Origin of the sequence: Salinicola peritrichatus, from assembly GCF_003206715.1 — a bacterium.
Lineage (GTDB): Bacteria > Pseudomonadota > Gammaproteobacteria > Pseudomonadales > Halomonadaceae > Salinicola > Salinicola peritrichatus.
The window spans coordinates 1-57,263 of the sequence record NZ_PZJU01000075.1 but is presented as its reverse complement, the minus strand read 5'-3'; the positions used below and the strand labels follow the sequence as shown (position 1 = coordinate 57,263).

Annotated in this window: 47 protein-coding genes, 1 tRNA gene and 1 pseudogene (1 of these 49 running past the window's edge); 19 read left to right on the top strand and 30 right to left on the bottom strand. The window is 63.4% G+C overall.

Annotation, left to right across the window (positions count from 1 at the left end; all coding sequences use genetic code 11):
- Both DOM57_RS20500 and DOM57_RS20495 read right to left on the bottom strand, forming a co-directional pair.
- Positions 1-1,300, bottom strand: partial view of an FAD/NAD(P)-binding protein gene (locus tag DOM57_RS20500; protein WP_110651234.1) — the 5' portion only. 119 nt of this gene lie to the left of the window's left edge; only the first 1,300 of its 1,419 coding nucleotides appear in the window; its start codon is at positions 1,298-1,300; its stop codon lies beyond the left edge, outside the window.
- 709 nt (positions 1,301-2,009) lie between these two features.
- Entirely contained in the window at positions 2,010-3,068 is a 1,059-nt protein-coding gene (locus DOM57_RS20495; protein ID WP_110651232.1) for an NAD(P)H-dependent flavin oxidoreductase, read from the bottom strand.
- 182 nt (positions 3,069-3,250) lie between these two features.
- On the opposite strand from DOM57_RS20495, the gene DOM57_RS20490 reads away from it, so the two are divergent.
- Complete coding sequence (locus DOM57_RS20490) at positions 3,251-4,189, top strand: ABC transporter substrate-binding protein (RefSeq protein WP_110651231.1); 939 nt, start codon at positions 3,251-3,253, stop codon at positions 4,187-4,189.
- A gap of 6 nt (positions 4,190-4,195) precedes the next feature.
- On the opposite strand, the gene DOM57_RS20485 is transcribed toward DOM57_RS20490, so the two are convergent.
- Entirely contained in the window at positions 4,196-5,017 is an 822-nt protein-coding gene (locus DOM57_RS20485) for an alpha/beta hydrolase fold domain-containing protein (protein ID WP_110651229.1), read from the bottom strand.
- 113 nt (positions 5,018-5,130) lie between these two features.
- On the opposite strand from DOM57_RS20485, the gene mtgA reads away from it, so the two are divergent.
- Positions 5,131-5,838 carry a monofunctional biosynthetic peptidoglycan transglycosylase gene (gene mtgA, locus DOM57_RS20480; RefSeq protein WP_110651227.1) on the top strand — a complete coding sequence of 236 codons (708 nt, stop codon included), beginning with the start codon at positions 5,131-5,133 and terminating at the stop codon, positions 5,836-5,838.
- Positions 5,839-5,871: 33 nt separating this feature from the next.
- Here the strand turns inward: mtgA and DOM57_RS20475 are convergent, their stop codons facing one another.
- Positions 5,872-6,570 carry a GntR family transcriptional regulator gene (locus DOM57_RS20475; RefSeq protein WP_110651225.1) on the bottom strand — a complete coding sequence of 233 codons (699 nt, stop codon included), beginning with the start codon at positions 6,568-6,570 and terminating at the stop codon, positions 5,872-5,874.
- A 187-nt stretch (positions 6,571-6,757) separates the two neighbouring features.
- On the opposite strand from DOM57_RS20475, the gene DOM57_RS20470 reads away from it, so the two are divergent.
- The 4 genes from DOM57_RS20470 (at position 6,758) to DOM57_RS20455 (ending at position 13,812) form a co-directional block, all read left to right on the top strand.
- Positions 6,758-7,993 carry a pyridoxal-phosphate-dependent aminotransferase family protein gene (locus tag DOM57_RS20470; protein WP_110651223.1) on the top strand — a complete coding sequence of 412 codons (1,236 nt, stop codon included), beginning with the start codon at positions 6,758-6,760 and terminating at the stop codon, positions 7,991-7,993.
- 11 nt (positions 7,994-8,004) lie between these two features.
- On the top strand, positions 8,005-11,031 hold the full coding sequence (locus tag DOM57_RS20465) for an FAD-binding and (Fe-S)-binding domain-containing protein (RefSeq protein WP_110651221.1): 3,027 nt from the start codon (positions 8,005-8,007) through the stop codon (positions 11,029-11,031).
- A 255-nt stretch (positions 11,032-11,286) separates the two neighbouring features.
- Positions 11,287-12,846: a sodium:solute symporter family transporter gene (locus tag DOM57_RS20460; protein ID WP_110651219.1), complete on the top strand. Its 1,560-nt coding sequence runs from the start codon at positions 11,287-11,289 to the stop codon at positions 12,844-12,846.
- A 36-nt stretch (positions 12,847-12,882) separates the two neighbouring features.
- Positions 12,883-13,812, top strand: coding sequence for a Gfo/Idh/MocA family protein (locus tag DOM57_RS20455; RefSeq protein ID WP_110651217.1), 930 nt, complete (start codon positions 12,883-12,885; stop codon positions 13,810-13,812).
- A 106-nt stretch (positions 13,813-13,918) separates the two neighbouring features.
- Here DOM57_RS20455 and DOM57_RS20450 read toward each other — a convergent pair whose 3' ends face one another.
- The 6 genes from DOM57_RS20450 to DOM57_RS20425 form a co-directional block, all read right to left on the bottom strand.
- Entirely contained in the window at positions 13,919-14,224 is a 306-nt protein-coding gene (locus tag DOM57_RS20450; RefSeq protein WP_110651215.1) for a type II toxin-antitoxin system RelE/ParE family toxin, read from the bottom strand.
- Positions 14,221-14,478, bottom strand: a complete 258-nt coding sequence (locus DOM57_RS20445; protein ID WP_110651213.1) for a type II toxin-antitoxin system ParD family antitoxin — start codon at positions 14,476-14,478, stop codon at positions 14,221-14,223. The genes DOM57_RS20450 and DOM57_RS20445 overlap by 4 nt, the downstream gene beginning before the upstream one ends.
- Positions 14,479-14,587: 109 nt before the next feature.
- Entirely contained in the window at positions 14,588-15,889 is a 1,302-nt protein-coding gene (locus DOM57_RS20440) for a TRAP transporter large permease (protein WP_110651211.1), read from the bottom strand.
- A gap of 33 nt (positions 15,890-15,922) precedes the next feature.
- Positions 15,923-16,486, bottom strand: coding sequence for a TRAP transporter small permease (locus tag DOM57_RS20435; protein ID WP_110651209.1), 564 nt, complete (start codon positions 16,484-16,486; stop codon positions 15,923-15,925).
- A 69-nt stretch (positions 16,487-16,555) separates the two neighbouring features.
- Complete coding sequence (locus DOM57_RS20430; RefSeq protein WP_110651207.1) at positions 16,556-17,551, bottom strand: TRAP transporter substrate-binding protein; 996 nt, start codon at positions 17,549-17,551, stop codon at positions 16,556-16,558.
- A 122-nt stretch (positions 17,552-17,673) separates the two neighbouring features.
- On the bottom strand, positions 17,674-18,606 hold the full coding sequence (locus tag DOM57_RS20425; RefSeq protein ID WP_110651205.1) for a LysR family transcriptional regulator: 933 nt from the start codon (positions 18,604-18,606) through the stop codon (positions 17,674-17,676).
- 220 nt (positions 18,607-18,826) lie between these two features.
- Here DOM57_RS20425 and DOM57_RS20420 point away from each other — a divergent pair, with 220 nt between their 5' ends.
- Genes DOM57_RS20420 through DOM57_RS20410 form a run of 3 tightly spaced genes read left to right on the top strand, consistent with a single transcriptional unit; the run spans position 18,827 to position 21,221 of the window.
- Positions 18,827-19,579, top strand: a complete 753-nt coding sequence (locus tag DOM57_RS20420; protein WP_110651203.1) for a 5-oxoprolinase subunit PxpA — start codon at positions 18,827-18,829, stop codon at positions 19,577-19,579.
- The gene (gene pxpB / locus DOM57_RS20415) at positions 19,576-20,292 is read left to right on the top strand and encodes a 5-oxoprolinase subunit PxpB (protein WP_110651201.1); all 717 of its coding nucleotides are present in this window, start codon (positions 19,576-19,578) and stop codon (positions 20,290-20,292) included. Before DOM57_RS20420 ends, pxpB begins: the two co-directional genes overlap by 4 nt.
- On the top strand, positions 20,289-21,221 hold the full coding sequence (locus DOM57_RS20410) for a 5-oxoprolinase subunit C family protein (RefSeq protein ID WP_110651199.1): 933 nt from the start codon (positions 20,289-20,291) through the stop codon (positions 21,219-21,221). The genes pxpB and DOM57_RS20410 overlap by 4 nt, the downstream gene beginning before the upstream one ends.
- Positions 21,222-21,285: 64 nt before the next feature.
- On the opposite strand, the gene DOM57_RS20405 is transcribed toward DOM57_RS20410, so the two are convergent.
- Positions 21,286-21,741 carry a DUF4174 domain-containing protein gene (locus DOM57_RS20405; RefSeq protein WP_239496352.1) on the bottom strand — a complete coding sequence of 152 codons (456 nt, stop codon included), beginning with the start codon at positions 21,739-21,741 and terminating at the stop codon, positions 21,286-21,288.
- A gap of 175 nt (positions 21,742-21,916) precedes the next feature.
- Here DOM57_RS20405 and DOM57_RS20400 point away from each other — a divergent pair, with 175 nt between their 5' ends.
- The 3 genes from DOM57_RS20400 (at position 21,917) to DOM57_RS20390 (ending at position 24,725) form a co-directional block, all read left to right on the top strand.
- Positions 21,917-22,834 (top strand): MurR/RpiR family transcriptional regulator, encoded by a 918-nt coding sequence (locus tag DOM57_RS20400; RefSeq protein ID WP_110651197.1) that lies wholly within the window; start codon positions 21,917-21,919, stop codon positions 22,832-22,834.
- Positions 22,835-22,889: 55 nt separating this feature from the next.
- A complete protein-coding gene (locus DOM57_RS20395) occupies positions 22,890-24,185 on the top strand; it encodes a pyridoxal phosphate-dependent aminotransferase (protein ID WP_110651195.1) in 1,296 nt (431 codons plus the stop codon).
- Between the two features lie 156 nt (positions 24,186-24,341).
- On the top strand, positions 24,342-24,725 hold the full coding sequence (locus DOM57_RS20390) for a DUF4168 domain-containing protein (RefSeq protein WP_110651193.1): 384 nt from the start codon (positions 24,342-24,344) through the stop codon (positions 24,723-24,725).
- Positions 24,726-24,858: 133 nt separating this feature from the next.
- Here the strand turns inward: DOM57_RS20390 and DOM57_RS20385 are convergent, their stop codons facing one another.
- From DOM57_RS20385 to DOM57_RS20375, 3 genes are all read right to left on the bottom strand, one after another.
- Positions 24,859-25,392 (bottom strand): PRC-barrel domain-containing protein, encoded by a 534-nt coding sequence (locus tag DOM57_RS20385; RefSeq protein ID WP_110651191.1) that lies wholly within the window; start codon positions 25,390-25,392, stop codon positions 24,859-24,861.
- Positions 25,393-25,538: 146 nt separating this feature from the next.
- Positions 25,539-26,414: an AEC family transporter gene (locus DOM57_RS20380; protein ID WP_110651189.1), complete on the bottom strand. Its 876-nt coding sequence runs from the start codon at positions 26,412-26,414 to the stop codon at positions 25,539-25,541.
- 92 nt (positions 26,415-26,506) lie between these two features.
- The gene (locus DOM57_RS20375; RefSeq protein ID WP_110651187.1) at positions 26,507-27,526 is read right to left on the bottom strand and encodes a zinc-dependent alcohol dehydrogenase family protein; all 1,020 of its coding nucleotides are present in this window, start codon (positions 27,524-27,526) and stop codon (positions 26,507-26,509) included.
- Between the two features lie 200 nt (positions 27,527-27,726).
- Between DOM57_RS20375 and DOM57_RS20370 the strand changes: the two genes are divergently transcribed.
- On the top strand, positions 27,727-28,638 hold the full coding sequence (locus tag DOM57_RS20370) for a LysR family transcriptional regulator (protein ID WP_110651185.1): 912 nt from the start codon (positions 27,727-27,729) through the stop codon (positions 28,636-28,638).
- Positions 28,639-28,743: 105 nt separating this feature from the next.
- Positions 28,744-30,429 carry a multidrug ABC transporter permease/ATP-binding protein gene (locus tag DOM57_RS20365; protein ID WP_110651183.1) on the top strand — a complete coding sequence of 562 codons (1,686 nt, stop codon included), beginning with the start codon at positions 28,744-28,746 and terminating at the stop codon, positions 30,427-30,429.
- 21 nt (positions 30,430-30,450) lie between these two features.
- Here the strand turns inward: DOM57_RS20365 and fhuB are convergent, their stop codons facing one another.
- From fhuB to DOM57_RS22480, 4 genes and pseudogenes are all read right to left on the bottom strand, one after another.
- Positions 30,451-32,436, bottom strand: coding sequence for a Fe(3+)-hydroxamate ABC transporter permease FhuB (gene fhuB, locus DOM57_RS20360; RefSeq protein WP_110651181.1), 1,986 nt, complete (start codon positions 32,434-32,436; stop codon positions 30,451-30,453).
- Positions 32,429-33,328, bottom strand: coding sequence for an ABC transporter substrate-binding protein (locus tag DOM57_RS20355; RefSeq protein ID WP_162619616.1), 900 nt, complete (start codon positions 33,326-33,328; stop codon positions 32,429-32,431). The genes fhuB and DOM57_RS20355 overlap by 8 nt, the downstream gene beginning before the upstream one ends.
- Before the next feature lie 115 nt (positions 33,329-33,443).
- Positions 33,444-35,042, bottom strand: a pseudogene (locus tag DOM57_RS20350) (TonB-dependent siderophore receptor).
- A complete protein-coding gene (locus tag DOM57_RS22480) occupies positions 34,979-35,470 on the bottom strand; it encodes a TonB-dependent receptor plug domain-containing protein (RefSeq protein ID WP_239496351.1) in 492 nt (163 codons plus the stop codon). Before DOM57_RS22480 ends, DOM57_RS20350 begins: the two are co-directional and overlap by 64 nt.
- Positions 35,471-35,905: 435 nt before the next feature.
- Between DOM57_RS22480 and DOM57_RS20345 the strand changes: the two genes are divergently transcribed.
- The gene (locus tag DOM57_RS20345; RefSeq protein ID WP_239496350.1) at positions 35,906-37,066 is read left to right on the top strand and encodes a zinc-dependent alcohol dehydrogenase family protein; all 1,161 of its coding nucleotides are present in this window, start codon (positions 35,906-35,908) and stop codon (positions 37,064-37,066) included.
- A 46-nt stretch (positions 37,067-37,112) separates the two neighbouring features.
- Here DOM57_RS20345 and DOM57_RS20340 read toward each other — a convergent pair whose 3' ends face one another.
- The 3 genes from DOM57_RS20340 to DOM57_RS20330 form a co-directional block, all read right to left on the bottom strand.
- Complete coding sequence (locus DOM57_RS20340; RefSeq protein ID WP_110651174.1) at positions 37,113-39,128, bottom strand: RecQ family ATP-dependent DNA helicase; 2,016 nt, start codon at positions 39,126-39,128, stop codon at positions 37,113-37,115.
- The gene (locus DOM57_RS20335; protein WP_110651172.1) at positions 39,125-40,897 is read right to left on the bottom strand and encodes an MFS transporter; all 1,773 of its coding nucleotides are present in this window, start codon (positions 40,895-40,897) and stop codon (positions 39,125-39,127) included. Before DOM57_RS20335 ends, DOM57_RS20340 begins: the two co-directional genes overlap by 4 nt.
- A gap of 163 nt (positions 40,898-41,060) precedes the next feature.
- The gene (locus DOM57_RS20330; protein ID WP_110651171.1) at positions 41,061-41,828 is read right to left on the bottom strand and encodes an ATP-binding cassette domain-containing protein; all 768 of its coding nucleotides are present in this window, start codon (positions 41,826-41,828) and stop codon (positions 41,061-41,063) included.
- Positions 41,829-41,997: 169 nt separating this feature from the next.
- Here DOM57_RS20330 and DOM57_RS20325 point away from each other — a divergent pair, with 169 nt between their 5' ends.
- Positions 41,998-43,239, top strand: a complete 1,242-nt coding sequence (locus tag DOM57_RS20325) for a hypothetical protein (protein WP_204353051.1) — start codon at positions 41,998-42,000, stop codon at positions 43,237-43,239.
- Entirely contained in the window at positions 43,232-43,660 is a 429-nt protein-coding gene (locus DOM57_RS20320; RefSeq protein ID WP_110651169.1) for a GNAT family N-acetyltransferase, read from the top strand. The genes DOM57_RS20325 and DOM57_RS20320 overlap by 8 nt, the downstream gene beginning before the upstream one ends.
- 6 nt (positions 43,661-43,666) lie before the next feature.
- On the opposite strand, the gene DOM57_RS20315 is transcribed toward DOM57_RS20320, so the two are convergent.
- The 9 genes from DOM57_RS20315 to DOM57_RS20275 form a co-directional block, all read right to left on the bottom strand.
- Positions 43,667-44,170 (bottom strand): RNA polymerase sigma factor, encoded by a 504-nt coding sequence (locus DOM57_RS20315; RefSeq protein WP_110651167.1) that lies wholly within the window; start codon positions 44,168-44,170, stop codon positions 43,667-43,669.
- Between the two features lie 114 nt (positions 44,171-44,284).
- A complete protein-coding gene (locus tag DOM57_RS20310) occupies positions 44,285-46,774 on the bottom strand; it encodes a GNAT family N-acetyltransferase (RefSeq protein ID WP_110651165.1) in 2,490 nt (829 codons plus the stop codon).
- Positions 46,775-46,820: 46 nt separating this feature from the next.
- Positions 46,821-48,143, bottom strand: coding sequence for a lysine N(6)-hydroxylase/L-ornithine N(5)-oxygenase family protein (locus tag DOM57_RS20305; RefSeq protein ID WP_110651163.1), 1,323 nt, complete (start codon positions 48,141-48,143; stop codon positions 46,821-46,823).
- A gap of 59 nt (positions 48,144-48,202) precedes the next feature.
- The gene (locus DOM57_RS20300) at positions 48,203-49,774 is read right to left on the bottom strand and encodes a pyridoxal phosphate-dependent decarboxylase family protein (RefSeq protein WP_110651161.1); all 1,572 of its coding nucleotides are present in this window, start codon (positions 49,772-49,774) and stop codon (positions 48,203-48,205) included.
- A 404-nt stretch (positions 49,775-50,178) separates the two neighbouring features.
- Positions 50,179-52,293: a TonB-dependent siderophore receptor gene (locus DOM57_RS20295; protein WP_110651159.1), complete on the bottom strand. Its 2,115-nt coding sequence runs from the start codon at positions 52,291-52,293 to the stop codon at positions 50,179-50,181.
- Between the two features lie 144 nt (positions 52,294-52,437).
- Complete coding sequence (locus tag DOM57_RS20290; protein ID WP_110651157.1) at positions 52,438-53,412, bottom strand: AraC family transcriptional regulator; 975 nt, start codon at positions 53,410-53,412, stop codon at positions 52,438-52,440.
- Positions 53,413-53,615: 203 nt separating this feature from the next.
- Positions 53,616-54,512 carry a lipid A hydroxylase LpxO gene (gene lpxO / locus DOM57_RS20285; protein ID WP_110651155.1) on the bottom strand — a complete coding sequence of 299 codons (897 nt, stop codon included), beginning with the start codon at positions 54,510-54,512 and terminating at the stop codon, positions 53,616-53,618.
- Positions 54,513-54,585: 73 nt separating this feature from the next.
- Positions 54,586-55,173 (bottom strand): 4'-phosphopantetheinyl transferase family protein, encoded by a 588-nt coding sequence (locus DOM57_RS20280; RefSeq protein ID WP_162619615.1) that lies wholly within the window; start codon positions 55,171-55,173, stop codon positions 54,586-54,588.
- A gap of 161 nt (positions 55,174-55,334) precedes the next feature.
- Positions 55,335-55,943, bottom strand: a complete 609-nt coding sequence (locus DOM57_RS20275) for a hypothetical protein (RefSeq protein WP_239496349.1) — start codon at positions 55,941-55,943, stop codon at positions 55,335-55,337.
- 83 nt (positions 55,944-56,026) lie between these two features.
- Between DOM57_RS20275 and DOM57_RS20270 the strand changes: the two genes are divergently transcribed.
- Positions 56,027-56,103, top strand: a tRNA-Ile gene (locus DOM57_RS20270).
- Between the two features lie 97 nt (positions 56,104-56,200).
- The coding region (locus DOM57_RS20265; RefSeq protein ID WP_110651151.1) for a tyrosine-type recombinase/integrase at positions 56,201-57,263 on the top strand (1,063 nt) is incomplete at its 3' end.

Sequence of the window (57,263 nt, the reverse complement as noted above, 5' to 3'; positions counted from 1 at the left end):
GCAGCGAGCCATGGCCCAGCGGCCCCAGTGCGTAAAGTCTGCGGCTGGGTAGGTCGTTGCCCTGGAACAAAGCCCCGGACTCGGAGACCGAGAGCCCTTGGCCAAGAGCGTCGTGCCGGGCCAGGCCGGCGGCGACCAGCGAGCGTAGCAGGGGCGTATCCAGTGCGGGGCGATGGCCGCTGCAATCGATGACGAGATCGGACGGCCAATGGCTGGTGCGATTCGTATCGTGCCAATGGACCGTGAGTTGGCCGGAGTCGCTCGCCAGGATACGACCGCGCGCGAGACGGGTTCGGCCGCTGTCCAGTTCGGCTTGCAGGCGCCGGGCGTGAGCGGGCGGCAGGCGATAGCGGTAACAACCATAGCGCGTGGCGAGATGACGCTGGAAGCGCCGTCGTTCGCCGATATCCAGTTCCCGCCATAGTCGACTGGTCAGCGGCCGCAAGGCTTGGAATACGCTTTGCCAATCCGCGCCTTCGGCTTCGGCCCGTTGGCTGAGGGTTCGCACCAGGCGCAGCATGTCTCCCGCCGATTCGGGCCATGCCTGGGGCCACTGCGGGCAATGCCGGGAAGGCGTTTCGGTATGGGGTCGGGGCAGTTGGCCGTGGCGCGAGATTAGGGTTACCTGACCTTCAAAGCCTTGGTTGCGCAGCCGGAAGAGGGTATCGACCATCGTCAGCCCAGTGCCCACCAGAGTCACCCGATGCATGCGGGAAAACCGCTCGGGTGGAATCTCCCTGAAGGCAGGAAGACCATAGCGGGATGCCTGGCGGCAGCCATAGCCGGTCGCCAGGACGACCGCGTCCGCCGTGATCGAGCGGCCATTCTCGACACCGACCGTGAAGCGTCCCGAGGCGTCACGGTGAATCTTTTCGGCCTCGTCACGATGATGCCGCAGTTGCAGCTCGGGTCGCTTTGCCAGGCATTCGCTCAGACGCTCGGTGACGTAGCGGCCATAGTCTGCCCGGCGGGCGAAGTCGAACCCTGTCGGCGCTGTGTCGTCGCTGTGATGGTCGGTCAGCCAGTCGACGAAATCCCGAGGATTCTCCGGCACCAGCGACAGATCTTTGGCGCGGGAATTCAGCCGTTCGCCTGACGTCGCCTCGCCATAGGCAAGACCCTGGCCCAGCATCTGCCTGGGCTCGATGACCTCCATGCTCAGCGGCCCGGGACAGCGTCGGCCAAGGGCGATGATTGCCGCCGCGCCGCTGAAACCGCCACCGATGATCGTCACGCTGAAAGGGGCGTTGGATGTACAAGCGGAAGGGGACTGCCGTAGCAGTAGGGGTGCCTTCGTCATCTCGGATACCTCGATCGATACGCTGTGGGAAATCGATGATCGTGCTGGCGTGGGTCAGGTGGACCTGCCGTAACGCGCGCTATTCTTGCAGTGCCTCCTCTCGATGACGCTGCGAGATGATGGGCATGACGTTGTTCGGCGGTCACAACTGAGTTTTTTGGTTCTATTGCAAAAACCATTAGTTATAGGCAATAGAAACTAGACTGCGCCGAAGCCGTCGACAAACACGGATATCCGATATAGGTATACGTCGCCTTGATAAAGGCAGGGAGGACGAGAAGCCCCTCATGGCGAGGCTGAGGCAGCGCGCCCGGAGATGATCCGGACGTAGTTCCAATGCGCCACCGGCCAGCGATGCATGGCCTGACGCAGTGGGCGTCGCCTTGATCAGTCAGACGCTCGCGGAATAGCAGTAATGAGTCGTCGAAAGCTGGGACGTTCGCAATTCCAGGGGATCCTCCTGATAGTCGCGGGCAGTGCAGCATATCTCTATCAAGGGTGTGCCGAGGCAGACACCAAGATGAGTGATATCGTCCTTGTCAGCCGCAATGGCGGAAAGCTGCTCAGCGCCGCTATGGCTTGAGGAAACGTGCCGAGATCGACGGCCTCACGCTGCCGCGAGCGTTGGTCGAGTCGCTGCGCGACTATGCCACCGGAGTATCCGCCTGATACGCATCGCGAAGCCTCGACGCTCGGCCCTGAATGCCGCTCATTGAGCGGATATCCACTGTCGCGTCAGCGTTTCGGCGTCGATTTCCTGGCACAAGGTGACGGCCTGGCCGGCCCACAGCGAAGAGAAGTCGCTGCTGCCGAGCGCCTCGAAGTGTTGCTTGAGCGGTGCCAGCGCCTGGCCCGCGTTGGGGAAAGGGGCCGGATGATCGGAGAGCGGTCCGAGCTCGCGCATCAGGCGGTTGACGATGCCGCGTGCCGGACGACCCGAAAACAGGTTGGTGACGGTGGTGCTGTCGTCGCGTGCTTGTCGCAGCGCTTGTCGATGAAGCTCGCCGATGGTGCTTTGGGGTGTCAGCAGATAGGCGGTGCCGAGCTGGACTCCACTGGCGCCGAGGGCGCGGGCGGCCTCGGTGCCGCGGCGATCGGCGATGCCGCCGGCGGCGATCACCGGCAGCGCGACGGCATCCACCAGCTGCGGGACCAGGGCAAAGGTGGCGGGATGTGTCGAGACGCTTCCGATCACGTCGTCGGCGAGAAAGTGGCCGCGATGACCACCGGCTTCCCAGCCCTGGGCGATGACGATATCGACGCCACGGGCCTCGAGCCAGCGTCCTTCCGCCACGGTAGTGGCACTGGCCAGGATCTTGGCACCGCTCGCCTTGACGCGATCGAGCAGGGCGGAGTCCGGCAGGCCGAAGTGAAAACTGACCACCGCCGGACGTAGTGCCTCGACCAGGCGGCATTGGTCCGCGTCGAAGGGGCGGCGCTGCAGACCGGGAGCCGCTTCGGCGTCGGCCAGGCCGGCCTCGCGATAGTAAGCCATCAAGGCGTCGCGCCAGCCTCGCTCCCGCGACGCGTCCGGGGCTGGTGGTCGGTGGCAGAAGAAATTGAGATTCAGCGCTCTTCCGCCATCGCGGCGGAATGCGGCCACTTCCTGCGCCACCCGCTCGGGAGAGAGCGTGGCGCAGGGGATCGACCCCAGCGCCCCGGCACGGCTCACGGCACTGGCGAGCGCGGCATCGTTGGCGCCGGCCATGGGTGCCTGAATCAGCGGAAAGTCCAACCCCAGTTCCGCGCTCCAAGGGCTATGCCACATCGATCTCTCTCCCCGGTGTTGAAAATAGCGTGTCGAATCCAACCGCAGCGTAGCACGAGCGGCCGGTCGTCCCGCGATGTCGGCTGATGGGTAGCAGGTGTCGCTTGGGGTCAAAACTCGTCGCGGCGATACGTCACAGTAGAAGAGGACACCCATTCGATAACAACCAAGGGAGCCGATGCATGGGCCTCATCTCCTCCAAGCGTCATCTTCTCGCCGCGCTACCGTTCACGCTGCTCGCCGCCGGGCCGGTGCATGCCGACCTGGACACGGTGCGCTTCGGCGTGCCGCCCTGGCCAGGAGTCACGGTGAAATCCGAGATCGCCGCTCAGCTGCTGCAGGCGATGGGCTACCAGACCCAGCAGAACGAACTGGCGGTGGGCGTGATCCTCAACGGTCTCGCCAGCGACGACCTCGAAGTCTACCTGGGCGGCTGGTATCCGATCGAGCAGGAGATGATCGATCCGCTGGTGGCCGATCATAAAGTGGCCAAGGTGGCCAAGAACATCAGCGACGCCAATTCCGGGCTGGTCGTTCCCGAATACGTGCACGAGGCCGGTGTCGACAGCGTGGCCGATCTCGACCGCTACCGCGATCGTTTCGACGGCGAGATTCAGGGCATCGAGGCCGGTACCGGCATCAACGATGCGATTCTGGCCGCGATCGATGCCGACAAGGCCGGGCTCGGCAATTGGCAACTGCGGGAGAGCTCGACGTCCGCGATGCTCGCCTACGCCGACCAGAAGATCGCCGACAAGGAGTGGGTGACGTTCGTCGGCTGGGAGCCGCACTGGATGAACGTCAGCTACGACCTCTACTACCTGAAGGATGCCGACGACAGCGGCACGGCGGATATCCTCAGCACGGTGTGGACCGTGGTGCCCGCCGATCTGGAATCGGAGGATGCCAACCTCTATCGCTTCCTGTCCCAGTATCGGGTCGACATCGATGACCAGAACGATTGGGTCTACCAGTACAGCCACGAGGAGCGGCCGGCCGACGAAGTCGCCAGCGAATGGATTCGCGGCCATTACGACAAGGTCGCCCAATGGCTGGACGGCGTGACCGCCAAGGACGGCGAACCGGCCATCGATGCGGTCAAGGCCGAGCTGGGCAGCTGATCACGCTCACTCCTCGTCCAGTCGCCGTTTTACGGCCTGGCAGAAGTCCCGCCAGGCGGTTTGCATTTCCGGCAGCTCGGCGTGGGCGTGCAGGGCGGCATGCACCATGTTCGGCGCGCAGCGATAGCCGACCGAGGCGCCATTCCGCCGCCACGCTTCGACTGCCCGTTCCAGCGGACGGGTCAACGGGTCGCGCTCCACCGCCAGTGCCTCGATGCGTGCTGCCGGCGGTCGCGCGGCCGGAATATCGGGCACCGTGGCCGCGGCGGTTCGCCAAAGCGAGAGAATGTCCGCGCGGGACAGCAGCGGCGCATCCTCGCCGAGGCTCTCCAGGGTCGGCGTGCCGACGACCGGATAGATCAACCCCAGCACTCCCTGCCACAGGCTGGTGTAAGCGACGTCGATCGCCAGCCGCCCGCCGGCGCTGTCGCCGATCATCGCCAGCGGGTCGAACGCCTCGACCACCTCGCGACAGTCCGCCAGGGCCTCGGCATAGGTCGCTTCCGGCAGCAGCCGGTAATCGACGCTGACCACCTCATGGCCCAGGCGCTCGGCGAGGTCGGCGGTAATGCCATGATGGCTGCGCACCGAACCCAGATTCCAGCCGCCGCCGTGCAGGTAGACGACGGTGCCCGCCGTGCAGGCTGCCGGTAGAAAGCGACGGATGGCGATGCCGTCGATCCGCGCGTCGGTCACGCGCATGCCCGCGGGGTCGGGATAGCGGTGCTTGGCATGTAGATTCTCGTAGATTGCCCGGACTCGCGGAAGCGGCGCTCCGGCGTTGTTCTCGATGATCGTTTGCCGTTCGATGAACGTTTCGATCCGCATGCGAATGACCTTGAAAAAGTTGGGGAATGTTGCGTCACGGTAAGGTGGCGATGCCACCCTGAACAGCCGGCAGTTGTTATACTGGCTCGCATTTCCCGTGACGGACCTTATCCATGCAGTCAGGCTGGCCGCGCACCGTGCTGCGCTATCTGCTGATCGCCATTGCCGCTTTCGTCGGGCTGTCGGTGTTCTTCGTGCTGGTGTTCCGCTTCGTGCCGGTATTCGGCTCGATGGTGATGGCCGAGCGCAAGGTGAGTTCCTGGCTGCATGGCGACAACCTGACCATCCAGCAACAGTGGGAGCCCTGGTCGCGGATGTCGGACAACGCCAAGGTGGCGGTGATGGCCGGCGAGGATCAACGCTTCCCCGACCACTGGGGCTTCGACGTCGATCAGATCCGCAATGCGCTCGCTTCCTGGTCGAACGGCGGCGACCTGCGCGGCGCCAGCACCCTGAGCCAGCAGACCGCGCGCAACCTGTTTCTATGGACCGGCCGCAGTTGGATCCGCAAGGGGCTGGAGGCCTGGTTCACGCTGCTGATCGAAGCGCTGTGGCCCAAGCAGCGTATTCTCGAGGTCTACCTCAACATCGCCGAATGGGATACCGGCGTGTTCGGCCTGGAAGCGGCGGCGCAACACTATTTCGGTACTTCCGCCGCCAACCTCAGCGTGGCACAGGCCAGCCGGCTGGCGGCGATTCTGCCCAACCCGCGAGGCTGGAGCGCCTCGCGGCCATCTCCCTACGTGCAGCAACGCGCCGCCTGGATTCAGCGCCAGATGCGCCAGCTGGGTGGGGCCTCCTTTCTACGCAAGCTGGATTAGGAAATACGCCCTCGGGCGAGTCGCGAAAGCACCTCACGCTTCATCCCGCCAGTCGGCCAGCACGGCATCGCGCTTCTCCAGCAGGTGACGCTCCATCAACTGCCCCAGGGTGTCGCCGTCGCGACTTTCCAGTGCCGTCAGCATCTGCTCGTGTTCTGCCACGGCCCGGCGCCATTTGGTATCGGAACGGTTGGAGGAGAGCCGCAGCGGATGCAGGCGCCGGTTGAGCGACAGGTAGGTCTGTCGCAGAGCATCGTTGCGCGCGGCCTGGTTGATCAGATCGTGAATTTGCTGGTTGGCGTGGTAGTAGCCGGGCAGGTTCTGCTGCTGCCAGTGCGCCATCATGGCTTCGTGAACGCCGCGGATGGTTTCCAGCTCTTCGCTGGTGATGCGTTCGCAGGCCAGCTCGCCGGAAAAGCGTTCCAGCTTGCTCATCAGCTCGAACGCGTCCTGAATCTCCCGGCGCGTCATGCGAGTGACGAAAGCGCCGTAATTGGGCGAGATCGTCACCAGCTTCTCGGCCGCCAGGACGCGTAGCGCCTCTCGCAACGGCGTGCGCGAGACATCCAGCCGGCCCGCCAGTTCACGCTCGTTGATGCGCTCGCCCGGCTTCAATTCGCCCTCGGTGATCAGATCGTGCAGACGTTGAACGATCTGGTCGTGCAGCGCCGCGCGTTCGATCCGCAGCGAGCGGCCGGATGTCTCGAGCGTTGCCTCATTCGGTATTTGCATGCATTGAACCCTGTCTTGCCTCGTTCTCTTTTTCTACCCCATGCGAGGTTCGCTTGCACGCCCCGTCGGTTTGCAACCGGACCTGCGACTTATGTCTTGGTATGTCCTTGGGCAATTATTCGGCATATTGCGTAATGAATGCAAAAAACAATACTAGCCGATTCCGAATTCCCGAGGAGACGCCATCATGCTGACGCTGGACCAACATCCCTCCGGTCGCCACTACTTGCAGATTCCCGGACCGTCGCCGGTCCCGGATCGCATCCTGCGCGCCATGAGCCTGCCGACCATCGACCACCGTGGGCCGGAGTTCGGCGAGCTGGGACGCAAGCTGCTCACCGAGATTCGCAAGGTATTCAAGACCGAGCATCCGGTCATCATCTATCCCGCCTCTGGCACCGGCGCGTGGGAGGCGGCACTCGCCAATACCCTGAACGCCGGCGATGCGGTGTTGATGTTCGAGACCGGCCATTTCGCCACCTTGTGGAAGCAGATGGCGCTGCGCCTGGGACTGGAGCCGGAGTTCCTGACCCCGCCGGAGACGCAGCGCTGGCGTTGCGGGGTGCAGCCGCAGTTGATCGAGCAGCGCCTGCTCGAGGACCGCGAGCATCGGATCAAGGCGGTCTGCGTGGTGCACAACGAGACCTCCACCGGGGTCACCAGCGATATCGCCGCGGTGCGCCGTGCCATCGATGCCGCCGGCCATCCCGCGCTGCTGCTGGTCGACACCATCTCCGGGCTCGCCAGCGCCGACTATCGCCACGACGAGTGGGGCGTCGACGTCACGGTTTCCGGTTCGCAGAAGGGGCTGATGCTGCCGCCGGGCATCAGCTTCAACGCACTCTCGCCCAAGGCGATCGAGGCCAGTAAGCGCTCGCAACTGCCCAAGAGCTTCTGGGCCTGGGACGAGATACTCGCCGCCAATGCCAACGGCTACTGGCCCTACACGCCCAACACCAATCTGCTCTACGGCTTGAACGAGTCGCTCGAGATGCTGCTGGGCGAGGGGCTGGACAACGTCTTCGCGCGCCACGAACGCTGGGGCGAGGGCGTGCGTCGCGCGGTCAATGCCTGGGGATTGGAGATCCAGTGCCAGGATCCGGCGCTCTATTCGCCGGTGCTGACCGGCGTGGTGATGCCCGAGGGCATCGATGCCGATGAGGTCCGGCGCACCATCTTCGAGCGTTTCGACCTGTCGCTGGGCACCGGTCTCGGCCGGGCCAAGGGACGGATGTTCCGCATCGGCCACCTGGGCGACTGCAACGATTTGACGCTGATCGCCACCCTCGGCGGTTGCGAGGCCGGGCTCAAGCTGTGCGGCGTCGAGCTGTTCGGCAGCGGCGTGCAGGCGGCGCTGGAGTTCTTCGCCGAAAACCCGGCGCCGGGAACACCGGCCAATCCCGGCAACACCGGGCGCGGATAGGGGGACTCGTCATGAGCGTGATGCCGAAGAGCCCCATTGCGCGGCAGAAAGTGACGCGCCAGCCGCGAAGTGCCGCGATGAGCGAATTCGAGGCGCGGCTGAAACGCGAGCTGCGCGGCGAGGTCGCCTTCGATGCCGGATCGCGTGGGCGCTACGCCACCGATGCGTCGATCTATCAGATCATGCCATTGGGCGTGGTGGTGCCACGGGATCAGGAGGATCTGGCGCTGGCGCTGGAGATCGCCCGCGACGCCGGCGCGCCAGTGCTGCCGCGCGGCGGCGGCACCAGCCAGTGTGGCCAGACCGTCAACGAGGCGCTGGTGATCGACACCAGCCGCTGGTTGACCGGCATCGGCGAGCTCGATCTGGAGGCGCGTACCGTCACGGTCGAGCCCGGCGTGGTGCTCGATCACCTCAACGCCTGGCTCAAGCCCCATGGACTATGGTTCCCGGTCGACGTCTCGACCTCGGCGCAGTGCACCCTGGGTGGGATGGCCGGCAACAACTCCTGCGGCACGCGTTCGATTCGCTACGGCAACATGGTGCACAACGTGCTGGGGCTGGACGCGACGCTGGCCGATGGCAGCGAGACGCACATCGGCTGGGTCGACGAGATCGCGCCGGGCACGCGCCTGGCGAGCCTCGCGACATCGGTCGCCGCGATCGCGGAGCGCGAGGCTGCAGCGATCCGCGAGCACTATCCGCAGGTGCTGCGTCGGGTCGGTGGCTACAATCTGGACCTGTTCGATTGCCGCAATCCCATTGCGTACGACCCCGCCGGGCGCCCCAATCTGGCCCATCTGCTGATCGGCTCCGAAGGCACGCTGGCCTTCACCCGCCGGCTCAAGCTCAATCTCTCGCCGCTGCCGGTGCACAAGGTGCTCGGCGTGGTCAACTTCCCGTCCTTCCATCGAGCGATGGACATGACCCAGCACATCGTCAAGCTGGGACCGGCCGCGGTGGAGCTGGTCGACCGCACCATGATCGAGCTCGCGCTGGAGAATCCGGCATTCCGGCCGACGGTGGAGAAGTCGTTGATCGGACGTCCGGATGCGCTGCTGCTGGTGGAGTTCGCCGGCGAGGATCGCGATGCGCAGTTGGCCCAGCTCGAACGCCTCGAGGCGCTGATGGGGGATCTCGGCCTGCCCGACAGCGTGGTCGGTCTAACCACCGGCGCGGAGCAGTCGGCACTGTGGAACGTACGCAAGGCCGGGCTCAACATCATGATGAGCATGAAGGGCGACGGCAAGCCGGTCTCGTTCATCGAAGATTGCGCCGTGCCGCTGGAGCATCTCGCCGAGTACACCGATCGATTGACCGAAGTGTTCCACCGCCACGGCACCGAGGGCACCTGGTATGCCCACGCCAGTGTCGGCACTCTGCACGTGCGGCCGATCCTCGACATGCGCCGCGACGGCGCCGCCAAGATGCGCGCCATCGCCGAGGAGGCGGCCGAGCTGGTACGCCGCTACAAGGGCGCTTATTCCGGCGAGCACGGCGACGGCATCTGCCGTGGCGAGTGGGTGGCGTGGCAGTTCGGCGCCGAACTCAACGCCGCCTTCGGCGAGATCAAGCAATTGTTCGACCCCGACAACCGCTTCAACCCCAACAAGATCGTCGATACGCCGAAGATGGACGACGCGCGTCTGTTCCGCTTCCCCAGCGACTACCAGATCATTCCGGTGGCCACCGAACTCGACTGGTCGGCCTGGAACGTCACCCGCGATCCGCTCAGCGGCGAGCAGGGCGAACCCGGCAGCGGCGGCGACCCCGCCCACGGCCTGGCCAAGGCGGTGGAGATGTGCAACAACAACGGCCACTGCCGCAAGTTCGATGCCGGCACCATGTGCCCGAGCTACCGCATCAGCCGCGACGAGCGCCACCTGACAAGGGGGCGCGCCAACACGCTGCGGCTGGTGCTGTCCGGGCAGGTCGGCGAGCGGGGGCTGGCCAGCGACGAGGTCGCCGAGACCCTGGACCTGTGCGTCTCCTGCAAGGGCTGCAAGCGCGACTGCCCGACCGGGGTCGACGTGGCCAAGTTCAAGATCGAGGCGCGGGCCGCCCGGGTGCGGGAGCGCGGCCTGGCCTGGCGCGACAAGCTCGTCTCCGAACTGCCGCGCTATGCGCCCTGGATGCGTCACGTCGGCGGAATGGCTGCCCGACTGGAGCGTGTGGCGTGGCTCGGCGGGCGGGCCAAGCGCGCGCTGGGATTCGCCGAGGCGCGTTCGCTGCCGGTATTCAGCGGCGACTATCTGCGTGCGGCACGGCACGAATCGCCTGCCTCGGCCACGGCAGGGGAGGTGGTGCTGTTCGTCGATACCTTCAACAACTATTTCGAGGCCGACAACGCGCGCGCCGCCCGGCGGGTGCTGGAAGCCGCCGGCTACCGGGTCCATTTCAATGGACGCGCCGGTGAACGGCCGCTTTGCTGCGGGCGAACCTATCTGGCCGCCGGACGCGTCGACCGCGCCAAGCAGGAAGCGCGCCGCACCCTCGATACGCTGATGCCCTATGTCGAGCGCGGCGTGAAGATCGTCGGGCTGGAACCCTCATGCCTGCTGACCCTGCGCGACGAATTCCTGCACTACGGCTTCGGCGAGGAGGCCGAACGCTTGGCCGATGCCGCGATGCTGTTCGAGGAGTTCCTGGTGGCGGAACAGCGTGCTGGCCGGCTGGCGCTCGAGTTGCAGCCGCTCGCCGTGTCCCAGGCCAAGGTGCATGGACATTGCCACCAGAAAGCCTTCGATGCGTTCACGCCGGTGATGACGGTGCTGAACTGGATACCCGAACTGGAAGTCGAACCAATCGTCTCCTCGTGCTGTGGCATGGCCGGTAGCTTCGGCTACGAGGCGGAACACATCGAAGCCTCGCAACGCATGGCCGAACTGGCATTGTTGCCGGCGGTGCGAGAAGCCGGAGAGCGTGCCTGGATCGTCGCCGACGGCACCAGCTGCCGACACCAGATTCTCGACGGCGCCGGGCGCGAGGCGCTGCATGTGGCGCGCGTGCTGGAAGCCGCGTTGGCGGATCGAGGCTAGAACTTTAGTCGTACGCGGGCTGCGGGCACGCTCGCCGCCTTTTCGTTGTCACCAGAGCCATTTAACGTCGGTCACCTCGAACGGGGTGGCCGTATTTTTTGGGCGCTGTCGGCGCAACTCACTGTCTCGAAATGGAAATATATTTTCACGCTAGCTAGTCTGATAATCGTTTGGGCCAATTCCGGTTCATTGCCGGGCACATGAACGCGCGGTATCGCTTGCCACAACAACCCAATATCGACAGCGAACGGACTCATGGAAGACCTTCAATTCTGGGATTTTGCCGTCATCGTCGCCTACTTCGTGATCGTCACGTTCATCGGCTTCAAGACGGCGCGTGGGAAAACGACACCCGACGAACTCTTTCTGGCCGGCCGCACCCTCGGGCCGATGGCGATCGGTTTTTCGCTGTTCGCCTCGAACATCTCCTCGGATACGCTGATCGGCCTGCCCGGTGCTGCCTATCAGCACGGTATCTCCGCCGCCAACTACGAATGGATGGCCGGTGTGGTGCTGATGTTCACCGCCATCTTCGTGCTGCCGGTGCTGATGCGGGCCAGGATCACCACCATGCCGGAATTGATGGAGCGGCGCTTCGATTCCCGCCTGCGCAAGTACCTGTCGGTGATCACGCTGTTTCTCTCGATCATCCTGGATACCGCCGGCACTCTCTACGCCGGTGGCCTGATCGTGACCACCTTCATTCCGGGTACCAATCTGTGGGAGGTCTGCGCGCTGCTGGCGCTGTTCACCAGTCTCTATACCGCCACCGGCGGGCTACGCGCCGTGGTCTATACCGATGTGATGCAGGCGATCGTGTTGATCGGCGGTTCGGCGGCGATGACCTGGATTATCTTCGGCCATTTCGACTATAGCTGGGCGAACGTGAAGGAGGCCGTCAGCCCGGAGAAGCTCTCGCTGATCCGGCCGCTGGACGATCCCAGCGTGCCCTGGCTGGGGCTGTTGACCGGGGTGCCGATCGTCGGCTTCTACTACTGGACCATGAACCAGTACGTGGTCCAGCGGCTGCTCGGGGCACGCGACATCGCCGCTGCCGGCCGGGCCTCGATCTTTGCCGCCGCGTTGAAGCTGTTGCCGATCTTCATCATGACCATTCCCGGCGCCATGGTCGTGCCGCTGCTGCCGGGGCTGGAACATCCCGATCAGGTCTATCCGCGGATGGTTCAGGAATTCACGCCAACGGGACTCACCGGACTGATCCTGGCGGGACTGATCGCCGCGCTGATGTCGACGCTCTCTTCGACGCTCAACTCCTCGGCGACGCTGTTGACGCTCGATTTCATCAAGCCGGCCAAACCCGATCTCAGTGACGCCCAACTGGCCAAGTGGGGGCGCATCTGCACCTTCATCCTGGCTGCGGTCGCGGCGCTCTGGGGGCCGATGATCCAGTACTTCTCGGGGCTCTGGGCCTACCTGCAGCAGGTCTTCGCCTTCGTCGCCTCGCCGCTGGTGGCGACCTTCCTGATGGGGCTGTGGGTGAAGTCGCTCGGTCCTTCGGCGGCGCTGCGTGGCCTGGCCAGTGGCCACGTGCTCAGCGCGATCCTGTTCGTGCTGGTGGAGACCGGCATCCTGCCGATCCATTTCACCATCATTGGCGGTATTCTGTGCCTGGCCACCGCCTTGTTCACCTGGTTGTGGATGGGGCGCCTGGGCGACGCCGATCGGCCGTCGAGTGAGGACGCCCGCATCGCGGTGATTGCCAAGCAAGGATTGGAGCGGGTGCCGCAGGATGTCATGATCGGCATCGCCATCGTCTCGGTGCTCACCGCCGTCATCATCTACGTATTGCGTTGAGTCCGGTTGCTACCGGACACCGCCAAGGACCCTGCCATGGACGTCATTCGTCTTGCGATCGTCGGTTACGGCAAGATCGCCCGTGACCAGCACCATCCCGCCATCGAAGGAAATACCGCGTATCGTCTGGTTGCCGTGGCCAGCCGCAACGCTTCCGTTCCCAGGGTGGCCAATTTCGCCACCCTGGAGGAATTGCTCGAGCACGGGCCGACGGTCGATGCGGTCTCGCTGTGCACGCCCGCCAGCGTACGTACTGCCCAGGCCAGGCTGGCCATGGCCCACGGCAAGCACGTGATGCTGGAAAAACCGCCCGGCGCGACACTGGCCGAGATCGAGACGCTGCGCGAGGACGCCCACCGCAGCGGCGTGACGCTGTTCGCCAGCTGGCACTCGCGCCATGCCCACTGCGTGGCGCCGGCGCGACGCTGGCTGACGACGCGCAAGATCCGGCGGGTCGATATCGAATGGAAGGAGGACGTGCGCGTCTGGCATCCGGGGCAGGACTGGATCTGGCAGCCGGGCGGCATGGGCGTGTTCGACCCCGGCATCAACGCACTGTCGATCGCCACCGCGATCCTGCCGCGCGCCTTCCACCTTACCGCCGCGCAGCTGCAGGTTCCCGGCAACTGCCAGACACCGATCGCCGCTTCGCTCGATTTCGTCGACGGCGTCAATGTGCCGATTCATGCCGAGTTCGATTTTCGTCAGACCGGCACGCCGCCGATCTGGGATATCCACGTCGAGACCGACGACGGCCGCCTGACGCTTGCCGAAGGCGGCAGCCGCATGTCGATCGACGGCGAGCTGCAGGAGGAAGGGCCGGACGCCGAGTACGCGGGACTCTACGCGCGTTTCGCCGGGCTGATCGGCAAGGGCCAGTCCGACGTCGATGTCAGCCCGCTGCGCCATGTGGCCGATGCCCTGATGCTGGGCTATCGCCACACGGTGGAGGATTTCGTCGAATAGCCTGAAGGCTACGAGCTACGAGCTACGAGCTACGAGCTACAAGGTACGAAAAACACCAGCGAAGTTGTCGCAATAGATCTGAATGGCTGCCGACATCGGCCATCAGTCAATCCTCGTCAAACAAGAGCTTGGCGAAGTCTCTTGCGCCGTGCAGGACGTGGACAACCACCACACGGTCGTTTTCTACGTCTACGTGGTAAAAAATCAGGTAGTTGCCATAGACCCAATGACGGATGCCATAGTGCCCATATCGAGGCCCCAAGGGCAATCCATAAGGCGCATCCGCTAAGCTCAAGCACTTGTCGCGCAGCTCCAGCACAAACGACAGCGCCCGTTTCGGGTTATCCTGCGCGATGTAATCACCGATTTGCTCTAGATCGCTTTCCGCTTCAGCCGTGAGGTGGACGATCATGCCGACTTTTCGGCCATCGCCCTGTATTTGTCTTCCAGTCGCTTGAACACATCACCCGCTGGCACTGTACGTCCAGCCTCAACGTCGGCGAGGCCTCGCGCGATTGATGCATCGAGCGCGGCAAGGCGTGTTTCCCGATCCTGCACCAGGCGGATGCCTTCGCGCAGCACCTCGCTTTTGGAGCCATAGCGCCCGGTCTCCACAAGCTGCTGTATATAGGCTTCCAGCTGTTTGCCCAATTCTGCGCTGATCATCGTTCAAGCTCCTATCTGGCTATACGGCCAAGTTAGGCTGTTTATCAACTATTATCAAATCGGGCCTTCTGCCGCTGTCGCACAAGTTCAGCTTTTCGCAGCTGCGGTTTCAGCGATTCATCGCCTGCGGCAGGTACAGCACGATCTCCGGAAAGGCGCGCATCAGCACGATCGCCACCAGCATCAGCAGGAAGAACGGCAGCGTCGCCTTGGCGATGGTGAATATGTTCTTGCCGGTGAGCCCCTGGATCACGAACAAGTTGAAGCCCACCGGCGGCGTGATCTGCGAAATCTCCACCACGATCACCAGATAGATGCCGAACCAGATCGGGTCGATGCCGGCGGCGTTGATCAGCGGCATGATAATCGACGTCACCAGCAGGATCAGCGAGATACCGTCGAGGAAACAGCCCAGTACCAGCAGGAACAGCGTCAGCACGATCAGCAGTACATTGGGCGAAAGCCCCATGGCGGCGATGGCGCTGGCCAGTTGGGTCGGCAGCTGGGTGAAACTCATCGCCGAGGAGAGAAAGGAGGCGCCGGCGATGATGAAGGCGATCATGCACGAGGTGCGTAGCCCGGCGAACATCGACTCCAGAAAGATCGACTTGTCGAAATGACCGTTCCAGCGGGCGATCAACATCGACAGCACCACACCGACGGCGGCGGCTTCCGTCGGCGAGGCGACGCCACCGTAGATGCTGCCGAGAATACCGCCGATCAGCAGCAGCAACGGAATCAGGCGCCAGCTATTCCTGAGCTTGTCGACGAATGGCATCGCCGGCTCGGCCTGGCCGGCGCCACCGCGCTTGCCGGCCGTCAGTGACCAGATCACCAGATAGACCATGAACAGCGCCAGCAGCAGCAGGCCGGGGCCGATGCCAGCCATGAACAATCGCGAGATCGACTGCTCGGTGACCACGCCGTAGACGATCATCATGATCGACGGCGGAATCAGCAGGCCGAGGGTGGACGCACTGGCGAGCGTGCCGATCGCCAGGGTTTCGCTGTAGCCGCGGCGCTCGAGTTCCGGCAGCGTCATCTTGCCTACCGTGGCACAGGTGGCGGCGGAGGAGCCGCAGACGGCGGCGAACAGGCCGCTGCCGATAATGTTCGAGTGCAGCAGCCGGCCGGGCAGACGGTTGAGCCAGGGCGACAGCGCACGAAACATGTTATCGGCGAGTCCGGAGCGGAACAGAACTTCACCCATCCATACGAACATCGGCAGGGCGGTGAGATCCCAGCCGTAGCTGGCGCCCCAGAAATCCGAGGCCAGGATGGGGCCGACCTCGAAGCTGGAAAAGCCGGTCAGCGCGATCCAGCCGGTGCCGAGCAGGGCGAAGGCGATCCACACGCCGCCGCCGAGCAGCAGCGCCAGGGCGAACAGGGTTGCAAGGCTGAGGGTCAGCACGAATCGATACCTCGTTGTTATTGGATGACAGAATCACTCGCCGCCGAAGTCGTCGTTGTCGCCGGGCGCCACATAGCGGGAAGGCGCAGTCACCGCCTGGCGCAGCGTGGCCAGCAGGGCTTCGAGCAGTGCCACGCAGAACAGGACCAGGCCGATCACCAGCACCGTCTGCGGAATCCACAGCGGAATCGCCATCAGCCCCGAGGAGACGTCGCCGTAGTCGAGACTCTCCCGCACCAGGCCGATCAGTTCCCGGCTCAACAGTGCGCACAGCGCCAGGGCGACGGTCAGGCAGGCCACTTCGCACCAAACTCGGGCGGCGGCCGGCAGACGCGAAATGATCAGCGTTACACGAATATGCGCATGATGAGTGAAGGTGTAGGCCAGGCTGAGAAAGGTGGCGCCGACCAGCAGATAAGCGGCGATTTCCGACACGCCGCCGATTTCGTAACCCAGGCGGCTGGCACCCACCAGCACCAGCAGGGCATCGAGGCAACGCAACAGCACCTGGAAGGTGACCATGGCGCAGATCGCCAGCATGCAGGCGGCCGCGCCCCAGGCACCGAGCCGGTAGAGCGGATCGAGTTTGAAGGTCATGGCGAAAGCTCGCTCGGTGATGAGGAGAGCGAAACGGCCCGCCGGCGCGGCAGGCCGTATCGAAAGACGTTACTGCGCCGACTGGGCCTGACGCGCGCGGTAGCGTTCGACCAGCTGCTTGGCCTGGTCACCGGCACGTGCCTGCCAATCCTCGAACAGTTGCTGACCCGCAGCCTGAAGCTGCTGCTTGAGTTCGTCGCTGGGTTGGCTGATGGTGACGCCGTGCGAGGCGAGCGCCTCGGCGCTCTTGGCGCCGTCGTCCTTGCTCATCTGCCAGCCGCGCTGTTCCGCCTTGGCTGCGGCATCGAGCACCGCCTTGCGGGTCGCGTCATCGAGCCGGTCGAAGGCGCGCTTGTTGACGAAGACGATGTTCTTCGGCAGCCACAGGTTGGCGTCGTTGTAGTGCGAGACGTAGTCCCAGGCCGACATCGAATTGCCGGTGGAAACCGAGGTGATCATGGCATCGACTCGGCCGGTGCTGAAGGCGGTGGGGATGTCGGCTTCTTCGGTCTGGGTCGGGATGCCGCCCAGGTTCTCGACGAAGCGCTGGGTATTGATGTTGGGGGCGCGCACGCGCAGGCCCTCGAACTGCGAGGTATCGGTCAGCTCGAAATCGGTATAGATACCCTGCGACGGCCACGGCACGGCATACAGCGGCATCAGCCCTTCCTTGGCGAACAGCTCGGTGATGATCGGCTTGGAGGCCTGCCACAGATCGTAGGCATCCTGATAGCTGCCGGCCAGGCCGGGCAGGGTATCGACCTCGTAGATCGGAGACTCGTTGGAGAGCGTGGAAAGGAAGATTTCGCCGGCCTGAACGGTGCCACGACGTACCGACGGCTTGATCTCGGCATGACTGATCAGCGAACCACCGCTATGCACGTTGATGGTCAACTCGCCATCGGTAGCCTCGGCGACATCCTCGGCGAACTGCTTGGTATTCTTGGTATGGAAGCTGGCATCGCCATAGGGCGTGGCGAGGTTCCATTGGTCTGCCAGCGCCGGTGTGGCGATACTCAGCGCGCCGACAGTGGCGATCAGCAAGGACAGATTGGGTGTGCGCATCGATGGTCCCCGATTTGTTATTGAAGTGAATTGGCGCGGTTCATTCTTCAAGTAGGCCACTGACGCCGTCAAATCGTTAATTCTTATTCGCACTATCGGTTCAGACTTTCACTTTGCCGGGTTTAGACTTTCACCATGGGTTGCGGGTCGCTGTCGGCGTGCTGCCGGGCGTACTTTGCCGCGCACTCCTGGGCAAGCTGAGCGACACGCCGACAGAAGCTCGGATAGTTGCTGGTCCGCCAGGTGGCGTCGTAATACATCGCCGGCAAGGGCGCTGGCAGATCGAGACGTACCAGCTCGCCACCGGCGCAGGCGTCGGCGACGGTCGAGACCGGCAGCGAGCCGATCCCGATGCCATCGATGCTCATTCGGACGATGGTCATCAGCGTGGTGGCGCAGTGAATCTTGGGGTCATCGATGCCGTGTTCGGCGAGGTAGGTGACCAGCTCGCTGTAGGGGCGGGCGAGTCTGCTGAACGAGACGAAGGCGAAGCGCGACAGCGTTCGGACTCCACCACCATGCAGCGCGTCGGCATGCTGCGGGGCGACGAATAGGCCCATTTCGTAGGTGGTCAGTGGCAAGCGTTCCACCGACAGGGTGGGCGCGGCACCGTCCATGGCGAAGATCATGTCGAGGTCGTTGTCGGCCAGGCGCTGGTGCAGGAACGGAGAAATGTCCACTGTCAGCTCGATGGTCAAACGAGGGTGTCGTTCGGCCAGGCGGGTCAGAAAGGCGCTGAACCAGCTATGGGCGATGGTCTCGATCACCCCGAGGCGCAGGGTGCCGGAGAAGTCTTCCTGGTTCTGGAACAGTCGCAGCGCTTCTTCCCGGCTGTTCAGCAGACGCTCGGCATGGATATAGAATTCGCGGCCGCGAAGGGTCGGCTGCACGGGGCGGGCCGAACGGTCGAGCAAGGATTCGCCCACCGTCGCTTCCAGGCGGGTGATGCGGTCGGAGATCGAGGGCTGGGTCAGATGCAGGCGGGTCGCGACCTTGCGAAACGAGCCCAGCCTCACCACCCAGACGAAGGCCTCGAGCTCCTTGAAATCGAACATGCCGGGTCCTCGTGGCGGAATGCGGGACGACGATTCTTCGGTGCCGGGCGCAAGCCGTCAACCTTTGGCGTCTGCGCCCACGTCTCTCCCAGCGCGGGTTGAAAGGTTGCACCGATACTGCGCATCGCGAAAAACGATTGGACCCTTTGGACAACGTTTTCTTAAAGTGCCAGAACCGATAGAGACAACAATGCAGACAACAACGATACGAGGTGCTCCGATGCCTGTGCCCCTACTCAACTGCGACATGGGCGAAAGTTTCGGCAACTGGGCGCTGGGCCTGGACGTTCAGGCCATGCCCTATGTCGATTGCGCCAATATCGCCTGCGGCTTTCATGCCTCCGATCCCGACGTGATGCGCAAGACCGTGGCACTGGCAGTGGCCAACGACGTCAGGGTCGGTGCCCACCCCGGCTACCCCGACCTGGTCGGTTTCGGTCGCCGCTCGATGGCCTGTTCGCCGCAGGAGGTCGAGAACCTGATGCTTTACCAGATCGGCGCGCTGGAGGCTTTCTGCCGCGCCGAGGGCACACAGGTCAGCTACGTCAAGCCGCATGGCGCGCTTTACAACGACATGGCGAAGGACCTGGAGTTGTTGCGTGCCGCCATGCGCGCGGTGGTGCGCTACGACCGCAAGCTGCCTTTGCTGGTGATGTCCACCGCCAATCCCCAGCCCATACGCGAATTGGCCAATGAGATGGGCGTGACGCTGTGGTTCGAGACCTTCGCCGACCGCGCCTACGACGCCGAAGGGCATCTGGTTTCGCGCCGCCTGCCGGGTGCGGTTCATCACGATCGCGACGCCATCGTCGATCAGGCCGTGGCGCTGGCCAAGGGCGAGGCGCTGACGGCCGGCGATGGTAGCGCGCTGCGGCTGCCGGCGGACACGCTCTGCGTGCATGGCGACAACGCCGAGTCGGTGGCCGCGGTCAAGGCCATCCGCGAAGCCTTCCAGGCGCTGGACGACGCATGAGCGATTCTCCCCGTCCCCGATTCGAGACGGTCGCCATGGACGCGCTGATGGTGCGTCTGTTCGATGCCATCAGTGAGGCCCACATGCCGTGGATTCTGGCCGCCGACGCCGCGCTGCGCCAGCATTTCGGTGATGCGTTGATCGATCTGGTGCCGTCCTATACCACGCTGCTGGTGCACTACGATGTCGTGCGGCTCGATCACGCGGCGGCGCGAGAGCTGGCGCGGGAGGCGCTCGATGGCCTCGAGCCGGCGTCGTCCGGCGCCGGGCGCGAGCATGTCATTCCGGTCTGGTATGACGACAGCGTCGGCCCCGAACTGCCCAGGATCGCCGAGCGGCTCGGCGTCGAGCCGGAAGAGATCGTGCGTCGCCACTGCGCGCGGGATTACTGCGCCTTCGCGCTCGGGTTCGCCCCGGGCTACGCCTTCATGGGGCTGGTGGAGGAGGCGCTGGCCACTCCCCGCCTGAAAACGCCCCGGCAGAAGGTGCCGGCGGGCAGCGTCGGCATCGCCGAGCGCCAGACCGCGATCTACCCCATGCGCTCGCCGGGCGGCTGGAACATCCTCGGACGCACCGCGGTCAAGCTGTTCGATCGCCAGCGTGAAGAGATCAGCCTGTTTCGGCCGGGGGACCGGGTGCGTTTCGAGGCGATCGGCCGCGAAGCCTTCATCGAGCAGGGCGGCGATCCAACGCCCATGGAGGAGCGCGGATGAACTCCTCATCGCAACCGGCCGGACTGGTCGTCGAACGCACCGGGCCGCTGGCCCTGGTCGAGGATGGCGGTCGTTTCGGCGTGCGTCACCTGGGCGTGACGCAGGGCGGCGCGCTCGACTGGGTCTCGCTGGGCTGGGCCAACTGGCTGCTCGGCAACGCGCCCGATGCGGCGGGGATCGAGATCGCCATCGGCGGGTTGGCGCTCAAGGCCGAGGCGACGACGCGATTGGCGCTGGCCGGTGCCGACCTCGGCGCCGAGCTGGACGGCCAGCCGCTTGCCCCCGGCGCCAGCTTCATGATCGAGGCGGGGCAGCGCTTGACCTTCGGCCAGCCGGTGGCGGGCCTGCGTGCCTATTTGGCGGTGCCGGGCGGTATCGATGCCGAGCCGTTCATGGGCAGCCTTTCCAGCGTGATGCGCGAACAGCTGGGTGGGCTCGATGGACAAGGGCGGGCGCTCGGAGTCGGCGATCGCATCGGCTGGCGGGGGGCGACGCCCGAAGCGCGGGAATTGCCCGTGAGTCTGTCGCTACCCGATGAGGAAACGACGCTCGAGCTGGTCGCGGGAGCGCAAATCGCCCACTTCGACGGCGCCAGTCTATTCGCGGCCTTCAACCAGCCGTGGCGGGTGGATAGTCGTGCCGATCGCATGGGCGTACGTCTGACCGGGCCAGTGCTGCGCTGCGGGCTCGGCGGCATGATTTCGGAAGGCATTCCACTGGGCGCGGTCCAGGTGCCACCGGATGGCCAGCCGATCCTCCTGCTCAACGACCGCCAGACCGTCGGCGGCTACCCCCGGCTCGGCGCCTTGACGCCGCTGGCCTGCACGCGATTGGCCCAATGCATGCCGGGAAGCGCCATTCGGCTCCAGGCGGTGACGCCCTGGCAAGCCAGCAAAGCGAATCGGCGCCAGCTCGATCGGTGGCGATGAGCCACTGAAGCCGGCCCGGTCGATTCTCGGCCGGCAGGATCACCTTCTATTTTAGCCATCGCCTTCAGCCATCGCCGCCTTGCCGCATCGGCATGCGGTCGATGGTGTCGTAGATCTGCTGGAGTTCGACCCCGCCGCGCTGCTGTACCTTCTTGCCGCCATCCTTGCCGACCAGAATCGTCGTCACGCCCTGGCTGGGGTCGACGTCTAGCGCGTCGAGCAGTGCCGCCGTTTCGTAGCGGGTCATCGGCTGGCCGTGGCGCGTTCCCTCGCTGCCTTCGACGGTATAGAGCAACATCTCCCTTTGCTCGAACTGCGCCTGCGTCTCGTCGAGTTGCTGCCTGAGGTGCCGGTAGGCCGGTTCCTGGGCACTCGGCGTGACCACGATCAGCGGACGGAACCGCCCTTTGTCCGTGATCAGTGGGTTGGCGGGATTGCCGCCTTCCTGCGCTTGCGCTTGAGCGCCGAGCACGAAAAGCGTGCCGGCGAGTAGCGCGCCGGCCATCAGCCAATGTTTCATGGTTTTGTCCCTGACAGTGAAAATCGATCGAAATCGGGGGAATTCGACCGTCGATCGATGCGTTGGGTTCAGGGTAGCGTGTCATGAGGGTGGGTGGAATTTTCATTTCTGCAAAATAATTTGCAGAAATGGGAGGGTAAGCCTAATCTAAGGGTATTCATACGGAGGACAGGTCATGGCCGATCACAACGGATTCGACATGCCGCCGACATCCATCGCTTCACTGCAGGCGCTGGCCATCGCTGCCCGTCGCGGCGAGAGTCAGGCGCCCAAGCTCACGCCCGGCGGGCTGAAGCTGCTCGAACAATTGCTGGCCGCGCCGGATCTGGCAGCGACCCTGAGCATCTCGGCACTGGCCGAACGTCATGGCGTCAATGCCTCGAGTCTGACGCGGCTGGCGCATGCGCTGGGGCTTGCCGGATTCAAGTCCCTGCAGGCGCTGTTCCGTGCCGATGCGACCAGTGGCGAATTCTACTCGACCCGCGCCGAGCGTCTGCTCGATCTGGGACAGATGCCGAGCGGTGGCGTACGGGCCTCGCAGCAGCAGACCCTGTGGCAGGAGGAGATGAACAATCTCTCGCGCACCGCCGAGGGCCTGGACGATGCCATGCTGGCGCGTGCCACCGAGGCGCTGATCGCGGCGCGCCGCGTGCATGTGGTCGGGCAGCGAGCCTGTTTCGCCGGCGCTCACTATCTCGCCTATTACCTGGGTTACCTGCGCAGCGACGTACGACTCATCGATTCTCTCGGTGGCAGCAACCTGGAAACCGGCCGTGAGCTGGGCGAGGGCGATCTGGTGGTGGGCATCAGCTACCGGCCGGAGACCCGGATCAGCGTCGACTACTGCCAGCAAGCGCTGGAGCAGGGCGCACAACTGCTCGCCTTGACCAATCATGCCTCCGCCCGTTTGGCGGAGATGACGGATCTGACTCTGCTGGCCTCGGCCCAGGGCCCGTTCTTTTTCAATCCCATGAGCAGCCTGTTCGTGTTGATCGAAATGCTGTTGTCCCGTATGGCCCACGACATGGGCGGCGACGCCGTGTCGTCGATCCGACGTCGTGAAGCCCTGATCGCCCGCTGGCGGATCGAATGATCCGTCTCGTTGGCGCCTTGTCCCGCGCCCCACGTTACTCAGGAGTCATCTCGTCATGAACGCTTCACATGGGCTCGCAGCCGAGCTGCTGAATCGTGACTATCGCGCCGACGCCAGTGCCACGCCGGCCTCCGACACCTTGCTGATCAACGAACAGTCGCGACTGCGCGAGTCGAAGGGCGAGCGGATCGTCAAGTTCGGCTTCGGCCAGTCGCCGTTCCCGGTTTACGGCCCGGCCGTGGAAGCCTTGGCCGAACACGCCGCCAGCAAGGCCTACCTGCCGGTACAGGGGCTACCGGCGCTACGCGAGCGGGTGGCGGCTTTCCACCGCGAGCTGGATGGCACCGAGTGGGAAGCCGAACGGGTGCTGATCGGTCCGGGCAGCAAGCTGTTGCTGTTTGCCTTGATCAAGGCGCTGCCGGCGGCGGAAATCCTGATTCCCGCGCCGGCCTGGGTCTCCTACGCGCCCCAGGCGCGCCTGGCCGGGCAGAGCGCGGTCAAGTTGGCGGCGAGTTTCGACACCCGCTGGCAGATCACCCCGGCGCAGCTCGACGCGCACTGCCGTCAGGGCGGAAAGCGAACCCGGTTGCTGATTCTCAACGCGCCCGGCAACCCCACCGGCCTCTCTCCGGACCCGGCACTGCAGGCCGAGTTGGCCGAGGTGGCGCGTCGCCATGGCGTGGTCGTGCTGGCCGACGAGATCTACGGGCCGCTGGATCATGACGGCTCGCACCGCGCCTTCGCGCGCGACTATCCGGAAGGCACGGTCACCACCAGCGGATTGTCGAAATGGTGTGGCGCCGGTGGCTGGCGTCTCGGTGTCATGCATGTGCCGCGCGCGCTGGGTGACGAGCTGTTGGCGCGTCTGCTCGGCATCGCCTCCGAAACCTGGTCGAGCGTGGCGAGTCCGGTTCAGGAAGCCGCCTGTGTCGCCTACCGGATGACGCCAGCGCTGAACGCTTACCTGGAACGCCAGCGGGAGTGGCTCGCCGTTGTCGGGCACTGGTGCGCCGCGCGTCTCGACGCGGCAGGGGTGCATACCCATCGACCCGATGGCGGCTTTTATCTGTTCCCCGATTTCGAAGCCTTCCGTGATCGACTCGCCGAGCGTGGCATCACGACCAGCGCCGAATTGACCGCGCGGCTACTGGCCGACACCGGCGTCGCCCTGCTGCCGGGCAGCGCGTTCGGCTGCGATCCTTCACAACTGACGGCACGGTTGGCCTACGTCGACTTCGATGGCGCCGAACTGCTCGTGCACCAGCCGCAGCGTTTCGAGGCACCGATGTCGCTACCGGCACTCGAGCGGGTCCGCGAGGGGATCCAGGCGATGGTCGACTGGTTACCCTGATGGCCGATGTCGAAAATCCTCGTGATAACCGGGTCTTTGTATCGGCCAGGTTGATTAAGGCAACATTAAATTGCCCAGCGAAACATTTTTATGGGAACTCTTCGCTACTGGCGGCATCCCACGAGGGCATACGCAAAAACCGAAATTGGAGGTACCATGCAAAGGATCACCGCTTTTCTCGCGGCCGCAATGATGACAACGGGGCTCGTCAGCGCACCGGTCATGGCTCAGGACGCAGCCGATAGCGGTTCCCAGGCCCAGGCGCCCGCTCGGGATTTTTCCGATGAGCAGCTCCAGCAGTTCGCCGATGCATCCCAGGACATCGCCTCGATTTCCCAGGATTACACCGAGCAGTTGCAGAATGCCTCCGACGAAGGTGAGCAGCAGAAGATTCGTCAGCAAGCCAACGATGAGATGGTCCAGGCCGTCCAGGATAGTGGCATGAGCGTCGAGCAGTTCAATTCGATCGGCCAGGCGATCCAGCAGGATCCGGCTCTGATGCAGCGGGTACAGGGCATGGTTCAGCAACAGCAGCAGTGATGCATTGCGCTGTTTGACTGGTGACAAAAACCGCCGACTCNNGAGTCGGCGGTTTTTTTTCGCTTGCTTTTTTCGCTCCCCATTCCAGGCGCAACGTCGTCAATCGCTCCTGGTGAGAGGTTACGACGTCGATTCAGTTATTGATGGCATTGCTGGCGTCGCGCAGCAGGTCGGACGTGGCATCCTTGGTGCCCTGCCACGCGCTGGCGGCACCCTGCTTGGTATTTTCCCAGGCACCGGCGGCCTGAGTCTTGGCCTGTTGCCACCAGTCGTTGTTGTAGGCCGGCTGCTGTTTCAGCGAGTCGCGATCGAGGTCGAGGACGACGCGATAGCGGATGGTATCGAGATTATCGTCCTGGCTGGTCTCGACGCGGAAATTGCCTTGCTTGACGACGAACTCCTTGTCGCCCATGTCGAGTACGCCGCCGGCCTCGACCACCAGTGCCTGAACGGACATGTCCTCGCCCAGCAGGATATCCTCGACATCGCCGACATCCTCGTCCGGCGAACTCTTCAGATAGACGTCCGCGTCCATCAGTTCATCGGCGGAGTAGAGCCCTTGCACATCCTGGTTCTCATCCTGGGCCAGGGCGGCCTGGGACATCGTTGTCGTCCCCACTATCAGCGCAGCGGCGCCGAATGTCTGCTTCCATGACAGGTTACGCATCTGTGTCTCCTTGCCTCGCGGCTCCATTGCGTGGTGTCCGTTTTATGCAAATAGCTGTAATCCATTAATTTTTTTAAGATTACAATGTGTAATGTAGTTGCTCGGGCGGCTTTTTCAAGCCAGGCCTGGCTCGCCGTTGACCGGAATCACAGCATGAAAGCGAGTTCGAGCGGCAGGTAGATGAAAGCCAGCAGCGTCGAGCAGAACACCAGGCTGGCCACGTATTCCGGTTCCTGGCGGGAACGCTGCGCGAACAGATAGTTGTAGACCGCCACCGGCATGCTCATCTGCAGGGCGACGGCACTGGCGGCGACCGGCGGCAGACTCAGCAAGTGAGCGACGCCGAAGGAGAGCCCCAGCGCGATCGGGACACGGCAGAGCGTGAAGACGAAGCCGGACGACAGATTGCGCACCTGGATGCTGGCCAGCGACACGCCGAGGGTGATCAGCATGAGCGGAATCGTCAGGCCGGAGAGCAGATGGACGGAGTTGTTCAGCCAGGCGGGCAGGGGCGTGCCGGTCAGCAACAAGGCCAGCGAAATGGCGATGCTGTAAAGCGTGGGATTGCGCGCCAGGGACTTCCAGGGATTGCCGCGGGAAGCCATCATCATGCCGACGGTGAACTGGATCAGCGCATTCGCGACCCAGGCGGTCATGGCGAAGGTGAAACCGTAGTGACCGAAGGCATAGAGCGATACCGGCAGGCCCATGTTGCCGGCGTTGGGATACATCATCGGTGAGATGATGACGCGCCACGACTTGCCCAGCAGCCGGGCGACACCGAAGCTGGCCAGTGCCATCCCCGCCAGGACGATGAACGTCGCGGCCAGGGTACGACCGAAGTCGTCGGGGTCCACCTCGGCATTCGACAGCGAGGCGATGACCAGCGCCGGCGTGCCGATATTGAACACCAGCTTGGTCACGAACTCGGTCGGATAGGAGAGCCCACGGCGAATCCAGCCGAAACCGATGCCCGCGCCGACCAGTACCGGAGCCATGACGGCGAACAGTTGAGCGAGCATTCGGTATCCCCAGAGCGCGATTGCGACGAAAGTGCAAACGCCTATTGTCGTCAATCGGTCAGGTCACTGGCAATATCCGTGACTGCGATCCGTCAGGTCATCTCCACCACGATCCGGCCGTGATGATTGGCGCATGTCTCCAGATAGCGGTGTGCCTCGACGATTTCATCGAATCCAAAACGATGATCGATCTGCGGCTTGAGTTCGCCGCGTCGTGTGAGCCGGTCGACACCGGCAATGGCGCGGTCGAGTGCCGGACGATTTTGGGGGATGCCCAGTTCCGGCTTGCCGCTGAAATTGGACAGGCAGTGGACATGAAACTGGATATTCTTGCGGAAGGCCGCCTGGGCCGGGAACGAAGTCTCGTTGCCGCCCAGCATGCCGTAGAGAATCAGGCGGCCACGGGTCGCCAGGACCTCGCCCAACAGGCTCATTTGCGGGCCGCCCAGCGCATCCAGGACCACGTCGACCCCCCGATGGTCGGTCAGCTTGTCGACGCGCTTCACCAGGTCCTGGGTTTCGGTATGGATCACGGCGTCGGCGCCCAGTGACTCGAGATAGTCGACAGCGCTTTCATGGGGCGTGGCGGCGATGACTCGTGCACCGAAGGCGCGGGCGACCTGAACCGCATAGGGACCGCCGATGTGACAGGCGCCGGTGATTAGTACCGTCTCCCCGGGTTGCAGGTCGGCGACTTCGCGAAAGCCGAGCCAGCTGATCAGCGACGGCACATAATGGACGCCCGCTTCGGCTGGCGTCAGACAGTCGGGATAACGAATCAGCGACGTTACCGGCAACAGCGCCCGTTCGGCGTAGGTCGCGTAGCGGTTGGGATCGAAGGCAGGAATCGACGCAACGCGGTCGCCGGGTGCAAAATCGCTGACACCGGAGCCGACCTCGATCACGCTCCCCGCCAGCTCGCTGCCCATACCGGCCGGCAGGGTAGCCCTGGTCGAACTCATGCCGCGCCGCCACAGCACGTCATGCCAGTTGACGCCTATCGCCTCGGTGGCGATCAGCACTTCGTCAGCGGCGGGCGAGGTCGGCTGGCGCTCGATGACTTCGAGCACGTCGGCGTCGCCAAATCGTTGAAATTGTATTGCGCGTGACATGGTGTACGTACCTCGGAGATTCCGATACCGGTCTTTGACTCTATCGGCGATAAGTGACAAACACTATGTTTGCAAATCGATACCGGATATAACCCGTATCGATATGGCGCCCGCAAGGTTTCCCGAGGACGATCGCGCTTGGTGTACGCTGAACGCGGTCGGGCGGGCGCCGCCACTCGACAGGGAAGAGCGAGCCGTTAATGAATCGTAGTGACCTGCGCGGCGTCGATTTCAAGCTGCTGGTCGTGTTCGAAACCTTGATGCAAGAGCGTAGCGTCTCGCGGGCGGCCGAGCGCCTGTTTCTCGGCCAGCCGGCGACCAGCGCGGCGCTTGCCCGTTTGAGAGACGTCTTTGGCGATCCTCTGCTGGTGCGTACCGGGCGCCAGATGGTGCCCACCGCCCGCGCCCAGGAGATCTACGAACAGCTGCAACCCGCGCTGGATGCCATTTCCAACGTGTTGAGCCGAACCAGCAGTTTCGATCCGGCGACCAGCGAGGCCGTGTTCCGGGTCGGGTTCAGCGACGACGTCGAATTCGCGCTGCTGCCGGCTCTGCTCAAGCGGCTGCGCAGTGAGGCGCCGGGCATCGTGCTGGTCGTCCGCCGTGCCGACTTCCATCTCATGCCGCAACTGCTCAATACGCGCGAAATCACGGTTGCCGCGGGTTATGCTCGCGATCTGCCCGCCAACGCCAAGCAGCGTGTGCTGCGTCGGACCCACGCCAAGGTGCTGCGTGCCGATGGACGTCCGGGAGCGCTGACGCTCGATGACTATTGCCAGCGTCCCCACGCGCTGGTCTCGTTCGACGGCGATCTCAACGGTTACGTCGACGACCTGCTGGCGGCACTCGACCGCAAGCGACGGATCGTGCTGGCGGTACCGCAGTTCAACAGCCTGGCGTCGCTACTGCAGAATACCGACATGGTCGCAACCGTGCCGGACTATGCCGCCGACGTGCTGGCGGCCCAGGGGGGGTTGCGGGTCGACGAACTGCCGCTGGAGCGCCCGCCGGCCCCGTTGAGCATGGTGTGGCAGAGCGTCTACGACAATGACCCGGCCGAGCGCTGGTTGCGTTCCCGCATCCAGATGATGTTCTCGGACGAGGAAGCTTGAGTACCGGCGTCGCTTGACTTCGCTGGTGAAGGTTAGAATCATTCGCGTCTCCGCTCTTCTCGCTCGACGTCCCGGGCGAGCCATATCGCAGTCTACGGGATCCGAATGGAACTACTGCGCGTCGTCTTTCGTCACTATCGCTGGCCATTCGTCGGCGTCATGCTGCTCAGCCTGCTGAGTGCGGTGCTGGGTATCGGGGTGATCGCCTTCATCAATCACTATCTGATCGTCACCGGTCCGCAGCCGATAGAAATCGGTGCGATGACGACGCTGCTGCCGTTCATCGGCCTGGTCATGCTGCTGCTGGCGGTGACGCTGGGTTCGCAGTTGGCGCTGACCACGCTGGGCCATCACTTCGTCTACCGCCTGCGTGAGAGGTTGGTCAAGCGCATCCTCGATACCGACGTCGAACGCCTGGAACAGCTGGGCAGCGCGCACCTGCTGGCGAGTCTCTCCAGCGACATTCGCAACATCACCATCGCTTTCGTGCGTCTGCCGGAGCTGGTCCAGGGCGTGATCATCACGCTGGCGTCGGTGGCTTACCTGTTCTGGCTCTCGCCACCGCTGTTGCTGGTGACGGCGGTGTGGATCGCCATCACCATGCTGGTGGGGTGGTGGCTGGTTTCCAAGGTCTACCACCATATTCGCATCACGCGGGAAGCGGACGACCGGCTCTATCGGGCATACGAGACCGTCATCCACGGACGCAAGGAGTTGAGACTCAACCGCGACCGCGCGCGCCATCTGCTGGAAGCGGTCTATGGTGTCGATGCCCGAACCTATCGCGACCACATCATTCGTGCCGACACCTATCATCTGAGCGCGGGCAACTGGACCAACATCATGATGCTCGGTGCCATCGGCGTGGTGTTCTTTCTCGCCAACGGGCTCGGCTGGTCGAATACCGCGGTGGCCGCGACCTTCTCGCTGACCCTGCTGTTCCTGCGCTCGCCGCTGATTCAGGCTGTGGGGGCGACGCCGACGCTGATCACGGCGCAGGTCTCGTTCGACAAGCTGCGCGAACTGTCGCTGGCGCCGTACCGCGAGGATTTCGATCTGGTCGACGATCACGGCGAGTGGCAGACGTTGGAATTGCGCGACATCACCTATCGCTATCCGGCCAAGACCGGCCGCGAGGGTTTTGAACGTATGGGTTTCGAAATAGGCCCGATCAATCTGCGTCTCGAGCGGGGCGAGCAGGTCTATCTGATCGGCGGCAACGGCAGCGGCAAGTCGACCCTGGCCAAGCTGCTGACCGGGCTCTATCGGCCGCATGGCGGCGAGATTCGCATCGACGGCGAGGCCGTCGGCGAGGCGGATTGGCATCGTTACCGTCAGCGCTTTTCGGCGGTTTACACCGACTTCCACCAGTTCGACCGGTTGATGGGGCCACGCGGTGGCAGTGCCGATCCCGCGCTGCTCGACAACTGGCTCGAGACGCTGCAACTGGCGAAGAAGCTCCGGCTCGAGGACGGCCGGGTGCTGGATACCGAACTCTCCCAGGGGCAGCGCAAGCGCCTGGCGCTGCTGATGGCGCTGGTCGAGCAGCGCCAGATCTTGTTGCTCGACGAATGGGCGGCGGATCAGGATCCGCAATTCCGGCGCGCCTTCTATCGCGAACTGATGCCGCGTTTCCGCGAACTCGGCATCACCGTTTTCGCTATCAGCCACGACGACCACTACTTCGCTCACGCGGATCGCCTGCTGGAAATGCGCGACGGCCGACTGCGTGAACTCACTGGCGAAGAGCGCGATCTGGCCAGCCGCGACGCGGTGGAAAGAATCTCGTAACCGTCTGGCGGATACCTCGTCTCAAAGTCGACGCAATCGCAACATGAAATAGGCACCGCCGATCAGCGAAGCGGCGGTACCCGCTGGTATTTCGTTGGGGAACAACAATTGGCGTCCCAGCCAGTCGGCAACGATCATCAGCAGGGCCCCTAACAGCGCGGCGCCCAGCAGGTGGTGAAGGGCCCGCGTAAATCCCAGCATGCGCGCCAGGTGCGGAGCGAGCAGGCCGATGAACGACAGCGGGCCGACAATTAATGTGGCGCTGGCAGTCATGGCCGCGACCAGCAGCAGCAGCGATAAGCGGGCGAGTTTCACATCGATACCGATGGCCTGGGCGATACCGCCACCCAGCGGCAGGATATCCAGCCAGTGATTGAAACGGCAGGCGAGCAGCGTCGCCAAGCAGGCCAGCGCGGACAGTAGGAGAGCTTGGGACGGCGTCGCGTAGTAGGTTGAGCCGGTGATCCAGGCGAGTACCTGCTGAGTGCGGGGATCGCCGCTGACCAGGATGATGCTACTCACTGCGTTGAACAATGCGCCAATGGCGACACCTGCCAACAGCAATTGCCCTGGCGCGTAATCGCGCCGTCGCGTCAGGGCGAGCAATAGTCCCAGAGTAAGACAGGCACCCAGGGTGCCCACGCCAGCCAACATCGGCGAGGATGGCGCGGGCAGCAGATAGATGCCCAGAATCACGGCAATGGCACTGCCGCCGCTAATCCCCAATACTTCGGGGCTGGCCATGGGGTTGGCGGACAAACGCTGCAGTACCGTGCCGGACACCGCCAGCATGACGCCACTGCTGGCAGCGGCGAGCAGACGATTCAGACGGCCTTCGATGAACGGCCATTGCGTGGGATTCAGCCAGTACCAGCCATCGACTCCCTGCCCGAGCAGCAGCGCCACGACGACGATCGATGCCAGGAGGAACGGCAGCCAGGATGTTGCCTTCAGGTCGAGGTGCCGGTATCCGGCAAGGGGCGTTGTGTCCCGTGGCCGGTTCCCCGTCATTCGCAGACGGGGGATCAACCACAATAGCAGCGGTGCGCCCAGTAGGCTGGTGATGGCCCCGGTGGGAACCAGTGTCGCCAAATAGTCGCCGCCGACTCGCTGTAGAAGTTGGTCGGTCAATGCCAACAGCAAGGCGCCGAGCAGAGGTGACCAGAACAGTCGTTGGACGAGTGTGCGACCGCCAGCTAGGGCGATGATGTTGGGGGCGGCCAGGCCGATGAAACCGATCACGCCGATGACGCTGACGATACTGCCTGTCAGAGCTACCGCGAGCCCAAGGCCAGCCAGGCGCAGGTATTTCAGAGGCACGCCAAGGCTACGCATGTTGGCGTCGTCCAACTCCAGCAAGCGCAAGGGTCGAAGCAGCGCCATCGCTGTCAGCATGGCGAACAGCAGGCGAGGCCACAGCATGGCGACATCGTCCCAACCGTTCTGGACCAGTGAGCCGGCGCTCCAGATCAGCAAACGGTTGAGCGACTCGTGGTGGAACAGCAGCAAGACGGTACTCAGGGCGCCCAGATAGAGATTGACCACTAGCCCAGCGAGTACGATCACTGTCGGCGCCAAGCCGCGCCGCCAGCTTAGCAGAAACGTCAATCCCACGGCGGCACCACCACCGGCCAGAGCGATCCACTCGCGTCCGATGGCGAGCAGTCCAGGCGCCAGCAGGGTGCTTGCCATCAGCGCCAGGTTGGCGCCTGAAGCGACACCCAGCGTGGTCGGTGACGCCAGCGGATTGCGGAGCACCTGCTGCATCAGCACTCCTGCCACGGCGAGTCCCGCGCCGGCCAACAGCGCCATGACGAAACGCGGCCACCAGGCGTAGTACAGCAGCAACCGATCGATTGCCGTTGGCGCAGGGGTGGCTAATGTTCGCAACGTGTCGAGGATATCGCCATGGACAGCCAGAGCCGAGCCGACCAGCCATAGCAGAGGTAGTCCCAGCAGTAGACAGATGCCAGCGGGGGGCAGCCATGCCAAGGATCGGCTAGTCATCGTCAAGGGCCTCGACTAGAGCGTCGGCGAAACGACGGGCGGAAGGCAACCCACCGGCGAACCAGAAAGCATGGGTCAGCGTGATGACGTCGCCGCGCTTGACGCTGGGCAGATGACGCCAGAGGCCGTTCTGTGCCAGGCTCTGCTCGATGCCAATGGGGAAAGGATCGCGGATCACCACCAGGCGGGCCTCGATATCGAACAAAGAGTCGATACCGACCAGTGCATAGCCCCACTGATTGGTCGCGCCATGCCAGGCGTTGTGCAAGCCCAGCCGTTGCAGCACGCCCTGCGGCAGACTATGTCCGCCAAACACGCGGACATGTCGCTGGTCCATGAGTTGCACGATCAGTAGCGGCATATCCTCATCCATTGCCTTGTTGCGCAGGGCATCGAGGTGTGTCTCGGTTTGCTGAATCAGATGTGCTGCCGCCTGTGGGCGACCGACTTGCTGGCCGAGCTGCCGGGTGAAAGCGAGCAGATGTATCCAGATATCGCCCTCGCTGGAATAGGGATAGTCATCGACGATTTCGATCGGTGCGACGGCATCGAGTTGCGAGGCGACAGCCGCTTGCCAGGGCGCGAGCAGGATCTGCCGCGGCGACACCTGCCGCAGAAGTTCAATATTTGGCAGCGGTTGGCCGACCTCGATCAACTGGGAGGCGTCGTAGGCGTCGTCCGTCCAGAAATCGAAATAATCGCGTTGGCTGATCATGACCGGGGCGATGCCTAGTTCGAGCAACGTTTCGGCGATCGCTTGATCTAGGGCGACGATGGGGTGTGCCTGACTGGCCCTGGCGGGTGGCGGTGCGATCATTACCATCGTCATAAGTAGCAATCCGGCAAGCAAGTGGATCAACAGTCGCTGAGAGACGGCGGGGCGAATGGTCACGGTGTTTCCTGGCCGGAGATTCGATAAGCGAACAATGTCCACTCGATGTCGGAGGAACCGATGATGTCGAGAAAGTAGGCGATATCGGGATCGAGTGGCATAGCCTGACGATCCCTCAATAGCTGTAATTCATGGTCAGGGTGACGTTTCTAGGCTCGCCATAATAGTTGTGACGGGAACTTCCCCGGACGGTGGCGTAGTATTTCTTGTCGGTCAGGTTGTTGCCGTTGAGACTCACATCGAAATGGCGGTTGAAGCGATAACCGAGCTTGGCCGATAGCAGGGTATACCCACCCTGGATCCACTGGGTATCGCCGTCGTCGGCATAGGTTCGGCTGACTACATCGACGCCACCGCCGACTTGCCAGCCATGGTCGATGTCGTCGGAGAAACGATAGCGTGTCTACAGGTTGAAGGCGTGGCGTGGATCGTAAATGACCGGGATCGTGGCGGTGTCCAGGTCATCCTTGTAATCGACATCGGTGTAGGTATAGCCAGCGGCAAGATCCCAACGTGGTAGCGGACTGCCGGAGATTTCCGCCTCGAAGCCCTTGCTTTGACTCTCGCCAATGGCGACGTAATAACCGATGTTATCCGCATCCGCATAGGCACGATCCTTGTCCTTGATCTTGAAGACTGCAAGATGCCAATTGAATGAACCGTTGGGGGAGCCGCCCTTTATACCAGCCTCGACCTGCTTGCCGGTGCGAGGTTTGAGCAGATCGCCGTCGACGGTCTGTTCGGTCTGCGGTTGGAATATCTCCGTATAACTGGTGTAGAGATTGATGCTTGGCGTCAATCGGTATATCACACCGGCATAAGGTACGAACTCGCGCCCCGTGTCATGGTCGTTGGCTCCGCCGGAACCCTCTTCATACCTGCTGGAATCAATCTCGTACCAGTCGACGCGGCCGCCGGCAACGAAAGTGAAACGCGGCGTAATGTTCAAGTCGGTCTGGCCGTAAATGCTCTTCTGGCGAAGGTCGGAACTCACCCAGCCGGGAAACAGGTCGAAGTCTTCGGGTTCGGGCAGGTCGACGGGGTCGTAGAGGTTTTGCAGCGAGTACTGGCCCAGGTAGTTTCCTGCGCCGTAAGCGTAAGGGGTGCGATCTTCGGTCTTGTAGTAGCTGGCCCCTAGCGTCGCGCTGTGTTCAGCGCCCAACAGCGAGAAAGGTGTGGTCAGTCTTGTATCCAGCGACTTACTCTTCGATTCATCACTCCATTTATTGTTACGAGTTGCAATCGCGCCGGTATTTTCGTCAAGAACCAGGGCGCTCTCACTGCTGGTCTTGTTCATGCGGTACGTCTCGATCTGGTTGGCCTTGATCGTAAAAATACCCCCATTATCGAGATGATGCTCCAACTCGGCGAAGTATCGGGTGGCGTCCGAATGGGAGCTATCCCAGTCCGAGCCGAGATAGGTCGAACGGTCGACATCGAAGAGGTCGCCATCGCTGGATACGGGCAGGCCCGAGTAAGGCCGCGAATGGCCGACCTGCCGAGAGATACCGGCCGACAGTGTGGTGTCCGGCGTAAAATCGTATTCCAGCGTGCCGTAGCCGATGTAGTCTCTGGCGTACACTTTGTCGACGAACGAATCCTGGTCTTCGTAGACGCCCACCACACGCCCACGCAGACTGCCGCTCTTGTTCAGCGGACCGGTGACGTCGAGCGTGCTGCGGTAGTGGTCCCAACTGCCCCCCGACAGCGACATGTCGAGGCCGAAATCGCGTTGCGCGCGTTTGCGTACCAGATTGATGGTGCCACTGGGCTCGCCGCTGCCCTTGAGAATGCCGGTGGGCCACGCATGACCTCGATACGGTCGTAAAGCGCGGTGTCGTAGAGTCCGCTGTTGGAGAGCGCCGCCGAGGGTGCCTCGACACGGCTCCCATCGAGCATCATCGAGTCAATGTCGTAGCCGCGAGAGCGCAACTGGTATTGGTTGGGGCCGTAGGATTGCACCGAGACACCGGTAGTATGTTCCATTGCTTCTTTGAGCGAGGTCAGGTTCTGGTCGTCGAGTCGCTCGCGGGTCAACACACTGACCGACTGCGGGATCTCCTTGATCTCCTTTTCGGCCAGCCCGATGGTCGTGCGCTGGGCGGTAAAGGAATCGGTGCCTTCGGTCGTTGAGTCGAGCATGGCCTCGTCCGTTATCGTGAATGTGGGGAGGGCAGTCGAACGTTCGTCGCTATCCGAAGGCGATGACTGTGTCGTGGTGTCCTGGGCTAGTGTGGTAGCGGGTATGGCGACAAGCGTGGTGCAGACGTTGGCGATGGCAATGCTCAGTAGTCGCCGGCGCAAAGGAGGAAGTGGCAATCGTCGATTTCCCATGAAGAGCCCGTTAGATTGATTTTTAGTATATGAATGATAATTATTGTTATTCGCGATTGAGGATGCCCGACTTCTCATCCCAACGCAACCGCAGGTACCCAGCGTTCGTCCAATTCGACAACCTGCCCACTGCAGGTCGGACATCCGACCAGGCACATCCAACGGCTCTACGCCAGTTTCGGCTGGCAGGTTTAGGCATGGAGCTGGAAGCCTCGGCTAGTCATGGCGGTGAGAATTCGATTCGTGGCGCGGCAAAGTGCCACGTCATCTCACCTTCCGAGTGGGGCGGCGGCGAACTATTCTGCAATCAACCAGGGGCGGATGGGCCGTCTGTCTGGGAAGCGTCGAATGGAAGGGGGGAGCACAATGAAAGCGCTTGTCTTTCAGGGCCCGGGTCAGAAAGGCTGGATCGAAAAACCGAAGCCTACGCTGCAAAAGCCGACCGATGTTATCGTCAAGATCACCAAGACGACGATCTGCGGCACCGACCTGCACATCCTCAAGGGTGATACGCCGGAAGTGCCCGAGGGACTGACGCTCGGTCATGAAGGTGTCGGCATCGTCGAAGAGGTCGGCGATGCGGTGAAGAATTTCAACAAGGGCGATCATGTCCTGATTTCCTGCGTGACCTCCTGTGGCGCCTGTTCCAACTGCAAGCGGCAGTTGTATGCCCACTGTGAGGACGGAGGCTGGATTCTCGGTCACCTGATCGACGGCACCCAGGCCGAATACGTCCGCATTCCCCATGCCGACAACTCGCTGTATCCGATCCCCGCAGACGCCGACGAAGACGCGCTGGTGATGCTGTCGGACATCATGCCGACCGGCTTCGAGATCGGCGTGCAGTACGGCCACGTGAAGCCCGGAGACACTATCGCCATCGTCGGTGCCGGTCCGGTGGGCATGTCGGTCCTGCTGACCGCGCAATTCCATTCGCCGGGTCGCATCATCATGGTCGACATGGACGAGAACCGGCTGGCCAGCGCCGTGAAGTTTGGTGCGACCCACACTTTCCAGGTCGGCAAAGACGACGTCGTGAGCGAGATCATGAAGCTGACCGACGGCCGGGGCGTCGACGTGGCCATCGAAGCGGTCGGCGTGCCGGCGACCTTCGATACCTGCCAGAAGATCGTCTCCGCCGGTGGTTCGATCGCCAACGTGGGCGTGCACGGCAAGCCGGTCGAACTCCACATCGAAGAGCTTTGGATAAAGAACATCAACATCTCGATGGGGCTGGTGAACACCAATACCACGCCGATGCTGTTGAATATCCTGCAGTCGGGCAAGGTCGATCCGGCCCAGTTGATTACCCATCGTTTCAAGCTGGACGATATTCTCGATGCCTATGAAGTCTTTGCCAACGCCGCGCGCGAAAAGACCATGAAGGTGCTGATCAGTGCCTGACAGCGGATGCCGGTCCTGCCCGTTTTCTCTATCGTGATATGACACTTCATGGTTGTGACACGTCGGGACCATGCACCTTCGCTATGGTCTCGACCCATCGTTTGACTTCGGCATAAGGGCGCTGCTCATAAGCTCCGAAGCCCGATAGCTGGCGCGCCTTGAGCGGCGTGAATACCGGCATCGGCAGGCCGCACAGAAAGTGGGTGATGCGCTGGGCGCCGGGTTCGCTGCCGAGTTGCTCCCGATGGCGTTCGATAAACGGCAAGGCATCGCGGATGAAATCGGCATCCGTCAGCGGTGGCAGTGGTGGGGCGTCGGGCAAGTGTGCGATCCGGCCATGGCAGACCGAGCAGTGCCCGCATTTTGGGTTCATTCCGATGGTGTCGTCGCCGAAATAAGCCGCCAGGCGGTACGTCAAACAGGTCTCGGATTCGAACAGCGCGAGCATGTCATGAAGCCGCCCGATCTCGGCGCGTTCACGCACCTGGCACGCCGCGTACAGCTCGTCGGTCAGCGCGTCGACATCGAACCCGGGCCGGCGGACCTCGTAGACATCGGTCATGCGCTTGCCCTCGAGCACGACCCAGCCTTTGTCCTGGAAATATTCCAATGCGGTGATGAGGCGTGAGCGCGAGGCATTGATTTCTGCATCCACGCCGGCGCGGTAGAGACGCTCGAAATCCACCGTGCCCCAGGTGCGCGCCACGGGAACGTTGTCGACGATGAGTCGCACGAATTCGGCCCGTTCGCCCTCGAAGCGGGCGATCAGCGCGTCGGGGTCTTCCACGTAGCGCAGCCGGTAATCCGCCAGGAAGGCGTAGCGCGGGGCGATCACGCCTTGCATTTCGAGATGCACCAGCAACGTCTTCAGCGGTAGCAGGCGCACGTTGCTGTCGCGGGAGAGCGTGTTGAGCAGCACCGCCCATTGGCGGTCCGGCTGGCGTCCCGCCGCGGCGATCTCCTCGAGCACGTGGCGAATGCCCTCGCGTTCCGGAGTGTCGCCGTAGACGAAGTTCTCCAGCACGCGCAGGCCATCGCGACCGGCCAGCGTCAGACAGCGCGAAGGCAGGCCGTCGCGGCCGGCGCGCCCAATCTCCTGGCTGTAGTTCTCGATCGACTTGGGTAGATCGAAGTGCACCACGTTGCGGATGTCGCCCTTGTCGATGCCCATGCCGAAGGCGATGGTCGCCACGATGCAGGGAATCTCGCCGCGCATGAAGCCGTGCTGGATCGCCTCGCGCGTCTCGCTGTCGAGCCCGGCATGGTAGGCGCGCGCCGACAGCCCCTGGTTGGCGAGTGCCTTGGCCACCGTTTCCGCCGTCTGCTGCAGGGTGACGTAGACGATCGTCGACGCCTCGGCGCCGGGTTGCTGCTGCGGCGCGAGCCAGTCTATCAATGCCGCCACGCGTTCGCTGGCCGGCACCGGGCGTACCAGCAGCTCCAGGTTGGGACGGTAGAAGCCGGTGGTAATGACGTCGGTTTCGGCAATGGCGAACTTCTCGCGCATGTCGGCGATCACCGCCGGCGTCGCGGTGGCCGTCAGCAGCAGTGCCTGGGGAATGGCGAATTCCCGCTGATAATCCGGCAGCTTGAGATAGTCAGGGCGAAAGTTGTGGCCCCATTCCGAGATGCAGTGGGCTTCGTCGACCACCAGCAGCGAGATGGCGACCTGGCGCAGGAAATGGCGAAAACGTTCGTTCTTGAGGCGCTCCACCGAGACCATCAGGATCTTCAGTTCGCCGCGGCGCGCGCGCTCCATGATCTCGCGGGTGGTGTCGCGATCCTGGGTCGAGTCGATGCTGGCGGCGGCCACGTCGTGGCGCTGCAGGAACGCGAGCTGATCCTGCATCAACGCCAGCAACGGCGAGACGACCAGCGTCAGATGCGGCAGATGCAGCGCCGGCAGTTGATAACAGAGCGATTTGCCGGCGCCGGTGGCGAAGATGGCAGCGGTCGAGCGGCCGGCGATCACCCGCTCGACGACCGCGCCCTGGCCGCCGCGAAAGTCGTCGAAACCGAACACATGGCGCAACGTCTGCCGGGCGGCGGTGATGTCCGTCATGGGTTCTCCTTGGCACGGCGATGGTTCAGGTCGAGACTGGAAGCCTTGGAATCGAGGGAACGAGCCGGCGGCGGTGTTTCCGCCGGCGGCTCGGTCTGGTTGGGGATCAGCGCGGGCTGGGCATGGCGCGAGGAGCGATAGCTGACACCATGGCGGACGCGTGGCGGTTCGGTTCCGCCGTGCAGCGCGGTCACCCGGTCGATGATCGCGCGGTCGGCCAGGGTCAGGCGGTCGAGCATGCGCAAGTGCTGCAGCCAGTTGGGCACGAGGAAGACTTCCTGCCACAGCTCGCGATCGACCACGTCGCGGTAGAGCGACCAGCGCTTGGCGCCGTTGCGCAGGCGCAGCTTGCGCAACGGGCGCACGGCGCGGGCGAATTCCCGCAGATGCTCGGTGTCGATGCGGTATTCGATGGTCACCATGACCGAGCCGCGCGCCGGGTCGAAATCGAAGTCGGGGTTTTCGGTGTGCGCCTCGGGCGCTTCCACCAGGCCGCTGGCGTCCAGGTCCGGCAGCCTGGACGGCAACAGCAGCAGCGCGGAGACGAGCAGCAGGGCGCCGGCGAGCAGCAGCGCCATCTGCACGCCGAGGCCGTCGGCCAACTGACCCCACAGCAGCGAGCCCAGCGTCAGGCCGGCATAGAGCGCCGTCTGATAGAGCGCCAGGGCGCGCGCCTTGACCCAGTCCGGCACCAGGATCTGCACCGAGGAGTTGTAGGACGCCACGGCGGCGATCCAGCAGCTACCGCCGATGATCAATGCCGGAAACAGCATCCACAGCGTGTCGAGCCCGCCGAGCGTCAGCATCACCAGCCCCAGCACCATGGCGGCGATGCTGATCAGGCGGCTGCTGCCGAGTCGCTGGCGAGCGCGATTGACCAGCGTACTGCCGGCGATGGCGCCGATTCCCAGGCCGCCGAGCATGTAGCCGTAGAGCGAGGCGCTACCGCTGGGATGCTGGTGTGCCAGCAGCGGCAGCAGTGCCCAGATGGCGCTGGCGGAGATGCCGAAGATGAACGAGCGCAGCATCACCAGTCGGGTCACGCTGGAATACTGCACGAAATGCAGCGCCGCCTTGACGCCTTCCCAGATTCGCTCCGGCGGCAGCGATTTCGGCAGTACCGCCCGGCGCCAACGCCACAATGCCGTGATCAGGCCGCAGAAACAGATCACGTTGAGCAGGAAGATCCATGCCGGGCCGACGGCGGCGAGCAGCAGGCCGCCGATCGCCGGGCCGATGGCGCGAGCGGCGTTGTAGTTGACGCTGTTGAGCAGTACCGCGCTGCTGACCAGGTTGCGCGGCACCTGTTCGTTGACCGCCGCCTGCCATGCCGGGGTGGTGATCGCGGCGCCGATGGACACGCAGAATATCGAAGCGATCAGCAGGAGCGGGCTGAGCAGATTCAAGAACGCCACCAGGGTGATGAAGGCGCCGCCCAGAACTTCGATGCTCAAGCCGAACAGCATCACCTTGCGCCGATCGTAGTTGTCCGCGATGACGCCGGTGACGATCGACATCAGCACCAGCGGCAGGGCGGCGGCGACCTGGATCATCGCCACCAGCACCGCGCCGCCGTCGTTCGAGGTCACCACCCAGGCCGCCGCGACCGACTGCGCCCATACGCCGAGGTTGGCGAACAGGTTGGCAATCCAGATCATGCGGAAGGCGGGCACCCCCAGGGGCGCGAAGGTGCTGACGTCCGCCGGGCGTGGCGGCGTCTGTTCGGATTCGAGGGTCAGATCACTCTGGCGGGAAACGGGTTGCAGCATGACAAGCTCGCGGACAGGAGGCGGATCGGATTGCGCCTTTTACATCGACTCGGCGCTAATCGTTAGCATCCTGACTCTGAACCCGAGCGTCCAGTGCTATCGACGATAGGCAAGCCACATGCGGCAACGCTATGCCTCTCGCCGGCGGGACGCGACGACGAAATCACTGCAGCACGGCGATGGGGCACTCGTCGGCGGGATGGTTCATGACCCGCATGGGGATACCGTAGATGGCTTCCAGCGTGGTATCGCTCATCATGCTGGCGGGCGGACCTTCGGCGAGCAGTCTGCCGCTGTGCAGCGCGACCAGATGGTCGCAGTAACGGGCAGCCATATTGACATCGTGCAGCACGATGATCACGCCGAGACCCAGCTCGTGGCAGAGTTTGCGTACCAGCGCGAGGACTTCCACCTGATGGGCGATATCCAGCGCCGCCAACGGTTCGTCCAGCAGCAGATAGCGGCTGCCCTGGGCCAGCAGCATGGCCAGCCACACCCGCTGGCGCTCGCCACCGGAAAGCGTATCGACCAGGCGGTCGGCGAAGGCTTCGGTATGGGTCAGGGCGATGGCGCGCTCGATCTGCTGGTGATCGTGGCGATTGAGCCGGCCCAGCAGGCCGTGCCACGGATAGCGGCCGAAACCGATCAGCTCGCGGCAGGTGAGGTTTTCGGCGCTGGGCAAATGCTGCGGCAGATAGGCGACGTGGCGGGCGAACTCGCGCGGTTTCCACTGTTCCAATGGGCGACCGTCGAGCCGGATGCTGCCGTGACTGACCGGCTGCTGCTGGGCGAGCAGCTTCAACAGCGTAGACTTGCCGGAACCGTTGTGTCCGATCAGGCCGTAGATCCGGCCTTCACCGAAGGTGAAATCGATGGGGGAGAGTAGTGTCTGGCCCGCGATCTCGAAGCTCGCCGATTGGACTTCGAACATAGCCGGGGCAACCTCGCAACGAATGAAGGACACGCAAGATGGACAGCCATCCTAATTCAAATACGAACGGTTATCAAAGGCAGTTGTCGGCTTTTATCGATTACACCAGTCTCGCCGGGCTCGCGTTCGGCAGCATCAGGCCTCAACAGCGCAACGGAGCGGGAAACGCATGAAAGTCTGGTTGTCGATCCTGATCGTGGCGTTGGCCGCCGCCGGCGTACTCGCCGCCGTTGCCTCCCACGAGCCCTTCGCGCCGCGGCTGGTAAAGCTGGAAACGCAACGCGTACTGCCGTCGCTGGCGGACGCGCTGGCCGAGGAGTCGCCCGCGATCAATGCCGTGTTTCTTGGCTACGCCGACGATCCAAGGCTCTGGATGAACGCACGGCTGGCGATTCTCAATCACGGCGATCTGGCCCGCGAAGCGCTTATCGATTACGGCTTCGATCCCGCTTTCCAGCAGGTGCTGGCACGCTTCGGCGCGGATGCGGTGTTGCCGGTGGTCTACTACCGCGACCACGATATCGCCACGTTGCGCGCCCGGCATTGGCTGGGTGAGCGCTACCGCCAGGCGAGCGAGCAGCTCGACCGCTGGTGGGGCGACGACGAGGGTAAAGCCTCCTCGGAGGCGCCGCGGAGCGAGCCCGATGACGCCGGGGCAAAGGTTACCGAGGGCACCGAAGTCGAACCGGCGACGTTGACGCCCGAACGCCGTGGTCAAATCGCCATCGCCATTCTGCAGAGGGAAGGCCACGACTTTCTCGATCAGTTCGTTGTCGATGGCGATGGTCAGGTGCAGTGGCTGCAGAGCGAACGGCTCGTCAGCGACATCGGCGACTTCTTCACCAGCGGCATGCGCGACCTGGAGCGCCAGTGGCGACGCGGCGAACCGATTGGCGTTGCCGATATCGGCTGGGCCGGCGTCGACCTGCTGGTGATGACCAGCGCCGTCAAGGTGCTGCGCGCCGGCCGTGGCATTCGCGCGGGCGTCGCCGTCGAGGGACAGGGCGCGCGGAGCGCCGGGCGTGGCGCACTGGCTGGCGGCGGCCGTTTTGCCAACCTGTCCCGCGCGGCCAAGGTGACCGCGATTGCCGGCACCGCCTACGTGGTGGCGCGCCATCCGAGTCTCGTCAGCGCCCTGGGCGCCAACATCGCCGAATGGCTCGGTTGGCCGGTATGGCTGGGGCAGTTCCTGATCTGGACGCTGGTGCTGCTGCCGCTGTTGATCGTGGCCCGGTTCGTCTATCGCTGGATCGTCGCGCCGCTGCTGTGGCTGCTCGTGCCACTGTTGAAAGTGACATCGAGGATGCCGCGCTGGCTGGCCGCAAGACAGCGGGCGGGGAGCGGCGACATGGCAAGCAGTGGCATGATGGTCGCTTCTTCCGCCGCCGAACCGACAAGCCGACATGAATGACGATCCCTACACGCTGATCTTCGAACCGCCCGATATCGATACCTACATGGCCCTGCGGCGGGAGGCCGGCATGCATAGCCGCAGTGTCGCCGGTGCCGCCCGTGCACTGCCCAACAGCCTGTTCGCGGTACAGGTAATCCACGACGGCGAGAGCGTGGGCATGGGTCGGGTCGTCGGCGATGGCGGCTGTTTCTACCAAGTCGTCGACATCGCGGTGAAACCGGCATATCAGGGACGCGGCCTGGGCAAACGGATCATGCGCGAGATCCGCGACTACCTCCTGCGCGAAGCGCCGGACAACGCATTGGTCAGCTTGCTCGCCGACGGTGAAGCGCATCGGCTTTACGCCCAGTTCGGGTTCGCGCCCACCGCCCCTTATGCCATCGGCATGGCGTGGTATCCAAAACCCGCTCCACTCTGATCGCGTTCATGCCGGCTCCATGGCATCCAGCTCGGCCTGGCATCGTGTCACCGCCTGGGCGATATAGCGCCCCGCCATGCGCTCGGAGACGCCGAGGCGTTCGCCGATCTCGCGCTGGGTGAGTCCTTCCAGTCGATGCCAGACCAGTGCCCGACGCAGGCGCTCGGGCAGCCGGGACAGCGTCTCGCCGAGTCGATGCGCGCACTGCTGGTCGCAGATCGCGGTCTCCGGACAGGCACGTGGGCAGGCCAGCATCGGTTCCAGGGTCTCGATGGCGATCAATTCCGGGGCCTGGCGGCGACGCTGGTCGATCAGTAGATTGCGAGCGATGCGAAACAGGTAGGCGCGAGGGTTGTCGGGCTCGCTTTTCCGAGGTGCGTTGAACAGACGCAGATAAACCTCGTGGCATAGATCGGCGGCCAGTTCGCGGCAGCCGAGCTGGCGGCTGAGAAACCCCAACAGCTCGGGCTGATACTGGCGATAGAGGTCATCGAAGAGGGATTCGCGCATGATCGCGACGGCATCTGGCTAAGGAGTCGCGATCATGGCAAAAATGAGAATCATTAACAGTATAGAGTGAGTCGGGGAAACGTGTGGCGATGTATCCCCGACGTTAATGCGTGTCTACTTCAGCGTGCTTGCCGCCTCGGACCTGGCCTCCTTGGTCGGCTTCGATGTCCGGAACTCAGCGATCGGGTTGATCAGATCACCTGCGAACTGCAGGTTCTTGGCCGGATCGGCGAGATCGATCATCTGCCGGTTGTTGCGCAACTGCAGGCGATTGAGACACGAAAGCTGGAACCTCGGCGCGAACAGGTCGAAACGTGCGAACTTGTCGGCCAGCTCGGGGTGTCGACGCTGGTAGTCGCCGATGCAGGCGGCGACCCGCTCCCAGAAATCCCGCTCCGACAGCAGCCCGGCCTCGACCAGGATCGGCGCCAGGAAGCGGAAGAAGCAGTCGAACAGATCGGTCAGGATCGACAGGATCTTGAGCGCTTCGGGGACTTCGACGGCGATGCGCCGCGCCGCTTCCGGCAGCGACTGGCCGTTGTCGAAGATCCCCGTCTCCTCGCCGATGTCCTTGAGGATAGCGCCGACCGGCACGTGGTTCTCCAGTTGCAGGATCAGGTTTTCGCCATGCGGCATGAACACCATGTCGTGGGCGTAGAAGCAGTGCAGCAACGGCGTCATGTAGGCCGTCAGGTAACGGTCGACCCAGGCGCGGGCACCGATGCCGGAGGCCGCGATGAGCGCCGGCAGCAGGGGGCGGTCGTCAGCGTCCCGGTGGAGTAATGCCGCCATGGTCATCAGCCGGCGATTGGGGGCGATACGGGTGTAGGGGCTTTCCCGCCACAGGCAGGCCAGCATCTTCTGATAGGGGCTCTGCTTGTCGGTGGCGGCCTCGAAGTGGGCGTGGTGGTAGCCCAGGGTGGCGACTTCTCGCAGCACGCTGAAGCCCTGTGCCTGCAGTTCGGGGTCGCTCGCCACCACGTTTTCGACCCAGGCGTTGATCGCCGGGGTGCCGTGCATGTAGTGCAGCGACAGCCCACGCATGAAGCCCATGTTGAGAATCGACAGCGCGAACTTGACATAGCGGCGCTGGGGCTGGGAGACGTTGAACCAGGTGCGGATCGACTGCTGCGGGCGGTAGTCGTCATCGCCCTCGCCGAGCAGGACCAAGCGGCGTTCGGCGACCTCGCCGGCGAAGGTGATCGCCAGCTTGTGTCGCCACTGCCAGGGATGCACGGGCATGTAGACGTAATCGATAGGGTCGAGTTCGAGCTCGCGCAGCCGTGCGGCGAAGCGTTGCCGCGTCGAGGCGTCCAACTCGTCGTTCATCAGCGTCTCGATGTCGAGCCCGTCGATGGCGCTGTAGTCGGTGCAGGCGCGGGCGGCGGCCAGCCACAGCGGGCGGACCCGGGCGCCGGCTTCCGGGGCGTAGCGGTGGTAGTCCTCGACATCGAAGCCGATCCGGCCGCTGTTGGCGACGAAGCAGGGGTGTCCCTCGCTCATCGCCACTTCCAGGGTCTGGAAGTCGGCCAGCGCCAGTCGTGAAGCGTCGGGCAACTCGCGGCCGAGCTTGTAGGCCATGCCCGCCAGCGTGCTGGAGATCTCCTCCAGGTAGGTCGGCAGGTTGTCGGCAGCGATGCCCAGCCGCTCGCGGAACTCGAGCAGGAAGGCGGCGATGTCCAGCGGGCACGCCTCGCCGCCCCGGGTCTTGACCAGCGATACCTTGTCGATCCACCAGTGGTCGAGCGCCATCACCCGTGCCCGGAAGCGGTACACGGTGCTGCCGTCCGTGCTGGCCAGGCGGTATTCGTCGAACCCTTCCCGGCCGGCCTGGCCTGCACCTGCGGAAGCCGGCGCGGCTGTCCGCTCGGGCCGCAGCAGGCGCTCATGAGTGAATTCGGCGATTGCCTTGGCGAGCAGGTCACGGTTGGCGCGGTGCCAGCGCGAGGGCTGCAGGTGCGCGGAGGCGTCGCCGGCGTGCGGCGTGGCGTTGCCGAGATGTGCCTCCCGGGTGAGGAACGCCAGGTGCGCGGTCTTCTCGGCGAGCTGGATCTCGCGCTCGTAGACGAAACCGGCGCGGCGGTTGAGCGGGTGGATCCTGGTGTTGGTGACGTCCGGCTCGACCACGATGCGCTGGGTCGCCGGATCGCTGAACAGAAAGGCCACGATGGTGTCGATGACCGCCTGGCTGAAGCCGTGGATCGGTTTCGGGGAAGTGGTGCCGAGCGGCGCGATCAGAAAGTGCATGCCGCGATCGCCGGGCTGTACGGCGTAGTGCTCGCCGACCGGGTCGAACTCGGGCGCGTAGCACTCGACCAGGAAGGCCGGGCGTCCGTCGTGCAGGCCCAGGTAGGCCTGAGCGGTATCGCTCTGCTGCATGTCGCGGTAGAACGTCTCGACCTGGTCGCGGCTGTCGCCGTTCATCCCCCAGAACCTGGCGTAGTCGCGGCTGACCCAGTCGTGGACGGTGGCAAGGTCGCGTTCGAGCGCCAGCGGGCGCAGGGCCAGGGTACCGATATCGGGCCAATCGCGGCGGAAGCGGATGTCGTTGGCGTAGAGGCTGCTGGCGGTGGTGGCGGGCAGCCGGGATTGGGGCTGATTCATCTTCGTCTCTCCTTGTCGGTGTTGCGACCCGTCGCGTCGGAATGCATCAAGCGGTAGCGCGCTGCGGCTGGAACACGGCATCGTCCGGTGCGCCGAAGTCCTGGAAGGTGAAGCTGCGCTCCACCGGGTAGACCTCGCGCCCGGCCAGCGCGCGGATGATGCAGGCGTTGCGGTAGCAGGCCATGCCGAGGTCGGGCGCGACCAGGCCGTGGGTATGCAGCTCCGCGTTCTGCACGAAGATCTCGCCATGGTCGTCGACGTCGTAGAAGCGGCCGACGTCGTAGCGGCCGGCGCGATCGCGACGAATGCGGCTCTCGATCGGAGCGAGGAAATCCGGCCGGCGTGGAGCGTAGCCGGTGGCGAGAATCAGGCCCTCGGTCCGGTGATGGAACCGGCGTGCCTGTTCGGTGTGGGTGAAGGTCAGTTCGAACTGCCGGCTGGCCGGGTCGAAGCGGCTACTTTCTAGCGCCGCGCAGGTGAGCAGGTGCGTATCCACCGGACCGTCTAGCGACTTGGCATAGAGGCGGTCGTAGATCGCATTGATCAGATCGAGATTGATCCCTTTGTAGAGTCCCTTCTGTTCGCGCATCAACCGGTCGCGGGTCGACTCCGGCAGGGCATGGAAGTAGTCGATGTAGTCCGGCGAGGTCATTTCCAGCGTCAGTTTGCCGTATTCCAGCGGGAAGAAACGCGGCGAGCGGGTGACCCAATTCAAGGTGTAACCGTGTTCGTCGATGCCCTCGAGCAGATCAAGGTAGATCTCCGCCGCGCTCTGGCCGCTGCCGACGAGGGTGATCGACGACTTCGCCTGCAGCGCGGCCTTGTGGTCGAGGTAGTGCGACGAGTGCACGATCCGTTCGGCCAGTGGGCGGCAGCAGTCGGGGATCAGCTGCTCGCTTCCGGTTCCCAGCACCAGCCTGCGTGCGCGCCGGATGTGCTTCTCGCCACTGCGTGTGTCGCGGCAGTGAACCCGATAGCAGCGCGTCTCGTCATCGAAGGTGATGCTTTCGACGTCGCAGTCGAAGCGCAGCGAGTCGAGTTGGGTGGTCACCCATTGGCAGTAGCGGTTGTACTCGTTGCGCAGCAGGAAGAAGTTCTCGCGGATGTAGAAGTTGTAGAGTCGGCCCTGGGTCTTGAGGTAGTTGAGGAAGCTGAAGCGGCTGGTGGGGTCGGCCAGCGTCACCAGGTCGGCCATGAAGGGCGTCTGCAGGGAAGCGTCCTCGAGCAGCAGTCCCGGATGCCAGTCGAAGCCCGGCCGACGCTCGAGGAACAGGCCGTCGAGGTCGTCGATCGGGTCGGTGAGGCAGGCGAGACCGAGATTGAACGGCCCCAGTCCGATGGCGATGAAATCGTGAATCTTGCTCGGCATGATGAAAATCCCGTGGGGGCGATGAATGGAAACGTCACGAACGATGCGGCGGCCAAGCGTCAACTGCCGCTGGCGACGACGGCTGGCGGCACGTTCGGCGCGCCGGCGGCATCCTTGCCGTGGGCGACGATACGCTCGACCAGCGATTCGAGATCCTCTAGCCGCGTGTGTGGATTGAGCAGCGTGAACTTGAGGTAGAGGCGGCCCTCGACCCGGGTGGCGGCGACGGCCGCTTCGCCGCGACGCGAAAGGGTCTGGCGGACATGACGGTTGATCGCTTCGATGTCGGCGTCTTCATCGACGTGGCTGGGGCGGTAGCGGAAGACCAGCGTGCTCAGCGCCGGCGCCATCAGCACCTCGAAGTCGTCGCGGTGCTGCAACTGGCGATGGATGGCGCGGGCGAGCCCGATCACCGTCTCGAGGTAGCCGCCCAGGCGTTCCGCGCCCAGGGTGCGCAACGTCATCCACAGCTTCAGCGCATCGAAGCGGCGTGTCGTCTGCAGGCTCTTGTTGACCAGGTCCGGGGTGCCTTCCTCGGCCTGGTCGCGCGGGTTGAGATAGTCCGCGTGGTAGGTGGCATGGCGTAGTTGGTGGCGCTTCCGCACCAGGCAGGCACTGCAGCTCACCGGCTGGAAGAAGGTCTTGTGGTAGTCGATGGTGACCGAGTCGGCCTGCTCGATGCCGGCGAGCCAGTGGCGATAGCGGGTCGAGAGCAGCAGTCCGCCGCCGTAGGCGGCATCGACATGCAGCCACAGGCCCCGTTGGCGGCAGATCGTCGAGATACGCGGAATCGGGTCGATGCTGCCGAAGTCGGTGGTGCCGGCGGTGGCGACCACGGCGAACGGCTGGAGTCCCTGGGCGTCGCAGTCTTCGAGGATCGCGGCGAGGGCGGCGATGTCCATGCGCTTGTCGTCTCCGCAGGGCACCGGGATCACCGCGTCGTAGCCGAGCCCGAGCAGGGCGGCGGCCTTCTGCACGCTGAAGTGGCTGATCTCGGAGGTCAGGATGCGCAGGGCACGGTACCCCTGCGGCAGGCCGTGGTGGCGATTGCCGGCGTGGCCCGGCATGGCCGCGCAGGCGTTGTCGCGGGCGATCATCAGTGCCATCAGGTTGGACTGGGTGCCGCCGCTGGTGAAGACGCCATCGGCGTCGTCGCCCAGGCCGATGCGGGCGCTGGTCCAGTCGATCAGTTTCTGCTCGATGAGGGTGGCGCCGGCGCTCTGGTCCCAGGTCTCCACCGCGGTGTTGAGCGGGGTCGCGATCGCTTCCGCCAATACCGAGGGCAGCGTGATCGGGCAGTTGAGATGGGCCACGTAGCGCGGGTCGTGGAAGTGCACGGCGTGGTCGAGATAGAGCCGCTGGATCTCCTCCAGGCTGGCTTCGAGGCTCTCCAGCGGGCGGTCGAGGTCGATCGCTTCCAGTTCGGGTTGCAGTTCCTGCGGCTCGACGCCGCTGAAAGGGCGGCGATTGTGGCTCAGCGTGCGCCCGACCAGCTCGACACAGCGCTGCATGCCGTGGCGGTAGGCGTCCAGCGAGTGATCGCCGAACAGGGTCAGCAGGTTCTCTCCGGCGTCGTCGGTCGAGGCCGCGATTGGCCGGATGGCGGGGGCGAACTCCGTATCGTAGCGCATGACGTATCCTCCTGATGTGTCGTGTCTATCCGCGCTTTTTCGAGACAAAAGCGCTCCTGCGTGCACATGACACGCGTTGAAAACTCATGGCGTGGTGAATCTCGAGCGACACGGGCGCGTCCCTGTACCCGGGCCAATGCATTGACGTCTCTACATGAGAATGAAAAGCGTTAATTTTTTGATGCTACCAACAGGTAGACGAATCGACCGGAAATTTCTGAATCGAAATAACATCTTGTTGCAAAAAATAAATATTGGTGGCGAAAACGTGGGTCGGGAGGATTGGGACACATTGCCCCGGACTGGCCAGATAATGAGAGAGATGGCGTTTTGGTGCTTGGAAAGGAGATAGCGCTCGGCGAGGGGAGCGCGCCGGCTGGACTGTCCGGGCCGGCGGCGTGGCGTTAGAACTGATAGCTCAGTGTGGCGATGGCGCTCCGTTCAGCGCCGAAGTAGCAGCGGGCGGCGCTGTAGCAGGAGGCGACGTAGTCCTTGTCGAGCAGATTGTTGATGTTGAGGCGGGCTTCCACGCCGGTCAGGCCGAGTTCGCCAAGATCGTAGTGCAATGCGGCATCGACCAGGGTGTAATCGGACACCTTGTCGGTATTGGCTTCGTCGACGTAGCTTTCACCGTTGTAGCGCACGCCGGCTCCGACATCGAGACCGCGCAGCGGTCCGGAGTCAAAGGCGTAGTTGCCCCAGACCGAGGCCATGTTCTTCGGAACCGAGTTGACGGTATTGCCTTCGTAGCCGGCATCCGATTTCTCGTACTCGACGTCGGTGTAGGTGTAGCTCGCCTGGACGCGGAACTGATCGGTGAAGTGGTGGCGTGCCTCGAGCTCGATGCCGCGAGAGCGGACCTTGCCGACGGCGCGATAGCTCTGGATATCCTGGATGTAGTTGGCCACGTTCTCCTGCGCGATATGGAACACGGCGATGCTGTACTGATCCTCCGTGCCCGGCGGCTGGTACTTCAGGCCGGCTTCGTACTGTTTGCCCTCGGTCGGCTCGAGCAGGTCCCCATTTTCGTCGGTGTTGCTGTTGGGGTTGAACGACTCCGAGTAGCTCAGGTAGGGCGCGACACCGTTGTCGAACAGATACAGCACCCCGGCACGACCGCTGAACTGCGTGTCATCACCGGTATTGTGGGTGTCGTTGAGGGTGTCCCGGTTGTCGATATCGACCCAGTCCTGCCGCCCGCCAAGGGTAAAGCGCCAGCGATCCAGTGCGATCTGATCCTGCAGGTAGACACCGGTCTGCTCCAGCTTGCGATTGACGTCGGCATAGGGATCGATCGTGCCGTCGGCACCGTAGCTGGGATCGAAGGCGTCGAGTGCCGGAAACGATCCATAGGATTGCTTGGACTTGACCTGGCGATGCTGGTAATCGAGGCCCATCAAAACGGTGTGGTCGAGCGTTCCGGTAGAGAAATTCGCCTGTAGCTGGTTGTCGACGGCATAGGCGTCGAGCTTCTCGTCGGCGCCGAAGTAGGCGCGACTGAATTCGCGGTCGTTGAGCCACTGGCTGAAATAGACCTGGCCGTAGTCGGTGGCTGCGTTCACGTAGCGGAAGTTCTGTCTCGCCGACCATACGTCGTTGAAACGGTGGGTCAGTTCGTATCCCAGCATGGTCTGGCGACGATTGAATTCCTCGTAGTCCGGTTCGCCATCGTAGAAGGAGTTGGAAATCTTGCGACCGGCGTGATCGTGAAGCGCGCCGTCCGCGGGAACGCCGCCGTAGTATCCTCCTTCCGGTTCCCGCTGCAGATAAGCCATCAGCGTCAGCGAGGTGTCGTCGGTCATGTCGATCGTCAATGACGGCGCCAGCGTGTAGCGCTCGTTCTGAATGCGGTCGAACTGAGAATCCGAGCCCATGGCCTTGCCGACCAGGCGATAGGCGACGCGTCCGGAGTCACCCAACTGGTTGCTGAAATCGAACCCCGTCGAGCGATAACCCTGGGTGCCTCCGCTCACCTGGATCTGATGGTACGGCGTGAACAGGGGGCGCTTGCTGGTCAGCGCGACCAGGCCACCAGGAGAGGCGCGGCCATAGAGTACCGACGAAGGCCCCTTGACGACCTGAATGTTCTCCAGGAAATAGGGGTCGATCTGCAGGATGCTGTAGGTGCCCTCGTCGTTGAGCAGCTTCAGACCGTCGAGATAGGTGTTGTCGATGCTGCCCGAGGTGAAGCCGCGCAGTACGAGCGCATCGTAGCGTGTCGAAGTCGCGCCATATTGATTGGTGAATACCCCGGCGGTGTAGCGTGCTGCCTCTTCCACGGTCCTCGAGCCCTGTTCGGTGATCTCGTCCTGGCTGATCGTGGAAATGGATTGTGGGGTCTCCACGAAGGGGGTCTCGGTCTTGGTCGCGGCCGACTGCCCGGTCACGGTGACGGTTTCCAGGTTGTTGCTGCTGTCGGAAGAGACGCTGTCGGCAGATTGGGCGACTGCCGTCAAGGGCAACAGCGAGACGCCCAGCAGGCAGATCGGGAAAGGAGAGCGGTAGCGCCTGACCGGCATATCTGGCTCCTGATGAGAATCGTGTGTTTATGTGATCGAGAATTATTCCTGACTGGCGGCCGGATGACCTATGCGGTATGCCATGAATGCTATGTCACACGCCAGAAGTCGTGGCGGGAGGGGAACCCTCGGGCGAGGGAACGCTCAGCGGATTTCGCTGGGGACCACGCCATGGTAGTGCCGGAAGGCCGTCGCGAAGTTGGTCGAATGGCGATAGCCCACGCGGAACGCGACTTCCTGCACTTTCAGGCCTTCTCGCAACAGGCGCATGGCGAGCTGAAGGCGATGCTCACGCAAGTGATCGAATATCGAGCGGCCGTAGTAACGGCGATACTTGTCGCGCAGTGCACTCGGACTCATGCAGGCCAGCCTCGCCAGGGCGGCCAGCGAATGAGGCGCTTCCGGATGTGTTTCGAGGTGCTGGCGCACTCGTGCCAGGAGATCATGGTCTCGTGGTGTCAGGGAGGAAGCATCGGGTTGAGGTGCCACGGGAGTTCGTAGCGCCTGTGACAGCATCTGGAGCGCCAGCCCTTCGAGCAGCAACGTCTCTCCGTCATCGCCTCGTGGCATATTCATCCATTCGTCCAGGGAGCGCAGCAGGCCCTGCGTGAGCGAGATGGGGCGACATCCACTGCCACGGGCCATGAGGGCACGAAACGGCGCGAGACGCGCGTCGAGATCGAGCGCTTCCGCCAATACGGTGATGTTGACGGCGCGTACTCGCGGCTGGCTGGCGTGACGTGCACTCAGGTGCTGGCGGGTACTGTAGGTCAGCATCGCACCCTGCCCGGGGCCGAGGTGGCAATGGTGACCTCCCAGCGCCAGTTCTGCCTGGCCATCGAGTAACACGATCACCGACAGGTGCCGCGGGGCGCTGTCGAGGGCATGGGTTTCGTATGTCTGATGAATGCCCAGATCCGAGCTGACCAGTTGGCAACCGGGTAGCGGTTGAACTTCGGTGATTCGACCCTCGACCACCAACTGCGTCTTCGATGGATGGCGCCTATCCCTATCGGGGAAGTGATGGGCGAGCTGGTAACGATGTTCGAAGTGGGCGAAATCGTCGATGCTCAGTGCGCAGTGTCGGGGAACTCCAGCAGATTCAGTGGCGAACGACATGGCGAGCTCCTGGGTACGATAACGACATAACAGTGATAATACGTTTCATTCGCGTATCATTGCCAGCCGTCACTGCCGTATCACGGGCCACTGCATATAGGCATCCAGGCGTTCAAGCGCGGCAAATCCATGCAGGATAACCATGGAGGCAACGCCAAGCGGCGTTGCCTCCCTGCATTTCAGCACGGTCCCTCGGGGATGAATCACCAGGCGATGATGGCGATGACGACGAGAGCGAAGATGCCCCACTTGATCGCGTAGTAGAGCGTCTTGTTGCGTTTCTTCAGCGCCTTGCCTTTCTTGCGCACGGCGTAGAGGTACTTGAACGCACGATTGAGGCCGCCAGTACGGTCGTTGTCGTCGTTCGGCGAGGTGGCGGCGGCCATCAGCGTGCGGCCGAAAAAGTGATTCAAGCGCCGTGCCCAGCCGTATTTCATCGGTCGTTCGATATCGCAGAACAGGATCAGGCGGTCCTGCTCGGATCCATTCTCGGCACGATGCAGGTAAGTCTCGTCGAACATGACCGCCTCGCCGTCGCGCCAACTGTATTTCTCTCCATCGACATCGATGTAGCAGCGGTCGTCGTTCGGTGTGACCAGCCCCAAGTGATAGCGCAGCGAACCGGCATACGGGTCGCGATGCAGGGTCAGGTGGCTACCCGCGGGGAGCTCGGCAAACATGGCCGCCTTGACGCTGGGAATTCCCGCCAGCAGTTGCGTGGTTCGCGGGCAGAGTTGCATGGCGGAAGGATGGCTGTCGCCATACCACTTCAGGTAGAAACGCTTCCAGCCACGGCGGAAGAAGGAGTTGAAGCCGGCGTCGTCGTAGCGCGAGGAGGCCTTGATGTGATCTTGCATGGCCAGTGCCTCGTCACGAATTTCCTGCCAGCTGTAGGTCAGCTTCTCCAGCTCCGGGTAGTTGGAGAGATCGTGGTAGGGCTGATCCTTGTCACGGCCGAACAGCGTCATCAGGGCGTTGATCGGTGCCATGAAGGTAGAGTGGTCCGAGATTTGGCGTAACGGTCTATGGCGAACTCGCCCACGAAAGTGGGTATAGAGAACGCTGGCAACGAATAGCAGTATCAGAATCCATTTGATCATAGCGATTGGTTCATCCTGGCTGTCGGCGAGTCACTGCGGCAGTGACCCCCGGAGCGGCACAGAGTTCGAAAACTCACGATGTTGGGGGTACTGATACCAAGGTCAAGAGGTGATCTCCGATCCCGGTGACCTGCCCATCGAAATGGTGCCCGGCTCGCCAGTGCGGCGACAATGTTTCCAGCAGCACGAGAGTGACCTCGCCGGTGTCCCGACGCCAGTTCGTGAGTCGTGCATGGGGGAAGTAGAAGCGTCGGCGTACCAACGGATAGAGTGCCTTGAACAGACTTTCCTTGAGCGAGAATACCAGCGTGACGAATTCTCCCTGGGTTATCGGGGGCAGGCGCTCGAGCCAGTCTCGCTCTGAATCCACCAGAATTTGTGGTGCCAATCGCCGGGCGCGCTCGTTGGATAATAGCAATTCGGCGTCGATCCCGATACCGCCGACACTCTCCCGGCGGGCCACGGCCGCTGCTGCCAGTTCTCGACTGTGGGTGATCGATCCAACGATACCGTCGGGCCAGACAGGCAGCCTTTCTTCATCCATCGCCGGTGTGAAAGGAGTGCCGGTGAGGGCGGCAAGGGCATGACGGGCACACAGACGCCCACCCAGAAATTCCGCCCGCCGTTTGGCTGCCGCCGTTTCGAGCCGCTTCGGTAGCACGATTTCCCAGGCGCTCAGGTTGGCAACACAGAGCGGCTCGGCCTCGAAGCCTATTGCACGGAAACACGCACCGGGCAAAGGCGTGGGCCAGGGCCACTCGCTTTGTGGCGAGTGGCAGCCTGATGGTAGGGCATCCGGATGAAGCGCAGGAGCAGACATCGCTAGCGGTCGACCAGTACGGCGTCCAACTCCACCGGTACCCGATCACCGATCCGCTGATAACCCATCAGCGACAGGATCGAACGCACGGTCTGGTTCTTCATCAGTTCCTTGCCATCCAGCGAAACCGGCTCCGCATTGTTGGCACGCACGACATTGCTGGCCTCTCGGGTAAAGCGAACGGGGAGTCGTTCCTGACGCTGCTCGCCGTTGGCATCGGTACGTAGCGTCAAGGTCTGGACGGTGGAGTCGCCAACTCTCAGCGAATTGATCCGCTCGGGAGGCAGCCGAGTGACGATCGTCACCAGCGTGGTATTTGTCAGCGAGGACATCCACGGTGGCAGATCGCCAAGGCGGTCGAGTACGTCGGTCTGGTTAAGTCGGATGGGCAACTTGAGCGTACCGTCCGGGCTGATCTGGCCTTCCATGCGACGCAGCGAATGCTTATGCGGTACGCTTTCGTTGCCGCTGGTGATTTCGGTCACCGTGGCGGTGACGTGGGACTGGTCGGGATCGAGTTGCCACGCTGCCCGGGCCAGGGTACTGAACGCAGCCAGCCCAACGACGAGGCCCACACCGGTGAGCCGGCGAATGATCGCTTTCGATGACATTGTCTCCTCCCTGGACGTCTGAGCTCAAAGCAGCGGCTAGCCTGCGCCGGCTGCTTTGGTTATCATACGGCTCCCGCGTTTCAGGGCCTATAGCTCAGTTGGTTAGAGCAGGGGACTCATAATCCCTTGGTCGCTGGTTCGAGTCCAGCTGGGCCCACCATTAAAATCAAACATTTAGTGATTCCTGCTGGTGAGTCCCATGTTCCAAGGGTACAGTTTCGGTACAGTGCCGATCCTTCAGCCCCCTGGAGTTTTTCATGGCCACCATCGTCAAGACCCCCTCTGGTAGCTGGAAAGCCGTCATCCGCAAAACCGGCTGGCCCACCACTGCCAAGACCTTCCGCACCAAGCGTGACGCTCAAGATTGGGCACGCCGCACCGAAGACGAAATGGCGCGTGGCGTCTATATCCAGCGCAGTGCCTCGGAGCGCATGACGCTCGAAGCGGCACTCAAGCGCTACCTTGCCGACGTTACCCCTACCAAGAAGCCCAGCACCCAAAAGAGCGAACGCCACAAGGCCAACACGCTGATCGATCACTTGGGTAAATACTCCCTCGCGGCCCTGACGCCGGAACTGATTGCCAACTACCGCGATACGCGGCTGAACAGCCTGGGGCACCGGGGAAAGCCCATCAGCCCCAATACCGTGCGCCTTGAGCTCGCACTGCTCGGCCACCTCTACACCGTAGCCATCCAGGAGTGGGGCCTCGGCCTGACCTACAACCCCGTCCAGAACATCCGTAAGCCCAGCCCGGGAGAGGGGCGTGACCGCCGCCTGAGCCCCGACGAGGAGAAGCGCCTGTTCGCCGTGCTACGACAGCACAACAATCCCATGTTGGCTTGGATCGCCAGAATCGCCCTGGAGACGGGCATGCGCTCCTCAGAGATATTGACCCTCACTCGCTCCCAGGTCGACGTGAAACGCCGCGTGGTGCGCCTTACGGACACCAAGAATAACGAAGCCCGCCTGGTACCGCTGACTCAGGCCGCCACCGAGGTGTTCAAGCAGGCGCTGAGCAATCCGGTGCGCCCGCTCGACTGCGATCTGGTGTTCTTCGGTGAGCCTGGCAGGGACGGAAAGCGCGGCCCCTATGCCTACACCAAGCTCTGGAACCAGGCGAAGAAGCAAGCAGGGCTCGATGACTTTCGCTTCCACGACTTACGCCATGAGGCCGTGAGCCGGCTGGTAGAGGCAGGACTATCCGATCAGGAGGTCGCCGCGATCAGCGGGCACAAGTCGATGCAGATGCTGAGACGGTATACGCACTTGAGAGCCGAGGATTTGGTCGTGAAGCTGGATAGACTAAGGGAAACGCTGC

Excerpts from the sequence above, each read along its gene's own strand:
- DOM57_RS20495 (WP_110651232.1), bottom strand. The coding sequence starts at position 3,068 with ATGTGGCATAGCCCTTGGAGCGCGGAACTGGGGTTGGACTTTCCGCTG.
- DOM57_RS20490 (WP_110651231.1), top strand. The coding sequence starts at position 3,251 with ATGGGCCTCATCTCCTCCAAGCGTCATCTTCTCGCCGCGCTACCGTTC.
- DOM57_RS20485 (WP_110651229.1), bottom strand. The coding sequence starts at position 5,017 with ATGCGGATCGAAACGTTCATCGAACGGCAAACGATCATCGAGAACAAC.
- mtgA (WP_110651227.1), top strand. The coding sequence starts at position 5,131 with ATGCAGTCAGGCTGGCCGCGCACCGTGCTGCGCTATCTGCTGATCGCC.
- DOM57_RS20475 (WP_110651225.1), bottom strand. The coding sequence starts at position 6,570 with ATGCAAATACCGAATGAGGCAACGCTCGAGACATCCGGCCGCTCGCTG.
- DOM57_RS20470 (WP_110651223.1), top strand. The coding sequence starts at position 6,758 with ATGCTGACGCTGGACCAACATCCCTCCGGTCGCCACTACTTGCAGATT.
- DOM57_RS20465 (WP_110651221.1), top strand. The coding sequence starts at position 8,005 with ATGAGCGTGATGCCGAAGAGCCCCATTGCGCGGCAGAAAGTGACGCGC.
- DOM57_RS20460 (WP_110651219.1), top strand. The coding sequence starts at position 11,287 with ATGGAAGACCTTCAATTCTGGGATTTTGCCGTCATCGTCGCCTACTTC.
- DOM57_RS20455 (WP_110651217.1), top strand. The coding sequence starts at position 12,883 with ATGGACGTCATTCGTCTTGCGATCGTCGGTTACGGCAAGATCGCCCGT.
- DOM57_RS20450 (WP_110651215.1), bottom strand. The coding sequence starts at position 14,224 with ATGATCGTCCACCTCACGGCTGAAGCGGAAAGCGATCTAGAGCAAATC.
- DOM57_RS20445 (WP_110651213.1), bottom strand. The coding sequence starts at position 14,478 with ATGATCAGCGCAGAATTGGGCAAACAGCTGGAAGCCTATATACAGCAG.
- DOM57_RS20435 (WP_110651209.1), bottom strand. The coding sequence starts at position 16,486 with ATGACCTTCAAACTCGATCCGCTCTACCGGCTCGGTGCCTGGGGCGCG.
- DOM57_RS20430 (WP_110651207.1), bottom strand. The coding sequence starts at position 17,551 with ATGCGCACACCCAATCTGTCCTTGCTGATCGCCACTGTCGGCGCGCTG.
- DOM57_RS20425 (WP_110651205.1), bottom strand. The coding sequence starts at position 18,606 with ATGTTCGATTTCAAGGAGCTCGAGGCCTTCGTCTGGGTGGTGAGGCTG.
- DOM57_RS20420 (WP_110651203.1), top strand. The coding sequence starts at position 18,827 with ATGCCTGTGCCCCTACTCAACTGCGACATGGGCGAAAGTTTCGGCAAC.
- pxpB (WP_110651201.1), top strand. The coding sequence starts at position 19,576 with ATGAGCGATTCTCCCCGTCCCCGATTCGAGACGGTCGCCATGGACGCG.
- DOM57_RS20410 (WP_110651199.1), top strand. The coding sequence starts at position 20,289 with ATGAACTCCTCATCGCAACCGGCCGGACTGGTCGTCGAACGCACCGGG.
- DOM57_RS20405 (WP_239496352.1), bottom strand. The coding sequence starts at position 21,741 with ATGAAACATTGGCTGATGGCCGGCGCGCTACTCGCCGGCACGCTTTTC.
- DOM57_RS20400 (WP_110651197.1), top strand. The coding sequence starts at position 21,917 with ATGGCCGATCACAACGGATTCGACATGCCGCCGACATCCATCGCTTCA.
- DOM57_RS20395 (WP_110651195.1), top strand. The coding sequence starts at position 22,890 with ATGAACGCTTCACATGGGCTCGCAGCCGAGCTGCTGAATCGTGACTAT.
- DOM57_RS20390 (WP_110651193.1), top strand. The coding sequence starts at position 24,342 with ATGCAAAGGATCACCGCTTTTCTCGCGGCCGCAATGATGACAACGGGG.
- DOM57_RS20385 (WP_110651191.1), bottom strand. The coding sequence starts at position 25,392 with ATGCGTAACCTGTCATGGAAGCAGACATTCGGCGCCGCTGCGCTGATA.
- DOM57_RS20380 (WP_110651189.1), bottom strand. The coding sequence starts at position 26,414 with ATGCTCGCTCAACTGTTCGCCGTCATGGCTCCGGTACTGGTCGGCGCG.
- DOM57_RS20375 (WP_110651187.1), bottom strand. The coding sequence starts at position 27,526 with ATGTCACGCGCAATACAATTTCAACGATTTGGCGACGCCGACGTGCTC.
- DOM57_RS20370 (WP_110651185.1), top strand. The coding sequence starts at position 27,727 with ATGAATCGTAGTGACCTGCGCGGCGTCGATTTCAAGCTGCTGGTCGTG.
- DOM57_RS20365 (WP_110651183.1), top strand. The coding sequence starts at position 28,744 with ATGGAACTACTGCGCGTCGTCTTTCGTCACTATCGCTGGCCATTCGTC.
- fhuB (WP_110651181.1), bottom strand. The coding sequence starts at position 32,436 with ATGACTAGCCGATCCTTGGCATGGCTGCCCCCCGCTGGCATCTGTCTA.
- DOM57_RS22480 (WP_239496351.1), bottom strand. The coding sequence starts at position 35,470 with ATGCTCGACTCAACGACCGAAGGCACCGATTCCTTTACCGCCCAGCGC.
- DOM57_RS20340 (WP_110651174.1), bottom strand. The coding sequence starts at position 39,128 with ATGACGGACATCACCGCCGCCCGGCAGACGTTGCGCCATGTGTTCGGT.
- DOM57_RS20335 (WP_110651172.1), bottom strand. The coding sequence starts at position 40,897 with ATGCTGCAACCCGTTTCCCGCCAGAGTGATCTGACCCTCGAATCCGAA.
- DOM57_RS20330 (WP_110651171.1), bottom strand. The coding sequence starts at position 41,828 with ATGTTCGAAGTCCAATCGGCGAGCTTCGAGATCGCGGGCCAGACACTA.
- DOM57_RS20325 (WP_204353051.1), top strand. The coding sequence starts at position 41,998 with ATGAAAGTCTGGTTGTCGATCCTGATCGTGGCGTTGGCCGCCGCCGGC.
- DOM57_RS20320 (WP_110651169.1), top strand. The coding sequence starts at position 43,232 with ATGAATGACGATCCCTACACGCTGATCTTCGAACCGCCCGATATCGAT.
- DOM57_RS20315 (WP_110651167.1), bottom strand. The coding sequence starts at position 44,170 with ATGCGCGAATCCCTCTTCGATGACCTCTATCGCCAGTATCAGCCCGAG.
- DOM57_RS20310 (WP_110651165.1), bottom strand. The coding sequence starts at position 46,774 with ATGAATCAGCCCCAATCCCGGCTGCCCGCCACCACCGCCAGCAGCCTC.
- DOM57_RS20305 (WP_110651163.1), bottom strand. The coding sequence starts at position 48,143 with ATGCCGAGCAAGATTCACGATTTCATCGCCATCGGACTGGGGCCGTTC.
- DOM57_RS20300 (WP_110651161.1), bottom strand. The coding sequence starts at position 49,774 with ATGCGCTACGATACGGAGTTCGCCCCCGCCATCCGGCCAATCGCGGCC.
- DOM57_RS20295 (WP_110651159.1), bottom strand. The coding sequence starts at position 52,293 with ATGCCGGTCAGGCGCTACCGCTCTCCTTTCCCGATCTGCCTGCTGGGC.
- DOM57_RS20290 (WP_110651157.1), bottom strand. The coding sequence starts at position 53,412 with ATGTCGTTCGCCACTGAATCTGCTGGAGTTCCCCGACACTGCGCACTG.
- lpxO (WP_110651155.1), bottom strand. The coding sequence starts at position 54,512 with ATGATCAAATGGATTCTGATACTGCTATTCGTTGCCAGCGTTCTCTAT.
- DOM57_RS20275 (WP_239496349.1), bottom strand. The coding sequence starts at position 55,943 with ATGTCATCGAAAGCGATCATTCGCCGGCTCACCGGTGTGGGCCTCGTC.